General features: G+C 66.2%; 53 protein-coding genes and 1 tRNA gene (2 of these 54 only partly in view). 20 read left to right on the forward strand and 34 right to left on the reverse strand.

The genetic code is table 11. The features are described from left to right. The 4 genes from G370_RS0111460 to G370_RS0111475 all read left to right on the forward strand — a co-directional run. Positions 1-574 carry the end of an ABC transporter permease gene (locus tag G370_RS0111460; RefSeq protein WP_019660723.1) on the forward strand. It extends 644 nt beyond the left edge of the window, so only the last 574 of its 1218 coding nucleotides appear in the window; the start codon falls outside the window, past its left edge; its stop codon occupies positions 572-574. Positions 575-590: 16 nt separating this feature from the next. Next, on the forward strand, positions 591-968 hold the full coding sequence (locus G370_RS0111465) for a PDZ domain-containing protein (protein ID WP_019660724.1): 378 nt from the start codon (positions 591-593) through the stop codon (positions 966-968). A gap of 123 nt (positions 969-1091) precedes the next feature. Beyond that, positions 1092-2438 (forward strand): sigma-54-dependent transcriptional regulator, encoded by a 1347-nt coding sequence (locus tag G370_RS0111470; protein ID WP_026347097.1) that lies wholly within the window; start codon positions 1092-1094, stop codon positions 2436-2438. Beyond that, positions 2435-3787 (forward strand): sensor histidine kinase, encoded by a 1353-nt coding sequence (locus G370_RS0111475; RefSeq protein ID WP_019660726.1) that lies wholly within the window; start codon positions 2435-2437, stop codon positions 3785-3787. The genes G370_RS0111470 and G370_RS0111475 overlap by 4 nt, the downstream gene beginning before the upstream one ends. A gap of 68 nt (positions 3788-3855) precedes the next feature. Here the strand turns inward: G370_RS0111475 and G370_RS0111480 are convergent, their stop codons facing one another. Continuing rightward, on the reverse strand, positions 3856-4389 hold the full coding sequence (locus G370_RS0111480) for a GNAT family N-acetyltransferase (protein ID WP_019660727.1): 534 nt from the start codon (positions 4387-4389) through the stop codon (positions 3856-3858). Then, on the reverse strand, positions 4358-5725 hold the full coding sequence (gene glmU, locus G370_RS0111485) for a bifunctional UDP-N-acetylglucosamine diphosphorylase/glucosamine-1-phosphate N-acetyltransferase GlmU (protein ID WP_019660728.1): 1368 nt from the start codon (positions 5723-5725) through the stop codon (positions 4358-4360). Before glmU ends, G370_RS0111480 begins: the two co-directional genes overlap by 32 nt. 83 nt (positions 5726-5808) lie before the next feature. On the opposite strand from glmU, the gene G370_RS0111490 reads away from it, so the two are divergent. Next, the gene (locus tag G370_RS0111490; RefSeq protein WP_019660729.1) at positions 5809-6192 is read left to right on the forward strand and encodes a GtrA family protein; all 384 of its coding nucleotides are present in this window, start codon (positions 5809-5811) and stop codon (positions 6190-6192) included. Between the two features lie 151 nt (positions 6193-6343). Here the strand turns inward: G370_RS0111490 and G370_RS0111495 are convergent, their stop codons facing one another. The 9 genes from G370_RS0111495 to G370_RS0111535 all read right to left on the reverse strand — a co-directional run bounded on the left by G370_RS0111495 (position 6344) and on the right by G370_RS0111535 (position 13560). Continuing rightward, positions 6344-6766: a F0F1 ATP synthase subunit epsilon gene (locus G370_RS0111495; protein WP_005419509.1), complete on the reverse strand. Its 423-nt coding sequence runs from the start codon at positions 6764-6766 to the stop codon at positions 6344-6346. A 113-nt stretch (positions 6767-6879) separates the two neighbouring features. Continuing rightward, complete coding sequence (gene atpD, locus G370_RS0111500) at positions 6880-8286, reverse strand: F0F1 ATP synthase subunit beta (protein WP_005419510.1); 1407 nt, start codon at positions 8284-8286, stop codon at positions 6880-6882. Between the two features lie 37 nt (positions 8287-8323). Next, positions 8324-9187: a F0F1 ATP synthase subunit gamma gene (gene atpG, locus G370_RS0111505; RefSeq protein ID WP_005411129.1), complete on the reverse strand. Its 864-nt coding sequence runs from the start codon at positions 9185-9187 to the stop codon at positions 8324-8326. A 97-nt stretch (positions 9188-9284) separates the two neighbouring features. Beyond that, the gene (gene atpA, locus G370_RS0111510; protein ID WP_005419511.1) at positions 9285-10832 is read right to left on the reverse strand and encodes a F0F1 ATP synthase subunit alpha; all 1548 of its coding nucleotides are present in this window, start codon (positions 10830-10832) and stop codon (positions 9285-9287) included. Between the two features lie 44 nt (positions 10833-10876). Further along, positions 10877-11404: a F0F1 ATP synthase subunit delta gene (locus tag G370_RS0111515; RefSeq protein WP_019660730.1), complete on the reverse strand. Its 528-nt coding sequence runs from the start codon at positions 11402-11404 to the stop codon at positions 10877-10879. Between the two features lie 2 nt (positions 11405-11406). After that, positions 11407-11877 carry a F0F1 ATP synthase subunit B gene (locus G370_RS0111520; protein ID WP_005419512.1) on the reverse strand — a complete coding sequence of 157 codons (471 nt, stop codon included), beginning with the start codon at positions 11875-11877 and terminating at the stop codon, positions 11407-11409. Between the two features lie 106 nt (positions 11878-11983). After that, entirely contained in the window at positions 11984-12289 is a 306-nt protein-coding gene (gene atpE / locus G370_RS0111525; RefSeq protein ID WP_005411133.1) for a F0F1 ATP synthase subunit C, read from the reverse strand. 73 nt (positions 12290-12362) lie between these two features. Then, on the reverse strand, positions 12363-13163 hold the full coding sequence (gene atpB, locus G370_RS0111530) for a F0F1 ATP synthase subunit A (RefSeq protein WP_005411134.1): 801 nt from the start codon (positions 13161-13163) through the stop codon (positions 12363-12365). 31 nt (positions 13164-13194) lie between these two features. Further along, complete coding sequence (locus G370_RS0111535) at positions 13195-13560, reverse strand: hypothetical protein (RefSeq protein WP_026347098.1); 366 nt, start codon at positions 13558-13560, stop codon at positions 13195-13197. Positions 13561-14018: 458 nt separating this feature from the next. On the opposite strand from G370_RS0111535, the gene G370_RS0111540 reads away from it, so the two are divergent. Beyond that, on the forward strand, positions 14019-14837 hold the full coding sequence (locus G370_RS0111540; protein WP_019660733.1) for a hypothetical protein: 819 nt from the start codon (positions 14019-14021) through the stop codon (positions 14835-14837). Between the two features lie 442 nt (positions 14838-15279). Here G370_RS0111540 and lpdA read toward each other — a convergent pair whose 3' ends face one another. The 3 genes from lpdA to G370_RS0111555 all read right to left on the reverse strand — a co-directional run bounded on the left by lpdA (position 15280) and on the right by G370_RS0111555 (position 19597). Continuing rightward, the gene (lpdA, locus tag G370_RS0111545; RefSeq protein ID WP_019660734.1) at positions 15280-17088 is read right to left on the reverse strand and encodes a dihydrolipoyl dehydrogenase; all 1809 of its coding nucleotides are present in this window, start codon (positions 17086-17088) and stop codon (positions 15280-15282) included. Between the two features lie 107 nt (positions 17089-17195). Further along, positions 17196-18914, reverse strand: a complete 1719-nt coding sequence (gene aceF / locus G370_RS0111550; protein ID WP_019660735.1) for a dihydrolipoyllysine-residue acetyltransferase — start codon at positions 18912-18914, stop codon at positions 17196-17198. Positions 18915-19081: 167 nt separating this feature from the next. Then, positions 19082-19597, reverse strand: coding sequence for a DNA-deoxyinosine glycosylase (locus G370_RS0111555; protein ID WP_019660736.1), 516 nt, complete (start codon positions 19595-19597; stop codon positions 19082-19084). A 186-nt stretch (positions 19598-19783) separates the two neighbouring features. Between G370_RS0111555 and G370_RS0111560 the strand changes: the two genes are divergently transcribed. The 3 genes from G370_RS0111560 (at position 19784) to glpK (ending at position 23736) form a co-directional block, all read left to right on the forward strand. Beyond that, positions 19784-20419 (forward strand): OmpW/AlkL family protein, encoded by a 636-nt coding sequence (locus tag G370_RS0111560; RefSeq protein WP_019660737.1) that lies wholly within the window; start codon positions 19784-19786, stop codon positions 20417-20419. Positions 20420-20645: 226 nt separating this feature from the next. Beyond that, a complete protein-coding gene (glpD, locus tag G370_RS0111565) occupies positions 20646-22133 on the forward strand; it encodes a glycerol-3-phosphate dehydrogenase (protein WP_019660738.1) in 1488 nt (495 codons plus the stop codon). A 103-nt stretch (positions 22134-22236) separates the two neighbouring features. Further along, the gene (glpK, locus tag G370_RS0111570; RefSeq protein WP_019660739.1) at positions 22237-23736 is read left to right on the forward strand and encodes a glycerol kinase GlpK; all 1500 of its coding nucleotides are present in this window, start codon (positions 22237-22239) and stop codon (positions 23734-23736) included. A 141-nt stretch (positions 23737-23877) separates the two neighbouring features. Here glpK and G370_RS0111575 read toward each other — a convergent pair whose 3' ends face one another. Both G370_RS0111575 and G370_RS0111580 read right to left on the reverse strand, forming a co-directional pair. Then, positions 23878-24672: a MetQ/NlpA family ABC transporter substrate-binding protein gene (locus tag G370_RS0111575; protein WP_019660740.1), complete on the reverse strand. Its 795-nt coding sequence runs from the start codon at positions 24670-24672 to the stop codon at positions 23878-23880. Between the two features lie 26 nt (positions 24673-24698). Continuing rightward, positions 24699-25670: a helix-turn-helix transcriptional regulator gene (locus tag G370_RS0111580; protein ID WP_019660741.1), complete on the reverse strand. Its 972-nt coding sequence runs from the start codon at positions 25668-25670 to the stop codon at positions 24699-24701. 80 nt (positions 25671-25750) lie between these two features. Between G370_RS0111580 and G370_RS0111585 the strand changes: the two genes are divergently transcribed. Both G370_RS0111585 and G370_RS0111590 read left to right on the forward strand, forming a co-directional pair. Continuing rightward, positions 25751-26353 carry a LolA-like protein gene (locus G370_RS0111585; RefSeq protein ID WP_019660742.1) on the forward strand — a complete coding sequence of 201 codons (603 nt, stop codon included), beginning with the start codon at positions 25751-25753 and terminating at the stop codon, positions 26351-26353. 107 nt (positions 26354-26460) lie between these two features. Continuing rightward, positions 26461-27237 (forward strand): DUF481 domain-containing protein, encoded by a 777-nt coding sequence (locus G370_RS0111590; protein WP_019660743.1) that lies wholly within the window; start codon positions 26461-26463, stop codon positions 27235-27237. A 128-nt stretch (positions 27238-27365) separates the two neighbouring features. Here the strand turns inward: G370_RS0111590 and hemC are convergent, their stop codons facing one another. From hemC to mdoH, 5 genes are all read right to left on the reverse strand, one after another. After that, positions 27366-28277, reverse strand: coding sequence for a hydroxymethylbilane synthase (gene hemC, locus G370_RS0111595; RefSeq protein WP_019660744.1), 912 nt, complete (start codon positions 28275-28277; stop codon positions 27366-27368). Between the two features lie 655 nt (positions 28278-28932). Further along, positions 28933-29664, reverse strand: coding sequence for a LytR/AlgR family response regulator transcription factor (locus tag G370_RS0111600; RefSeq protein WP_019660745.1), 732 nt, complete (start codon positions 29662-29664; stop codon positions 28933-28935). A 10-nt stretch (positions 29665-29674) separates the two neighbouring features. After that, entirely contained in the window at positions 29675-30718 is a 1044-nt protein-coding gene (locus tag G370_RS0111605; RefSeq protein WP_019660746.1) for a sensor histidine kinase, read from the reverse strand. A gap of 3 nt (positions 30719-30721) precedes the next feature. Next, complete coding sequence (locus tag G370_RS0111610; protein ID WP_019660747.1) at positions 30722-31381, reverse strand: alpha/beta hydrolase; 660 nt, start codon at positions 31379-31381, stop codon at positions 30722-30724. Positions 31382-31431: 50 nt separating this feature from the next. Then, positions 31432-33357: a glucans biosynthesis glucosyltransferase MdoH gene (gene mdoH / locus G370_RS0111615; protein ID WP_019660748.1), complete on the reverse strand. Its 1926-nt coding sequence runs from the start codon at positions 33355-33357 to the stop codon at positions 31432-31434. A 494-nt stretch (positions 33358-33851) separates the two neighbouring features. Here mdoH and G370_RS0111620 point away from each other — a divergent pair, with 494 nt between their 5' ends. After that, complete coding sequence (locus tag G370_RS0111620) at positions 33852-35894, forward strand: TonB-dependent receptor domain-containing protein (protein ID WP_019660749.1); 2043 nt, start codon at positions 33852-33854, stop codon at positions 35892-35894. A 57-nt stretch (positions 35895-35951) separates the two neighbouring features. On the opposite strand, the gene G370_RS1000000121755 is transcribed toward G370_RS0111620, so the two are convergent. After that, on the reverse strand, positions 35952-36122 hold the full coding sequence (locus G370_RS1000000121755; RefSeq protein WP_021204097.1) for a hypothetical protein: 171 nt from the start codon (positions 36120-36122) through the stop codon (positions 35952-35954). Positions 36123-36336: 214 nt separating this feature from the next. Between G370_RS1000000121755 and G370_RS0111630 the strand changes: the two genes are divergently transcribed. Continuing rightward, positions 36337-36723: a DUF2628 domain-containing protein gene (locus G370_RS0111630; RefSeq protein WP_019660750.1), complete on the forward strand. Its 387-nt coding sequence runs from the start codon at positions 36337-36339 to the stop codon at positions 36721-36723. Positions 36724-36801: 78 nt separating this feature from the next. Here the strand turns inward: G370_RS0111630 and G370_RS0111635 are convergent, their stop codons facing one another. The 3 genes from G370_RS0111635 to G370_RS0111645 form a co-directional block, all read right to left on the reverse strand. After that, a complete protein-coding gene (locus G370_RS0111635; RefSeq protein ID WP_019660751.1) occupies positions 36802-39333 on the reverse strand; it encodes a methyl-accepting chemotaxis protein in 2532 nt (843 codons plus the stop codon). 213 nt (positions 39334-39546) lie between these two features. After that, positions 39547-40440: an NAD-dependent epimerase/dehydratase family protein gene (locus G370_RS0111640; RefSeq protein WP_019660752.1), complete on the reverse strand. Its 894-nt coding sequence runs from the start codon at positions 40438-40440 to the stop codon at positions 39547-39549. A 98-nt stretch (positions 40441-40538) separates the two neighbouring features. Then, positions 40539-41450, reverse strand: a complete 912-nt coding sequence (locus G370_RS0111645; RefSeq protein WP_019660753.1) for a S41 family peptidase — start codon at positions 41448-41450, stop codon at positions 40539-40541. A gap of 52 nt (positions 41451-41502) precedes the next feature. Here G370_RS0111645 and G370_RS0111650 point away from each other — a divergent pair, with 52 nt between their 5' ends. Both G370_RS0111650 and G370_RS0111655 read left to right on the forward strand, forming a co-directional pair. Further along, complete coding sequence (locus G370_RS0111650; protein WP_019660754.1) at positions 41503-41967, forward strand: MarR family winged helix-turn-helix transcriptional regulator; 465 nt, start codon at positions 41503-41505, stop codon at positions 41965-41967. Between the two features lie 196 nt (positions 41968-42163). Beyond that, entirely contained in the window at positions 42164-42469 is a 306-nt protein-coding gene (locus G370_RS0111655) for a KGG domain-containing protein (RefSeq protein ID WP_019660755.1), read from the forward strand. A 262-nt stretch (positions 42470-42731) separates the two neighbouring features. On the opposite strand, the gene G370_RS0111660 is transcribed toward G370_RS0111655, so the two are convergent. After that, complete coding sequence (locus G370_RS0111660; RefSeq protein ID WP_019660756.1) at positions 42732-43082, reverse strand: VOC family protein; 351 nt, start codon at positions 43080-43082, stop codon at positions 42732-42734. A 104-nt stretch (positions 43083-43186) separates the two neighbouring features. Next, entirely contained in the window at positions 43187-43387 is a 201-nt protein-coding gene (locus G370_RS0111665) for a hypothetical protein (RefSeq protein WP_026347100.1), read from the reverse strand. A 189-nt stretch (positions 43388-43576) separates the two neighbouring features. Here G370_RS0111665 and G370_RS0111670 point away from each other — a divergent pair, with 189 nt between their 5' ends. Then, positions 43577-46969, forward strand: a complete 3393-nt coding sequence (locus tag G370_RS0111670; protein ID WP_019660758.1) for an autotransporter domain-containing protein — start codon at positions 43577-43579, stop codon at positions 46967-46969. A 64-nt stretch (positions 46970-47033) separates the two neighbouring features. Here G370_RS0111670 and cml read toward each other — a convergent pair whose 3' ends face one another. Both cml and G370_RS0111680 read right to left on the reverse strand, forming a co-directional pair. Continuing rightward, a complete protein-coding gene (gene cml / locus G370_RS0111675) occupies positions 47034-48221 on the reverse strand; it encodes a CmlA/FloR family chloramphenicol efflux MFS transporter (protein WP_019660759.1) in 1188 nt (395 codons plus the stop codon). Between the two features lie 252 nt (positions 48222-48473). Further along, positions 48474-48926, reverse strand: a complete 453-nt coding sequence (locus G370_RS0111680) for a PA2169 family four-helix-bundle protein (protein ID WP_005419568.1) — start codon at positions 48924-48926, stop codon at positions 48474-48476. A gap of 472 nt (positions 48927-49398) precedes the next feature. Here G370_RS0111680 and G370_RS0111685 point away from each other — a divergent pair, with 472 nt between their 5' ends. Further along, positions 49399-50040, forward strand: coding sequence for a glutathione S-transferase family protein (locus G370_RS0111685; protein WP_019660760.1), 642 nt, complete (start codon positions 49399-49401; stop codon positions 50038-50040). 23 nt (positions 50041-50063) lie between these two features. Here G370_RS0111685 and G370_RS0111690 read toward each other — a convergent pair whose 3' ends face one another. After that, positions 50064-50471 (reverse strand): hypothetical protein, encoded by a 408-nt coding sequence (locus tag G370_RS0111690; protein WP_019660761.1) that lies wholly within the window; start codon positions 50469-50471, stop codon positions 50064-50066. Positions 50472-50520: 49 nt separating this feature from the next. Beyond that, positions 50521-50940 (reverse strand): H-NS histone family protein, encoded by a 420-nt coding sequence (locus G370_RS0111695; RefSeq protein WP_019660762.1) that lies wholly within the window; start codon positions 50938-50940, stop codon positions 50521-50523. Between the two features lie 118 nt (positions 50941-51058). On the opposite strand from G370_RS0111695, the gene G370_RS0111700 reads away from it, so the two are divergent. Next, entirely contained in the window at positions 51059-51451 is a 393-nt protein-coding gene (locus tag G370_RS0111700; protein ID WP_019660763.1) for a DoxX family protein, read from the forward strand. A gap of 18 nt (positions 51452-51469) precedes the next feature. Here G370_RS0111700 and G370_RS0111705 read toward each other — a convergent pair whose 3' ends face one another. After that, complete coding sequence (locus tag G370_RS0111705; RefSeq protein ID WP_245541213.1) at positions 51470-53122, reverse strand: serine hydrolase domain-containing protein; 1653 nt, start codon at positions 53120-53122, stop codon at positions 51470-51472. 807 nt (positions 53123-53929) lie between these two features. Between G370_RS0111705 and G370_RS1000000121620 the strand changes: the two genes are divergently transcribed. Continuing rightward, positions 53930-54457 carry a hypothetical protein gene (locus G370_RS1000000121620; protein WP_019660765.1) on the forward strand — a complete coding sequence of 176 codons (528 nt, stop codon included), beginning with the start codon at positions 53930-53932 and terminating at the stop codon, positions 54455-54457. Further along, complete coding sequence (locus G370_RS1000000121625; protein ID WP_154081336.1) at positions 54454-54966, forward strand: hypothetical protein; 513 nt, start codon at positions 54454-54456, stop codon at positions 54964-54966. The genes G370_RS1000000121620 and G370_RS1000000121625 overlap by 4 nt, the downstream gene beginning before the upstream one ends. A gap of 108 nt (positions 54967-55074) precedes the next feature. Here the strand turns inward: G370_RS1000000121625 and G370_RS0111720 are convergent. Further along, positions 55075-55150, reverse strand: a tRNA-Ile gene (locus G370_RS0111720). A gap of 124 nt (positions 55151-55274) precedes the next feature. Then, on the reverse strand, positions 55275-56181 hold the 3' portion of the coding sequence (gene yjjJ, locus G370_RS01000000120810; protein WP_019660767.1) for a type II toxin-antitoxin system HipA family toxin YjjJ. The gene runs 467 nt beyond the window's last position; only the last 907 of its 1374 coding nucleotides appear in the window; its start codon lies beyond the right edge, outside the window; it ends in the stop codon at positions 55275-55277.

Below are 56181 nucleotides of genomic sequence, written 5' to 3' on the forward strand. Positions count from 1 at the left end.
CTCGATGCTGCTGCCCATGCGGCGCACCTTCGACGAGGGTGGCACCTATGTGCTGCGCACTTCGCCGGAACGCCGCCAGGAGGTGCTTGATGCGGGGGCTGCTGTACTGGAGCGCAACGACCCCAACCGGCTGATGCGCGACAAGCTGACCTATGAAGACCAGCGCAAGGACTTCTTCAAGAACGACCGCGCGATGGTTGGCCTGCTGATCACCGTCAGCGTCTCGCTGCTGGTGGTCACCGCACTGGGCATCATCGGCCTGGCCAGCTTCTGGGTGCAGCAGCGCAGCAAGCAGATCGGCATTCGCCGCGCACTCGGTGCCACCCGCGGGCAGATCCTGCGCTACTTCCAGACCGAGAACTTCCTGCTGGCCTCGCTGGGCATCGTGCTGGGCATGCTGGCGGCCTACGCGATCAATCTGGCACTGATGAACCTGTACGAGCTGCCACGCATGCCCCTGTACTACCTGCCGCTGGGCGCGCTGCTGCTGTGGGTGCTGGGCCAGGTCGCGGTGTTCGGGCCGGCCCGGCGCGCGGCAGCGGTCCCGCCCGCAGTTGCCACGCGGGGCGCGTGAGATGCGTGCCTGCCGGATGCTGTTGATGGCACTGCTGCCACTGCCGGCGCTGGCCGGCGGTGGCAGCTCGCAGACGCTGGAATGGCGCCAGGATGCCGCGCGGCTGTCACTGCGCTCGACCGAGGGCCAAGTGCGCGTGGGGGCTGCCAGCCCGGAAGCACGCTTCGGCGTGCGCAGCGGTGATCGCATCCTCCGCGTGGACGACACGGCGGTGCGCCGGGTCGAACATCTGGCCGAGGCACTGCGCCATTCCCACGCCGCCACCGCCTATCTGTTGCTGCGCCGCGACAGACGCGAACTGACGGTGGCGGTCGACGCCGCAGCCTGGCGCCAGGCACTGGAAGTGCCGCCGCCACCTGCGCCGCCAGCGCCCCCGGCGCCTCCCCGGCGCTGAGCAGGGGCCGCTCCTGCACAGCCACGGGTTTGGCTATGCTTGATGGGTGGCGCCGGGCTCTCCCGGTGCGTGGACACGAACGGCTCCAACGGCGCCGCCCATCCCTTTCTGCAGAACCGTTTGATGCCTGCGATCCTGATCATCGACGACAACGCCAGCGTGGGCACCGCGCTGGACGTGCTGTTCTCCCTGCATGACATCGACACCCTGCAGGCGCAGAGCCCGGCCGAAGGGCTGGCCCTGCTCGAGTCGCAGCCGGTTGATCTGGTGATCCAGGACATGAATTTCAGCGAGGACACCACCTCCGGCGAGGAGGGCGAAGCGCTGTTCGCACAGATCCGCGCGCGCCACCCGGACCTGCCGGTGATCCTGCTCACCGCCTGGACCCACCTGAGCAGCGCGGTGGACCTGGTCAAGGCCGGTGCCGCCGACTACCTGGCCAAGCCCTGGGACGACCGCAAGCTGCTGACCACGGTCAACAACCTGCTCGAGCTGTCCGAGGCACGCCGCGAGCTGGACCGGCGGCGCGCGCGTGAGCTGCGGCAGCGCAACGCGCTGGAAGAGAAGTACAAGCTCTGTGGCGCGGTCTTTGCAGATCCGGCCAGCGAGCGCGTCATCGCGCTCGCCTGCCAGGTCGCGCGCTCCGAACTGCCGGTGCTGATCACCGGTCCCAACGGCGCTGGCAAGGAGAAGATCGCGCAGATCATCCAGGCCAACTCGCTGGTGGCCAAGGGCCCGTTCATCACGGTCAACTGCGGCGCATTGCCGTCGGAACTGATCGAAGCCGAACTGTTCGGTGCCGAGGCCGGTGCGTACACCGGCGCCAACAAGGCACGCGAAGGCAAGTTCGAGGCCGCCGATGGTGGCACCCTGTTCCTGGATGAGATCGGCAACCTGTCGCTGGGCGGGCAGATGAAGCTGCTGCGTGTGCTGGAAACCGGCCGCTTCGAGCGTCTTGGCTCCAATCGCGAGCGCCAGGTCAAAGTCCGCGTGGTCAGTGCGACCAATGCCGACCTGCCGGCGATGATCCGCGACGGCACCTTCCGCGAAGACCTGTACTACCGCCTCAATACGGTGGAACTGGTACTGCCACCATTGGCCGAACGCCCGGGCGACATCGTGCCGCTGGCCGAGCGCTTCCTGACCGCCGGCAAGCCGCTGTCCAGCGCCGCCACCGCGGCCCTGCAACGGCACCCCTGGCCCGGCAACGTGCGCGAACTGCGCAACGTTATCCAGCGCGCCGAGCTGCTGGCGACCGGCAACCGCATCGAAGTGGCCGACCTGAACCTGCCGCGTGCCGCACCTGCTTCGCGACCGGCGCCCAGTGCCGGCAATGATCCTGACCGTGCTCGCATCGAGGATGTGCTGGCGCGCAACCACGGCGTCATCGCCCAGGCCGCCGCCGAACTTGGCCTGAGCCGCCAGGCGCTGTACCGGCGCATGGACCGGCACGGCATCCCACGCGAATGAAGCGGCGTTCGTTCACCTTCCGTCTGTTCCTGCGCCTGCTGCCGGTGCTGGCGCTGGCCGCCGCGTTGCCGTGGCTGCTGGCGTACTGGATGGACCACGGCTGGGTTGTGACCACCGTGTCGGCACTGATCCTGCTGTCGCTGATGTGGTGGACGCTGCGCCGTGCCACCGCCCCCGTGCGGTCACTGATGCGGGCCCTGGCGGGCACCACCAGCAGCTATCGCGACGGCGAATACAACTTCGGCGTGCACTGGCCCGGCAATGACGAGCTCGGCGACCTGGTGCAGGCACACCGCGAACTGGGTGATGTACTGCGTGCACAGCGGCAGGGCCTGGTGCAACGCGAGCTGCTGCTGGACACAATGGTGCAGAACACGCCGGTGGCGATGCTGCTGATCGCCTCCGGCGGCGATGGCATCGCCCGCGTGGTGTTCTCCAACTTGGCCGCGCGCAAGTTGCTGCATGGCGGCTGGAAGCTGGAAGGACAGCGCCTGGAGGACGTGCTGGAACAGGTGCCGGTGGAACTGCGCGATGCCATCGCCCGCGGCGGCGACAGCCTGTTCGCGGTGCATGCGGAAGGCGAAGACAGCGACGAGGATGACGAACAGGTCTATCACCTCTCACGTCGTTCTTTCCACCTCAATGGCCGTCCGCACGACCTGTTGCTGGTACGCCTGCTCACCGCCGAGCTGCGCCGCCAGGAAGTGCAGACGTGGAAGAAGGTGATCCGGGTGATCAGCCATGAGCTGAACAACTCGCTGGCACCGATCGCTTCGCTGGCACACTCCGGCGGAGTGCTGGTGCAGCGCGAGCGCTTCGATCGGCTGCCGGAGATCTTCACCACCATCGAAGACCGGGCGCGCCATCTGGAAGGTTTCATTCGCGGCTATGCGCGTTTTGCCAAGCTGCCGCAGCCGCAGTTGCAGACCGTGCACTGGGCCCCCTTCCTGTCCAGCCTGCGCCAGCAGATTCCGTTCACCATGGAGCGCGAGCCGGACGAGGAACTGAGCAGCCGCATCGACATCGCGCAGTTCGGGCAGGCGTTGTTGAACCTGTTGAAGAACGCGCATGAGGCCGGCGCCGAAGCCGATCCGCCCAATGATGACGTGCAGGTGCAGCTGACGCGGTTGCCACAATGGCTGCGCCTGGATGTGCTGGACCGTGGCAAGGGCATGAACGAGCAGGTGCTGCAGAACGCGCTGATGCCGTTCTATTCCACCAAGCGCAACGGCACCGGGCTGGGGCTGGCGTTGACCCGCGAGATCGTGGAGGCGCACGGCGGGCGTGTGTCACTGCAGAATCGTGGCGATGGCGGGTTGTGCGTCTCGATCCTGCTGCCGGTGGGGTGAGTTGCCGACTTGGCTCGGTCTGCCAGTAGATCCACGCCATGCGTGGATGTGCCGACCAGGGTCGGCACCTACCAGACCCGCCGCATCGCCACCCGCAGGTGCATCGGAAACCCGAGCGCAGCCTCTTCGGCCATAACCGACTGCAGCCCGGCATCCCACTCCGCCTCCGGCACTTCAACGAATCCTTCGCTGGCATAGAAAGGCGCATTCCACGGTACGTCGATCAACGTTGTCAGCACCGCTGACGCGTAGCCGTCGGCCCTGGCCTGTGCCAACGCATGGCGCAACAACGCGCGGCCATGGCCTTGCCGCCCGTGTGCAGGATCCACATCCATCTGCAGCACATGGAACTCGCCTGCCAATTCTCCCGCCAGCACGTAGCCGGCAATGCCGCCGCCGGCCGCATCCACCACCCACAACTGCCCGCGCTCAAGGCCGTACTGCAGTGTCGCCAGGTCCAGGCCGTGGCCGGTGAACACCCGATAGGCTTCGTGGTCCCTGAGCAGTTCGCCAGCGCGCTGTTCAATGCCCGGCAGCAGGCCGAGCTCGTCGGCGTGCGGAATGCGTGCCTCAGGCCTTCTTGAGCGGGCGCTTCCAGCCATCGATGGTTTCCTGCCGTGCACGTGCCAGTGTCAACTTGCCATCAGGCGCGTTGCGGGTAATGACCGAGCCGGCGGCGATGGTCGCGCCTTCGCCGATCAGTACCGGCGCGACCAGCGAACTGTTGGAGCCAATGAATGCGTTGTCGCCGATGGTGGTGGTCGACTTGTTTACGCCGTCATAGTTGCAGGTGATGGTTCCTGCACCGATGTTGACCTTGCTGCCGATCACCGCGTCGCCCAGATAGGTGAGGTGGTTGGCCTTGCTGCCCACACCGAGGGTGACCTTCTTGGTCTCGACGAAGTTGCCGACGTGCACGCCATCGGCCAGCACGGTGCCCGGGCGCAGCCGTGCGAACGGGCCAATCTGCGCAGCGCCTTCGGTGACCACGCCGTCCAGATCACAGTGCGCACGCACTTCGGTGCCTGGCCCCAGGTTGACGTCCTTCAGCCTGTTGAACGGGCCTACGGTGACGCCGTCACCGAGCACGATGTTGCCTTCAAGGACAACGTCGACATCGATCAGCACATCGCTGCCCACGGTGACGGTGCCACGGATATCCAGGCGTGCCGGGTCGCGCACGCGCGCGCCCTGTGCGCACAGTGCACGCACCGCACGGCGCTGCCAGGCGCGCTCCAGCTGCGACAGCTGCCAGGGATCATTTGCCCCCTCGGCCTCCTGCACATCGGCGACCAGCGCCATCTCGGCCGGGGTGTACTCGTTCGCGGCGAACGCGAACACGTCAGTGAGGTAATACTCGCCCTGGGCGTTGCTGTTGGACAGCTGCGACAGCCAGCGGCGCAGCGCGGTCGACTCGGCGGCGATGATGCCGGTATTGATCGTGCGCACGCGCAGCTGGTCGTCAGTGGCGTCCTTCTGCTCGACGATGGAGCCGACCTTGCCCTCCGCATCGCGCAGCACGCGGCCGTAACCGGTTGGGTCATCGAGCTCGGCCACCAGCACGGACAAGCGGCCTGGCTGGGCCAGCAGGTGGCGCAACGTGTCCGCGCGGATCAGCGGCACGTCGCCGTACAACACCAGCACCTGCGCCGCATCGGGCACCTGCGGCATCGCCTGCGCCACGGCGTGGCCGGTGCCGAGCTGCTGCGCCTGTTCGGCCCACTGCAGGTCGGGCTGGTCGGCGAAATACTGCCGCACCGCCTCGCCACCATGGCCATGGACCACGTGGATCGCCGTAGGCTGCAACTCGCGGGCCACATCGATCACATGCGCCAGCATCGGCTGGCCGGCGATCGGCTGCAGCACTTTCGGCAGCACCGACTTCATGCGCTTGCCCGCGCCAGCGGCGAGGATGATGACGTGCAGGGGTTGGGTCATGGAAAAGGCGGTCCGTGGTTCGTTGCAGATGATTCTAGAGCGTGGGCCGTTAACATGGGCATCCCGCCTCCTTCACCACGCTGATGGGCCTCGTCCGCCAGGGAAGCACCTATCTCGTCATCGGGCTCGTGCAGCTGCTGGTCGATTGGCTGGTGTTCGTGGCCGCCAGTGCGCTGGGCATGCCGGTCGCGCCGGCCAATATCACCGGCCGCTTGGCCGGCATGCTGCTGGGCTTCTGGCTCAACGGCCGCTACACCTTTGCCGAGGCCGGTGCCCGCAAGCTGGGATGGAAGCGATTCGCACGCTTCTTCGGGCTGTGGCTGCTGCTGACGGCAGCGAGCACGCTGCTGGTCAGCCTGGTCGACCAGGCGTTGGGCCTGCAGTACACGTGGCTGGCCAAGCCGCTGGTGGAAGGTGGGCTGGCCTGCGTGTCGTTCCTGTTGATGCGCTACGTGGTGTATCGCTGAGACGGGGCGGGATCCGGGATGCCGGATCGGGATCGGCATCGGCATCGGCATCGGCATCGGTAGAGTCGACTCTACCCAGTCGGCGCTGCCCCGCCAGCACAAACAAGAACGCCGGCACAGGGCCGGCGTTCTCGTGGGTGCAGCGCGAACCTCAGTGCTTGAGATTCTTGCGCAGGCGTTCCAGTGCCTGCAGCTGGACGACGGCCTCGGCCAGCTTCTGCTGGGCTTCAGCCACTTCCATCGCTTCGCCGCGGTTGGCCAGGATGCGTTCGGCTTCTTCCTTGGCCTTGCGGACCGAGGCTTCGTCGATGTCCTGCGCGCGGATCGCGGTGTCGGCCAGCACGGTCACCACCTGCGGCTGCACTTCCAGGATGCCGCCGGAAATGGCGAAATCCAGCTGCTCGCCATTCGGCGTGGTCACCACCACCTTGCCCGGCTTCAGGCGGGTGATCAGCGGCGCGTGCTTGGGCGCGATGCCCAGTTCGCCCAGCTCACCGGTGGCCACGACCAGGGTCGCTTCGCCACGGAAGATTTCCTGCTCGGCGCTGACGATGTCGCAACGGATCGTGCTCATGCAAATCTCTTCGCTGTTCGCGGCGGCGCAATGCCACCGTGGGGGTCCACCGGCGCGGGCGGTTGCCCGGCGCCGGCGTCAGGTCGGGCAGGATCGCTCCCGCCCGTCCCGGATCAGGCCTTCTCGGCCATCTTCTTGGCCTTCTCGACCGCTTCTTCGATGCCGCCGACCATGTAGAACGCCTGCTCCGGCAGGTGGTCGTACTCGCCATCGACGATGGCCTTGAAGCCACGGATGGTGTCCTTCAGCGGCACGTACTTGCCCGGCGAACCGGTGAACACTTCGGCCACGTGGAACGGCTGGCTGAAGAAGCGCTCGATCTTACGGGCGCGCGACACGGCCTGCTTGTCCTCTTCGGACAGTTCGTCCATGCCCAGGATCGCGATGATGTCCTTCAGTTCCTTGTACTTCTGCAGGGTCTGCTGGACACGCTGGGCGGTGTCGTAGTGCTCGTGGCCGATGACCAGCGGATCCATCTGGCGGCTGGTGGAGTCCAGCGGATCGACGGCCGGGTAGATACCCAGCGAGGCGATCGAACGCGACAGGGTGACGGTCGAGTCCAGGTGGGCGAAGGTGGTCGCCGGCGACGGGTCGGTCAGGTCGTCCGCGGGAACGTAGACGGCCTGGATCGAGGTGATCGAACCGTTCTTGGTCGAGGTGATGCGCTCCTGCAGGACGCCCATTTCCTCGGCCAGGGTCGGCTGGTAACCCACGGCGGACGGCATACGGCCCAGCAGTGCCGACACTTCGGTACCGGCCAGGGTGTAGCGGTAGATGTTGTCGACGAACAGCAGGACGTCCTTGCCCTTGCCGTTTTCGTCCTTCTCGTCGCGGAAGTACTCGGCCATGGTCAGGCCGGTCAGGGCGACGCGCAGACGGTTGCCCGGCGGCTCGTTCATCTGGCCGTACACCATCGCCACCTTGTCCAGGACGTTGGAGTCCTTCATTTCGTGGTAGAAGTCGTTGCCCTCACGGGTACGCTCACCCACGCCGGCGAACACGGACAGACCGCTGTGCGCCTTGGCGATGTTGTTGATCAGCTCCATCATGTTGACGGTCTTGCCGACGCCGGCGCCGCCGAACAGGCCGACCTTGCCGCCCTTGGCGAACGGGCACATCAGGTCGATGACCTTGATGCCGGTTTCCAGCAGCTCGGTGGCCGGGGACTGGTCTTCATACGACGGCGCAGCGCGGTGGATTTCCCAGTTGTCGCTGGCAGCGACCGGGCCGGCTTCGTCGATCGGACGGCCCAGCACGTCCATGATGCGGCCCAAGGTGCCGGCGCCGACCGGCACCGAGATGCCACGGCCGGTGTTGACGGCAACCAGGTTGCGCTTCAGGCCGTCGGTGGAACCGAGGGCGATGGTACGCACCACGCCGTCACCCAGCTGCTGCTGGACTTCGAGGGTGATCTCGGTGTTTTCCACCTTCAGTGCGTCGTACACCTTCGGCACCGATTCACGCGGGAATTCGACGTCGACGACCGCGCCGATGATCTGAACGATCTTGCCCTGACTCATTGCTGCATCCTCTAATGTGTGCTTTGAACGAACGCGGTCAGACTGCTGCCGCGCCGCCGACGATTTCGGAGATTTCCTGGGTGATCGCTGCCTGGCGCGCCTTGTTGTAGACGAGCTGCAGGGTGCCGATCAGCTTGTTGGCGTTGTCGCTCGCCGCCTTCATCGCAACCATGCGTGCGGCATGCTCGGAGGCGACGTTTTCCAGCAGTGCCTGGTACACCAGCGACTCGATGTAACGCGTCATCACGTGCTCCAGCACGGTCGCGGCATCGGGTTCGTACAGGTAATCCCAGTCGTGGTGAGCGACCTGCTTCTCAGCCGGCGGCAGCGGCAGCAGCTGATCGAAGCTGGCCTTCTGCACCATGGTGTTCACGAAGCGGTTGTACACCAGGTACACGCGGTCGATCTTGCCTTCGGTGAAAGCGTCGAGCATGACCTTGATCACACCGATCAGCGATTCCAGCTTCGGCACGTCGCCGATGTGGGTCACGCTGCCGACCATGTTGACCTTCACGCGGCGGAAGAAGGTCGAAGCCTTCTGGCCGATGGTCACCAGGTCCACTTCGGCACCCTTGTCCTGCCATGCTTTGGCTTCGCCCAGCATCTTGCGGAACAGGTTGTTGTTCAGGCCGCCGGCCAGGCCGCGATCGGAGGAGATCACGATGAAACCGACCCGCTTGACCTGCTCGCGCTCGACCAGGAACGGATGCTGGTAGTCGGTGCTGGCCTGGGCCAGATGACCGATCACCTGCTTCATCGCCTGCGCGTACGGACGCGAGGTCTTCATCCGATCCTGCGCCTTGCGGATCTTGGAGGCCGAGACCATTTCCAGGGCGCGCGTCACCTTGCGGGTGTTCTGCACGCTCTTGATCTTGGTTTTGATTTCGCGTCCGCTTGCCATCTCTTGTTTCCCGTGGCGCGGGGCTGATGCCCCGCGTTGTTCAACCGTTTGTCATCTGGTCCAGCGGAGCCGGAGGCTCCGCTCTACAGGACCGCGATTACCAGCTGCCGGTGGTCTTGAACTCGGCGATGCCCTTCTTGAAGGCACCTTCGATGTCGTTGTCCCAACCGCCGGTGGCGTTGACCTTGCTGATCAGCTCGCCCTGGGTGTTGGCGAAGTGGGCGTGCAGGCCTTCTTCGAACGCCAGCAGCTTGTTGACCGGCACGTCGTCCAGGTAACCCTCGTTGACGGCGTAGATCGACAGCGCCTGGTTGGCGATCGACATCGGCGCGTACTGCTTCTGCTTCATCAGCTCGGTGACGCGCTGGCCACGCTCCAGCTGCTTGCGGGTCGCTTCGTCCAGGTCCGAGGCGAACTGCGCGAAGGCAGCCAGCTCACGGTACTGGGCCAGCGAGATACGGATACCGCCCGACAGCTTCTTGATGATCTTGGTCTGGGCCGAGCCACCGACGCGCGATACCGAGATACCGGCGTTCACGGCCGGGCGGATGCCGGCGTTGAACAGGTCGGTTTCCAGGAAGATCTGGCCGTCGGTGATCGAGATCACGTTGGTCGGAACGAACGCGGACACGTCGCCGGCCTGGGTTTCGATGATCGGCAGCGCGGTCAGCGAACCGGTCTTGCCGGTGACCTTGCCTTCGGTGAACTTCTCGACGTACTCCTCGGACACGCGGGCAGCGCGCTCGAGCAGACGGGAGTGCAGGTAGAACACGTCACCCGGGTAGGCTTCACGGCCCGGCGGACGCTTCAGCAGCAGCGAGATCTGGCGGTAGGCGACGGCCTGCTTGGACAGATCGTCGTACACGATCAGCGCGTCTTCACCGCGGTCCATGAAGTACTCACCCATGGTGCAGCCCGAGTAGGCGCTGATGTACTGCATGGCAGCCGATTCGGAAGCGGTCGCGGCCACCACGATGGTGTGGGCCAGCGCGCCGTTCTCTTCCAGCTTGCGCACGATGTTGGCGATGGTCGACGCCTTCTGGCCGATCGCAACGTACACGCACTTGATGCCGGTGCCCTTCTGGTTGATCACCGCATCGATCGCCATGGCGGTCTTGCCGGTCTGGCGGTCACCGATGATCAGCTCGCGCTGGCCACGGCCGATCGGGATCATCGAGTCGACCGACTTGTAACCGGTCTGCACCGGCTGGTCGACCGACTTGCGCCAGATCACGCCCGGAGCAACGCGCTCCACCGGAGCGGTCAGGTCGGTGCCCAGCGGGCCCTTGCCGTCGATCGGCTCGCCCAGCGCGTTCACGACGCGGCCCAGCAGTTCCGGACCGACCGGCACTTCCAGGATGCGACCGGTGGTCTTGGCGACGTCGCCTTCGCGCAGGTGCTCGTAGTCACCCAGGACCACGGCGCCGACCGAGTCGCGCTCCAGGTTCAGGGCCAGTGCGAAGGTGTTGTTCGGCAGTTCGATCATTTCGCCCTGCATCACGTCGGCCAGACCGAAGATGCGCACGATGCCGTCGGACACGCTGGTCACGGTGCCTTCGTTGCGCGATTCCGCGGCCAGCTTGACCTTCTCGATGCGGTTCTTGATCAGTTCGCTGATTTCGGAGGGGTTGAGCGTGGTTGCCATCGTCAAGTCCTAGTGCCGGCAGCGGGGCCGGACGTTAAATGAATTCAGTTAGCGAGCGCGGTCTGCAGACGGGCCAGCTTGCCCTTCAGCGAACCATCGATGACCACGTCGCCGGCGTCGATCACGGCGCCGCCGATCAGCGAGGCATCGACCGCGGTGGTCACGTCGACCTCGCGGTTGAAGCGCTTGCGCAGCGCGACCTTGATCGCATCCAGCTCAGCGGCCGACAGTTCGGCGGCCGAGGTGACGGTGGCCTTGACCACGTGCTCGGCTTCGGCGCGCAGGGCGTCGAACATGCCGGCGATTTCCGGCAGCAGCGGCAGACGGTGCGACTCGGCCAGGACGGCCAGGAAGCGCGAGTAGGTCTCGCCGTGCGACACCGGCGCCAGCAGGGCGACGGCGTCGTCACGACCCAGCTCCGGGTTGGCGAGCAGGGCCGCCACGCGCGGGTCGGCGGCGACGTGGGCGGAGAACGCCAGGGCGTCCGACCACGGCGCGAACGCGCCTTCGTCGCGCGCGGTCGCGAACGCGGCGCGGGCGTACGGGCGGGCAAGCGTGAGGGCCTGGCTCATCCTTAGATCTCCGAGGCCAGCTCGTCGAGCAGCGCCTTGTGGGCGTTGGCGTCGATTTCGCGCTTGAGCAGCTTTTCGGCACCGGTCACGGCCAGCGCGGACACCTGCTTGCGCAGGTCTTCACGGGCACGGTTGGCGGCGGCGTCGATTTCAGCCTGGGCCAGTTCCTTCTGACGGGTGGCTTCGGTGATCGCTTCGTTACGGGCAGCATCAACGATCTGGTTGGCACGCGCGTGGGCCTGATCGATGATCTCGTTGGCCTTGGTGCGGGCTTCCTTCAGCGCTTCGTTGACCTTCTCCTGCGCCTGGGCCAGATCTTTCTGGCTGCGGTCGGCAGCAGCGAGGCCCTCAGCAATCTTCTGCTGGCGCTCCTCGATCGCGTTCATCAGCGGCGGCCAGATCTTGGTCGCGATGATCCAGATCAGACCAGCGAAGGCCAGCGCCTGCGCAAGAAGGGTGAAATTGATATTCATGGTTAGCTCGATCGCTGGTTTCAGGGTGGACGCGCCGCCGAAGCGGCACATCCGGCCTTCATCCGAAACCGGGTGCATCAGCACCCGGTCGTCTCAAACCGCTGTATCAGCCGGCCAGAGCCTTGGTGACGGCGCCAGCGAAGGCAGCCGACAGCGGGTTGGCGAAGGCCAGCAGCAGGCCAACGGCGACCGAGATGATGAACGCGGCGTCGATCAGGCCGGCGGTGATGAACATGCGGACCTGCAGGACCGGGATCAGTTCCGGCTGGCGGGCGGCCGACTCCAGGAACTTACCAGCCATGATGGCCAGACCCAGACCGGCGCCCAGCGCGGCCAGGCCGATCATGATGCCGACGGCAAGGGCGGTGGAGCTCTGAATCTGCGCGAAGTTGGTCAGGACGGCGAAGTACATGGTTATCTCCAGGAACTTAAGTTGCTAAGGGTGATGAAACGGATGAAGGTTGAAACGCGTTGAAGCTTGAAACTCAGTGAGCGTCTTCCGACAGGCTCAGGTACACGATCGACAGCATCATGAAGATGAAGGCCTGCAGCGGGATCACCAGCAGGTGGAACAGCATCCAGCCAAGGCCGAACACACCACCGGCAATGGCACCGAAGAAACCGGCACCACCCAGCACCCAGATCAGCAGGAACACGATTTCGCCGCCGAACATGTTGCCGAACAGTCGCATCGCCAGCGAGATCGGCTTGCTCAGCCACTCGACGATGTTGAGGATCAGGTTGAACGGCATCATCCACTTGCCGAACGGCGCCGTCAGGAATTCCTTGATGAAGCCGCCCAGGCCCTTGGACTTGAGCGCGAAGAACAGCATCAGGAAGAACACGCTGATGGCCATGCCCAGGGTGGCGTTGACGTCAGCGGTCGGGACCGGCTTCCAGTAGTGCACGCCCGCCCATTCCAGCGGCTTGGCGATGAAATCGGCCGGGATCATCTTCAGCAGATTCATCAGCAGAATCCAGAAGAAGATCGTGATGGCGATCGGCGTGACCAGCTTGCTCTTGCCGTGGTAGGTGTCCTTGGCCTGGCGGTCGACGAACTCCAGGCAGATCTCGACGAAGGCCTGCCACTTGCCCGGCACGCCGGCGGTGGCCTTGCGGGTCCCCAGCCAGAACGCGACCACGATCACCAGGCCCATCAGGACGGCGGTGAGGAAGGTATCGACGTGGATATGCCAGAACATACCCTCACCCTTGCCGACCGGCGCGGTCAGGTTGTGCAGGTGATGCTGGATGTAGCTGGTAGGGGTTAGAGCCTCGCCCGCCATGTGTCCGGAACCTTCAGTTAATTGAATTCTGTCAACGCCTGGCCATGGCCAGGACCTGGAACATCAAGCCGACGGCGATACCGGCCAACAGCGCCAACGCAGGCAGCTTGAAGACCAGGAACCCCACCAGCAGGACGCCGAAAACCACGACCCACTTGGCCACGATCGCAATGATCAGGCGAGCCATCGCCGATCCTGCGGCCACCGCACCTCCGCCCAGCGCCATCCGTGCTGCAACCCAGCCACCGGCCGAAATGGCCACACCAGACGCCAGCGCGCCGAAGGCATATTTCGGACCCACCAGCAGGAAGGCCAGGGCCAGGACAGCGACCGCGGCCAGCGGGTAGACCGCGGCGCGCAGCATCAGTCGCCGACCCGCGTCAACGGAGTTCAGCACAGGACGTCCCGCGTGGTTGCATGTGGAGGGTTGAGGCGGCTACAGCAGGGGGGGCCTCATCGAGCCGCCAAATTATAGCAATGGGACAATTTGCGAGACAACCGCTGCCTGTTCATCCCGGGAAGGCGCAAGTTGCGGTAACGGTTACATTTTTGCGTACCACCGGGGGGACAATGACGTCCGCACGATGTTGCACCGCAGTATTGAACTTTGGTCGCAGTCGACGGAACTTTCACCGGATGCGCCGGTCCGATTACTCGACCTGCCTGCAGCATCCTCGTCGGCTCCACCCCGCAGGTCCCACGATGGCCCCGAAGCCCGTCTCCGGGGCCATCTTTTTGCATCGTCGTGACAGCGCTGAACCGTGCACACGCCGTGGACCATACGTTCACGGATGGTGGACGGGCCTGTCCCGCACAGTGGTCTTCATTCTGATGAACCACTGCAAGGACTCTTCGATGCGCCCCGTACCCACCCTGCTCGCCCTCTCCCTGCTCGCTGCCGGCGCCTCGTTCGCCAATGCCGCCCACGCCGCCGAAGGCGACGACCGTTTTGCCCTGCGCCTGGGTGCGATGAACATCGACTCGGACAACACCCTCCGCGGCAACACCAACGTGGCCGGCCAGGACATCGGTTTCTCCGAGGACTTCAAGCTGGGTGGCAAGGAGTGGGAGCCGCGCATTGACGGCATGTTCCGCATCAGCAACCGCCAGCGCCTGCTGTTCAACTACTTCAAGTACGACAAGGACCGCCGCGAGACCCTCGGCCAGGACATCTCCTTCGGTGACGTCAGCGTGCCGTCCGGCAGCTTCGTCAAGGGCGAACTGAAGTACCAGGTGGCCAGCCTGGTCTATGACTACTCGGTGGTGGACACCGACACCTTCGACCTCGGCCTGCAGCTGGGTGCCGAGTACGCCAAGGTCAGCACCAAGGCCTACGCCGATCTGGGCACTGTCTATGAAGGCCAGTTCCTCAACGAGAAAACCGACGGCGTGGCGCCGGTGGTCGGTGCACGCTTGAGCTTTACCCCGTCCGAGAAGTGGATGATCACCCTGCAGGGCCAGTACCTCAACACGCGCTGGGGCAGCTTCGATGACTACAAGGGCGACCTGAGCCGCGCCAACGCCATCGTCGACTACCGCTTCACCAGGAACTTCGGCGTGTTCGCCGGCTACGACTGGTTCAAGCTTGATGCGGACAAGAAGGGCAGCGATGGCACCATCGGCCTGAAGCAGGAATTCAAGGGCCCGGTGGCCGGTATCAGCTTCGTGTTCTGACACCCGCCCCTTCCACGGCATTCTCTCTCCTGGCGCGGCCTCCGGAACATCGGGGCCGCGCTTTTTTGTTTGCACGGTCAAGCAGAAGCGGGTTGGTCGAGCGCGGGGGGAGAGGGGCTTGCGAGCGAATGTCCCCCGGCGCCGGCCTGCGGCCGTCACCTCCTCCTTTACTTCGCACGCAAGCCCTCTCCCCCCGCGTGTCAGGCATCCGGGCGGCTTTGGCACTGGCTCTTACTATCCGCAAGCCGAGCCGCTGCGTGGGTGGCAGGCGTTTGGACAAAGTAAAGGAGGAGGCGACCGCCACAGGCGGGCGACGGGGGACATTTGTCCAAATGCCTGCCACCCGCGCTGCGGCCCGAACGCTCGCAATGAGAGTGATCGAGGCTCAACAAAAAAACCCCGGCAAATGCCGGGGCTTTTCATTTGGAACGGCGCAGGCGCCTTACTTCTTCTTCGGCATGTACAGATCGGTGATCGTGCCGTCGTAGATTTCCGAGGCCATTGCCACCGATTCGCTCAGTGTCGGGTGCGCATGGATGGTGTGGCCGATGTCTTCGGCTTCGGCACCCATCTCGATCGCCAGGCCGATCTCGGCCAGCAGGTCACCGGCATGCACGCCGACGATCGCACCACCGATGATGCGGTGGGTCTCTTCGTCGAAGATCAGCTTGGTGAAGCCCTCGGTACGGCCGATGCCGATCGCGCGGCCACTGGCAGCCCACGGGAACTTGGCCACGCCGACCTTCAGGCCCTTGGCCTTGGCTTCGGTCTCGGTCACGCCGACCCAGGCGATTTCCGGGTTGGTGTAGGCCACCGACGGAATCACACGGGCCACCCACTCCTTCTTGTGGCCGGCAGCCACTTCGGCGGCCAGCTTGCCTTCGTGCGTGGCCTTGTGGGCCAGCATCGGGTTGCCGACGATGTCGCCGATGGCAAAGATGTGCGGCACGTTGGTGCGCATCTGGCGATCCACCGGGATGAAGCCACGCTCGGTGACCTGCACGCCGGCCTTCTCGGCATCGATCTTCTTGCCGTTCGGCGAACGCCCGACGGCCACCAGCACGCGGTCGAAGGTGCCCTGCGCCAGCGCAGGCGCCTGGCCTTCCTCGGCAGCTTCAAAGGTCACGGTGATGCCCTTGGCATCGGCGGTGACGCCCGAGGCCTTGGTCTTCAGGTGGACTTCGATGCCCTGCTTCTTCAGGCGATCGGCCAGCGGCTTGACCAGGTCCTTGTCGGCGCCCGGCATCAGCTGGTCCATGAACTCGACCACAGTGACCTTGCTGCCCAGCGCGCTGTACACGGTGGCCATTTCCAGGCCGATGATGCCGCCGCCGACGACCAGCAGCGAGCCCGGCACTTCGGCCAGCTCCAGCGCATCGGTGGAGTCCATCACGCGCGCGTCGTCCCACGGGAAGTTCGGCAGCTTCACCGCCTGCGAACCGGCAGCGATGATGCACTTCTGGAAGCGCAGCAACTGGGTGCTGCCGTCAGCGGCGGTGATCTCCATCTCGTTGGCCGAGATGAACCTGCCGACGCCCTGCACGTTGCGGACCTTGCGCTGCTTGGCCATGCCGGCCAGGCCCTTGGTCAGCTGGTTGACGACCTTTTCCTTGTACTGGCGCAGCTTGTCCAAGGTGATGGTCGGCTTGCCGAACTCGACGCCGAAATCACCGGCATGGGCCACTTCGTCGATTACCGCAGCGGCGTGCAGCAGCGCCTTGGACGGAATGCAACCGACGTTGAGGCAGACGCCGCCGAGGCTGGCGTAGCGCTCGACCAGCACCGTATCCAGGCCGACGTCGGCGGCGCGGAAGGCGGCGGTGTAGCCGCCCGGGCCGGAGCCCAGCACGACCATTTCGCATTCGATGTCGGCCGGCTTGCCGCTGGACAGCGCCGGCTTCGGCGCAGCCGGTTCAGCCGGGGCGCGGTGCGATGGGGTCACCGGCGGCTTGCTGGCCGGAGCGGCCGCAGCCGGAGTCGGCGCAGCGGCCTTGGCCGGGGCTTCGGCGGCGCCTTCAGCGTCCAGCACCACGACCACGGCGCCTTCGGACAGGGTGTCGCCCAGCTTGACCTTGATTTCCTTGACCACGCCGGCAGCCGAGGACGGCACTTCCAGGGTGGCCTTGTCCGATTCCAGGGTCACCAGACCCTGATCCTTCTTCACCGTGTCGCCGACGGCGACCAACACTTCGATCACCGGCACATCGCTGTAATCGCCGATGTCGGGAACCTTGACTTCAATCGTGGCCATGGTGGGTTTTCCTCGTGCCCGACCGGCATGGCCGGTGGGCTGTCACTGCATCTGTTCACGCGGCCGCGCCAGGGGCTGCGGCCGCACGGTGGGGGCGAAGCGGTGCTTTACAGCAGCACGCGGCGCATGTCGGCCAGTACCTGCGACAGGTACGTGGTGAAGCGTGCGGCCAGGGCGCCGTCGATGACGCGGTGGTCGTAGCTCAGCGACAGCGGCAGCATCAGCTTCGGCGCGAACTCCTTGCCGTTCCAGACCGGCTGGATGGACGACTTGGAGACACCGAGGATGGCCACTTCCGGTGCATTGACGATCGGGGTGAACGCGGTGCCGCCGATGCCGCCCAGCGAGCTGATCGAGAAGCAGCCGCCGCTCATGTCGGCCGGGCCGAGCTTGCCGTCGCGCGCCTTCTTGGCCAGTTCGCCGGTTTCCTGCGCGATCTGCACCACGCCCTTCTTGTCCACGTCGCGGATCACCGGCACGACCAGGCCGTTCGGCGTGTCGGCGGCAAACCCGATGTGGAAGTATTTCTTCAGGGTCAGGTTTTCGCCGCTGGCATCGAGCGAGGCGTTGAATTCCGGGAACTTCTTCAGCGCTGCGGCGCTGGCCTTGATCAGGAAAGCAAGCATGGTCAGCTTGATGCCGGCCTTCTCGTTCTCCTTGTTCAGCGCCACGCGCAGCGCTTCCAGGTCGGTGATGTCGGCCTGGTCGAACTGGGTGACGTGCGGGATCATCGCCCAGTTGCGGGCCAGGTTCGCGCCGGAGATATTCTTGATGCGCGACAGCGGCTGGACTTCGGTCTCGCCGAACTTGCTGAAGTCGACCTTCGGCCACGGCAGCAGGTTCAGGCCACCACCGGCAGCGACGGCAGCACCGCCGGCAGCCGGCACGCCACCGCTGAGCGCGGCCTTGACGAACTTCTGCACGTCAGCCTTGGTGATGCGGCCGCCCTTCTCGGTGCCGTTGATCTGCAGCAGGTCCACGCCCAGTTCGCGGGCGAACACACGCACCGCCGGGGTGGCATACGGCACCTTGGCCGGCAGCACGCCATCAGCGTTGAACTGCACCGGCGGGCTGGACGGGGTACCGGCCGAGGCGATCTCGCGGGCCGCCAGCTTGTCCGGCTGCGCCGGCACGGCGACCGGCTCGACCTTGGTGGCTGTCTCAGCGGCTGCAGGCGCGGCGGCAGCGGCGGCCTTGGTCGGTGCCGGCGCGGCAGCGCCCTCGGCCTCGATGATCGCAACCACATCGCCCTGCGACAGGTTGTCGCCGACCTTGACCTTGATCTCCTTGACCACACCGGCCACCGAGGACGGCACTTCCATGGTGGCCTTGTCGCTTTCCAGCGTGACCAGGCCCTGGTCCTTCTTGACCGTGTCGCCAACGGCGACCAGGACTTCGATGACCGGAATGCCGGCGTAGTCGCCGATGTCCGGCACCAGCGCTTCAACGGCACCACCGCTGGCAGCCGGAGCAGCCGGGGCAGCTGCGGCCGGGGCCGGCGCGCTCTGGGTAGCGGCAGCCGGGGCAGCGGCCTTGGCCGGCGCCGGCGCGGCAGCCGCCGGCTTGGCGGCTTCCGCTTCGCCTTCAGCCACTTCGATCAGGGCCACGACCTTGCCTTCGGACAGGCTGTCGCCCACCTTGACCTTCAGCTCCTTGACCACGCCAGCCACCGAGGACGGCACTTCCATGGTCGCCTTGTCGCTTTCCAGCGTCACCAGCCCCTGGTCCTTCTTGACCGTGTCGCCGACGGCGACAAGCACCTCGATTACCGGGATATCGCTGTAGTCACCGATATCGGGGACAAGTGCTTCCTTGATTTCGGCCATGGGGATAACTCCGGCAATCTGGTGTAGGGAAACGTCTATTGTGCGGCCAGCGGGGGCCAGCGCCAACCGTTACAGGTGTTTTCAGTACTCACGCAGCCGGGACACGCTGTTGCTCATGGGTTGCGGCCGCGACCAGTCGGTAGCGTATTGTCCGGACGATGTCCGCTTCATGTCGCCAGTGCGTCGGCTACCGGCTGCCAGGCCTGGCGCAGCCGCGGCAGCGACCAGGCCGCGTTGGCCGGGCTGGTGGACGGCAGTGCCAGCAGCCTTGGCGGAGTCTCCAGGCAGGGCAGCACCCAACGCTGGAATGCCTGCACTGACGCGGCGCCATTGCAGCCGACCAGCTTCAGCTCGGGCAACGCGGCGATCAGTTCCGGCAGTGCATTGGGCACTTCCGTGCCACGCACGATGTCCGCATCCAGACTGCCCCGGCGCTCACAGCGGCCGATCACATCCCACAGGCCGATGCCTGCGGCGTTCAACGCCTGCAGCCGCGCTGCATAGGGCAGATCCGCACTGAAGCCACAGATATCGGCCATCAACGGCCAGAAGCGGTTGCGCGGATGCGCGTAGTAACGCTGCTCCTGCAGCGACGCCACGCCTGGCATCGAGCCCAGCAGCAGCACGCGGCACTGCACGTTCACCTGCGCTTGCAGGCCAATGCACAGCGTTGCTTCGCTCACATCTTCTCCAACTGCATGAATGTCAGCGAGGGCCGAAAACCCCATGAATACAGGCATTCCGCACCCGTCGCTGAACAAGGAAAACTATTTTTTAACGTGCGTCGGATTCGATTCATGTTGGGGCGACTACGGTGTGCTCGCCCCGCAACCGGGGGCCCAAAACAAGAAACATTAGGAGATACCCCCATGCGCTCCATCCGTATCCTCAGTCTCGCCCTGCTGACCTCCGCCGCCTTTGCACCGGCCGCTTTCGCCCAGGACAGCAGCAGCACCGACACTGCCTCGGGCAAGCATTTTGCCGTGGTTGGCGGCATCTCGCTGCTGGAACCGAAGAACGACCCGATCACCGGCGTGAAGAAGACCGATGGCGGCCCGGCGCCGACCGTCAGCTTCAGCTACTACATCAACGACAACTGGGCCGTTGAACTGTGGGGCGCTGCCGACAAGTTCGAAAACAAGTTCAAGGGCCCGAACAACGCCCGCCTGGGCTCGGTCGAGCAGCAGCCGGTCGCGCTGAGCGGCCAGTACCACTTCGGCCAGGCTGACAACGTGTTCCGCCCGTTCGTGGGCGTGGGCTACTACCAGTCGAGCTTCAGCAACGAGAAGCTGGGCAACGGCGCTGACACCGACATCCGCTTCAAGGATGCCAAGGGCGTGATCGGTACCGTCGGCGTGGACATGAACATCAACTCCACCTGGTTCGCCCGTGCCGACGCCCGCTACATGCGCGCCCGCCCGGACGTGAAGGTTGGCGGCGAAAAGATCGGCGAAGCCAAGATGGATCCGTGGACCGTCGGCTTCGGCATCGGCGCCCGCTTCTGATCCAGGCTGCACCTGCTTCACTGATGTAACGCGACGGGCCCTTCTGGGCCCGTCGTCGTTTCCGTCACCCGCGTTCCACCTGTAGAGCCGAGCCCATGCTCGGCTGCTTTTATGTAGAGTCGAGCCCATGCTCGACTGCCTTTTTGTAGAGTCGAGCCCATGCTCGACTATCGGGAAAGCAGCCGAGCATGGGCTCGGCTCTAGACAAACAGGGTGCGAAGGCGCGATGGAGGAAGTCGACCTGCTGGTGATCGGTGGCGGCATCAACGGCGCCGGCATCGCCCGTGATGCCAGCGGACGCGGACTGCGCGTCCTGCTGTGCGAACAGCATGACCTGGCCGCGCATACCTCCAGTGCCAGCAGCAAACTGGTCCACGGCGGCCTTCGCTACCTCGAACAGGGCGAATTCGGCCTGGTGCGCAAAGCGCTGGGTGAGCGTGAGACGGTACGCCGGCAAGCCCCTCACCTGGTCCATCCTCTGCGTTTCGTCCTGCCCTGGGAACCGCACCTGCGCCCGCGCTGGATGCTGCGCGCGGGACTGTGGCTGTACGACCATCTGGGCCGGCGCAGCCCTGCGTTTCCCGCATCGCACGCACTGGACCTGCAACGCGATCCGCTGGGTCGCTGGCTCTCCCCCTCGCTGCGCATCGGCTTCAGCTACGCCGATGCGCAGGTCGATGACGCGCGGCTGGTGCTGCTCAACGCCCTGGATGCCGCGCAGCGCGGCGCACAGGTGCGGGTCCGCAGCCGCTGCATCGACCTGCGCCCCGTTCACGGCCGATGGCAGGCCGTTCTGGAATCCGCCGATGGCCAGCCGCACCCGGTGACTGCGCGCGCCGTTGCCAATGCGGCTGGTCCGTGGGCCGGCGGCCTGCTGGAACAGATGCAGGGGCGCGGCGATGGCCCCGCGCTGCGCCTGGTGCAGGGCAGCCACATCGTGCTGCGCCGCCCCTGGCCCAGCGACAGCGCCTGCCTGCTGCAGCAGCCCGATGGGCGCGTGGTGTTCCTTCTGCCCTTCGCCCACGACCACCTGCTGGTCGGCACCACCGACACCGACTATCGCGGTGACCCGGCGCGCTGCAGCGTGCTCCCTGCGGAGGTGACGTACCTGTGTGATGCGGCCAATCGCTACCTGCGTGATCCCATCGCAGCGGAGGAGGTGGCCTGGCGGTTCGCTGGCGTACGCCCGTTGCTGGCCGATCCCGATCCGCGTGAGGCACGACTCAGCCGTGATTACCGCCTGCAGTTGCAGTCCCACCCGGCACCGGCGCTGCACGTGCTGGGAGGCAAGCTCACCACCTACAGGGTGCTGGCCGAGGAAGCGCTGGAGCTGCTGCGGCCGGCGCTGCCGCAGATGGGCCCGGCGTGGACGGCAGGCGGAGACCCGCTGCCTGGCAGCGACTGGGGCGACGCCGCGCAGGCGTGCTCGCGCCTGCAGTTGCTGGCACCGTGGTTGCCCGAGGAAATCGCACGCCGCTGGGCCGACGCCTACGGCAGCCGCAGCGCGGAGCTGCTGCATGGCCTGCAGGGTGTGAACGATCTTGGCGAGGACTTTGGCGGCGGCCTGCACGCGCGGGAAGTCGCTTTCCTGCGTGAGCACGAATGGGCCTCGAATGCCGAGGACGTGCTGTGGCGGCGGAGCAAGCTGGGGTTGCGGCTGGACGCGGCGCAGGTGGCACGGCTGCAGGCGTGGATGGAGCAAGCCAGCGTGTAGAGCCGGGCCATGCTCGGTTGCATCCGCACAACGCAGCCGAGCATGGCCCGGCTCTGCAGGAAGCTGAGGTACCTTACCCCGACCGCTCTACCGGAGACGCTGCATGACGCCCCGCTACGTGCTGGCCATCGACCAGGGCACCACCAGTTCGCGCGCGATCCTGTTCGACCGTGCCGGCGACATCGTCGGCAGTGCACAGCGCGAATTCGCACAGATCTTCCCCAAGCCCGGCTGGGTCGAGCATGACCCGCGCGAGATCCTTACCAGCGTCTATGCCACGCTGACCGAACTGCTCAGCCGCGAACAGATCGATCCGCGCCATATCGCTGCGCTGGGCATCACCAACCAGCGCGAAACCACCGTGGTCTGGGACCGCGCCAGCGGCCAGCCCATCCATAACGCGATCGTCTGGCAATCGCGGCAGAGCCACGCCATCTGCGAGCGGCTGAAGTCCGATGGGCATGAAGCGCTGGTCCGCGAGCGGACCGGCCTGCTGATCGACGCCTATTTCTCCGCGACCAAGGTGCGCTGGATCCTTGACCACGTGGAAGGTGCGCAGCAGCGCGCCGAGCGTGGCGAGCTCCTGTTCGGCACCATCGACAGCTGGCTGGTGTGGAACCTCAGCGGTGGCCAGGCGCACGTGACCGATTACAGCAATGCCGCGCGCACCCTGCTGTTCAACATCCACACGCTGGACTGGGATGAAGACCTGCTGGCGCTGCTGGACATCCCGCGCGCGATGCTGCCGCAGGTGCGCGACTCCAGTGCGGTGTACGCACACACCCGGCCGCAGTTCTTCTTCGACCACCCGATCCCGATCGCCGGCATCGCCGGTGACCAGCAGGCGGCGCTGTTCGGCCAGGCCTGCTTCCAGCCGGGCATGGTCAAGAACACCTACGGCACCGGTTGCTTCATGCTGATGCACACCGGCACGCAGGCGGTACGCTCGCGCAACGGGCTGCTGACCACCATCGCCTGGGGCCTGGACGGGCGCGTGGAGTATGCGCTGGAGGGGTCGATCTTCATCGCCGGCTCGGTGGTGCAGTGGCTGCGCGACGGACTGCGCATGATCGAACGCGCCAGCGACAGCCAGGCGCTGGCCGCACAGGTACCCGACAGTGGCGGCGCCTACCTGGTGCCGGCGTTTGTCGGCCTCGGCGCGCCCTATTGGCGCAGCGATGTGCGCGGCGCGATGTTCGGCCTGACCCGCGGTACCCGCAAGGCGCATTTCGTGCGCGCCGCGCTGGAAGCGATGGCCTACCAGACCCGCGACGTGCTCGATGCAATGCAGTCCGATGCCGGTATCGCGCTGACCGAACTGCGCGCCGATGGCGGTGCGATCGGCAACGACTTCCTGGCCAGCTTCCAGGCAGACATCCTCGGTGTGCCGCTGCTGCGGCCGCGGTTGACCGAAACCACCGCGCTCGGTGCGGCCTATCTGGCCGGCCTGGCCGTCGGGTTCTGGTCCAGCCGCGAACAGATCGCGGCGCAGTGGGGCCTGGACCGGCGCTTCGAGCCACAGATGGAGGTGTCCCGGCGCGAGAAGCTGTATGCAGGATGGCAGCAGGCGGTTGCCGCCACCCTCGCCTTCCACGTGGATTGAAACTGCAATGCCCTGCCCTGCTGCGGCACACGTGGAGTGACACTGTAGAGCCGAGCCATGCTCGGCTGCCGTTGGTGGGGCGCCGCAAAAAACGCAGAGCCGAGCATGGGCTCGGCTCTACAGGGACATTGGCGCCGGCAATCAGAACGCCGGCAGCACCGCGCCCTTGTACTTGGTCTCGATGAAGGCCTTCACCTGCGGACTGGTCAGGGCCTTGGCCAGTTTCTGCACACGGGCGTCGTCCTTGTTGTCCGGGCGCGCGACCAGGAAGTTCACGTAAGGCGAATCCTTGCTCTCGATCGCCAGAGCGTCCTTGGTCGGGTTGAGGCCGGCATCCAGCGCGTAGTTGGTGTTGATCAGTGCCAGGTCCACCTGGTCCAGCACGCGCGGCAGCATCGCCGAGTCGAGTTCGCGGAACTTCAGGTTCTTCGGGTTGGCGGTGATGTCACGCAGGGTCGACAGCGCGTTGGCCGGATCCTTCAGCTCGATCACGCCGGCCTTGTGCAGCAGGATCAGCGCGCGGCTGTTGTTGCTCGGGTCGTTCGGGATCACCACGTCGGCACCGTCGCGCAGCTCGGCCAGCGACTTGACCTTGCGCGAATAGGCACCGAACGGCTCGATATGCACGCCGATCACCTTCACCAGATCGGTCTTGCGATCGCGGTTGTAGGCATCCAGGTACGGCTCGGTCTGGAAGTAGTTGGCGTCCACCTGCTTCTGCACCAGCTGGTCGTTGGGCTGCACGTAGTCGTTGAACACGCGCACGTCCAGGTCCACGCCTTCCTGCTTGAGGATCGGCTTGACCACTTCAAGGATCTCGGCATGCGGCACGGCCGTGGCGGCCACCACCAGCTTCTGCGAGGGCTCGCCGGACGTGCCGCAGGCGGTCAGGGCCAGCGCAGCGGCGAGCAGGGGCAGCAACAGGGTCTTCTTCATGGGCGGAAGGGTTCTCGGGGGGAGTGTCAGGATTTTTCGTAGTTGCTCAGGGCCAGCTCGAGCAGCGCCTTGGCCTGCTCGCGCAGCATCACCGGCTCGATGATCTCGGCATCCGAACCATAGTGCAGCACGTCCATCAGCAGCTCGCGCGAGACGCTGTACGGCACCTTCAGTTCGTAGCGGCCATCGGCCAGGAAGCGGCCCTGCTGCTTGGAATGCCAGTGCTCGTCGGCCACCCAGCGCGCGGCCTTGGCGCTGAACAGGATGGTCGCCCAGCCCTTCGGCGCACCAGAAAAAATGCCATAGCTGGCGCCGAGCTGCTCGTCCAGCTCGCTGTCGGCGACATCGCGGGCGGTGCTGTCGATCACCCGTGCCTTGTGGATGCGGTCCACGGCGAAACTGCGCAGCGCCTCGCGGTCATGGTCCCAGGCATCCAGGTACCAGTTGTCGCGATAATGGGTCAGGCGCTGCGGCGAGACGGTACGCTTGGTCGGCTCGTCGGTGGAACGGGCACGGTACTCGAACGCCAGCTGGCGACGCTCCAGCACGGCCGAGGCAACGCTGCGGAAGCTGCCCTCGTCGAACTTGCGGCCACGGTGCGGAATCACCCGCACGCGGTCCACCGGCCAGCTGGACACGCCCGCCTGGGCCGCCAGCAGGCTCTCGATGCGCTGCTGCAGCGGCGCCAGCACCGAAGACAGCACGCCACCGCCGGTGCGCGCCAGCAGGTGTTGCGAAGCCAGCAGGGCATGCAGCTCCTCCGAGCTGAGCCATAGGCCAGGCAGTTCGAAGCGGTCGCTCTCGTCGGCCTGGTAACGGAAGCCTGCTTCGCCGTCGCCCTCGATCGGTGCCATCAGCGCATCGCGCAGGAAGGCCAGGTCGCGGTAGACGGTGGCACGGGAACAACCGAGCTTGTCCTGCAGGGTCGCCACCGTCACCGGATAGCGCGCGGACTTGAGCAGACGATGCAGGGCGGTGATGCGTTCGTATCGGTCCATGCCCCCGATTATGTCCGAGTCGCGGGTCTTGTGTGGGACGTTTGGGCTATCGTGGTCGCCCCCACCCCATGGAATGCCCGATGCGCCGGTTGCCTGCCCTGTCCCTGCTGGCCTGCCTGCTGCTGGCTGCCTGCGATCGCGCACCGGCGCCGGCCAGTACCGAAGCCCCCGTGCCCGCGGCCGATCCGGCCCAGGTCGTACTGGGCGCCAGCCAACGCTTTGCGGCCCTGCGCAGCTTCCACGCCGAACTGGAGGTGCTGGGCGCGCCGCAGCGGGTACGCAGCGCCATGGACTTCGTCGCCCCCGACCGCTTTCGGGTGGAGACGCCGGCCGGTCCGCAGACCATCATCGGCGACACCCTGTTCCTGCAGGCCGACGGTGCGATCCGCCAGGTGCCGGCCCCGCCCGGCCTGCTCGAGCAGTGGCGCAACCCGCTGCCGGCCGACGCCCTGCCCGCCGACCTGCAGGCCGAGGACCTCGGCAGCCAGGCGCTGGACGGGGTCGAGACCCGTCACTACCGGCTGCGCGGCAGCCAGCCCGGCGAACGCCTGGAGTACTGGGTGGATACCCAGGGCCTGCCACGCCAGATCGTGCGCAGCGGCCGCAGCAATGGCCGCAGTTTCCAGCTGCGGCTGCGCTATTCGCGCTTCAACGACCCGGCGGTGCGCGTCGATCTGCCCTGAATGGGCGGTCGCGGCAACGTCTGCTGAAGCGGGCGTTTGGATCGATTCGGACCGCCATCACGCTTCCAGTATCATCACCGGCTGTCAACCGCTTCGGAGTAGTCCCGATGTTCCTGCGCGTGTCCCTGCTGATCCCCCTGCTGCTGTGCGCGCCGCTCGCGTACGCACAGGATGCCTCCGAACTGGCGGCGATGTCTTCGCCGTGGAGCGGCAGTGGCGGCGAGCTCGGCTTCGCTTCGGCACGCGGCAACAGCAGCACCGAGAGCTTCAACGGCCGCCTGCGCCTTCGCTACACCGACGGCGACTGGGTTCACAGCATGGACCTGGCCGGCCTGCGCTCCAGCTCCAAGGTGACCGAGACCCGCGATGACGGCACCACCACCCGCCGCAACAACACCACGGCCAATCGCTACACCGGCAGTGCCGGCAGCGCGCTGCAGCTGGGCGAGCACCGCCAGCTGACGGCCACGGTGCGTACCGAGCGCGACGACTTCGCCACCTACGACCGCCAGAGCTCGTTCGGCCTGGGTTACGGCACCCGCCTGTGGAACACCGAGCGCTTCTCGTTCGACGCGCAGATCGGTCCCGGTGTGCGCCGCACCCACAGCACCGAGGACGACCGCACCCGCACCGGCATGATCGGCCGCGGCCTGTTCGACATGAAGTACTCGCTGACCGACAACACCGACCTGGTCAACACGCTGCTGGTCGAATCCGGTTCGTACAACACCTTCGGCCAGAACGACTTCGGCGTGTCGGTGAGCATGAACGAGCACTTGGCGCTGAAGGCCGGCTGGCAGGCGCGTTACAACAGCGACGTCGCTGTCGACAAGCGCAAGACCGATACGCTGACCACGATGAACGTGGTCTACAAGTTCAAATAAGCAGAACGGGCGCCGAGGGCGCCCGTTTCGTTTTTGTAGAGTCGAGCCATGCTCGACTTGAGCGCGAAGCCCGGGATTTTCCCGGCGAAGAGCAGCCGAGCATGGCTCGGCTCTACAGACATCGGGGCTCAGACGTTCAGCAGTTCGCCGGCGCCATCGTCCAGCAGCATGTTCGCCACGCGCTGGCCCAGCGCTTCCGGGGCATTGGCCGGGCCCACCGCCTCGGCACGCACCGCACGGCCATCGCTGGCGCTGCCAACCAGCCCCTGCAGGTGCAGGTCGTCGCCCTGCCACTGCGCGATGGCCGCCACCGGCACATGGCAGCTGCCATGCAGCGCACGGTTCATTGCCCGCTCGGCTTCCACGCAGGCACGGGTAGCCGCGTCATCAAGCTGGCCGAACAGCGCCCTCAGGTGCGCATTGCCGCCATCGCACTCCACCGCCACCGCGCCCTGCGCCGGGGCCGGCAACCACTGCGGCGGTTGCAGGCGCGCGACGATGCGCTCACCCAGGCCCAGGCGCTCCAGGCCGGCCACGGCCAGCACGATGGCGTCGTAGCCGCCGTTGTCGAGCTTGGCCAGCCGGGTGTTGACGTTACCGCGCAGGTCGAGCAGTTCCAGGTCCGGGCGCAGCGCGCGCAGCTGCGCCTGGCGGCGCAGCGACGAGGTCCCGACCCGCGCACCGATCGGCAGCGCGTCCAGCGAGGCGTACAGGTTGGAGACGAAGCCATCGGCCGGATCGTGTCGGGGCAGGATTGCCGGCAGCGCGAACGGCTCGTCCAGTTCCATCGGCACGTCCTTCAAAGAATGCACGGCGCAGTCGGCCTCACCGCGCAGCATGGCCAGCTCCAGTTCCTTCAGGAACAAGCCCTTGCCACCGATCGCGGCCAGCGAGCGGTCGAGCACCTCGTCACCGCGGGTGCTCATCGGCACCAGTTCCACATGCAGGCCGGGATGGGCCTGGCGCAGGCGGTCAGCGACGTGTTCGCTCTGCCAGAGGGCGAGCGGGCTCTTGCGGGTGGCGATGCGGACGGTTTCCATCCGGTCATTATCGCGCCTCCGGCGCGGATACGGCCAACGGCGGAGCCCCTCGTGGCTGGCGGAGGGGTCGTGAAAGCAACAGCCGCGCTTGGCCGGGCGGGGTGGGGTCGCGGGGGACGCCGTGAATCCGTCCGTGGAGGCTTGGCCGCGGCATCCATGCCGCGGACACCCCCGCGCCCCCACCCCGCCCGGCCTCTGACAGCTTCCGTGCGCGTCAGCCACGGAAGATCAAAAGAAAAAAGCAGAAGCAAAAGCAACAGCCGACGGCTTCCGGGGTCAGATCCCTTTTCCGCAGGAAAAGGGATCTGACCCCTCTTTCCCCACCCGATAACAACAATGCCTTTGCCGTCCGACGCGGGAAAAACGAGAGGGTTGGGCCGGGGTGGGGTGGCGGGACCGTTGGCGCCATGGGCGCGAGGCATGCCTCGGGCGGGTTGGGCAGGACGCCCAACCCCGGTCTTGCCGTGTGCGCAGGACAGCGCACACGAGCAAGGCGCCATCGAGCTTACAGGGATGTACTTGCAGCGTGTCCCGCCACCCCACCTCGGCCCGACCCAGTACGTAGCACCAACGAGCCGACCAACCCGCCGTTGCTGTTGCTGTTGCTGTTGCTGTTGATCTGAAAGCAGTCGCGGCCGCAGGCCGCGCGGAAACCTCACAGATGCCGCAGTTCCTGCTTCAGCGTCGCCACGCAGCGGCGGCTGACTTCCAGCGGTTGCTTGCCATGGCGCAGCATCGCCTGCACCTGGCCGCCCGTGCCACGACGCAGCTCCACCAGCTCATGGCGTGCCACCAGGCAGTTGCGATGGATGCGGATGAAGCGGCTGGCGAACTCCTCTTCCAGCGACTTCAGTGACTCTTCGATCAAGTCTTCTCCACGTGCGTGGTGCACCACCACGTACTTCTCTTCGGCCTGCAGGTAGTGGATGTCGTCCAGCGGGATCAGCCGCAGGCTGCCGCGCAGGCGTGCGCACAGCATGCTCCGTGCCTGTTGCCCACGATGGTCCTGCGGCTGGCCATCACGGCCGGCCAGGAACGTGCGTGCGCGTGCAATCGCCGCCGCCAGGCGTTCGGCGCGCACTGGTTTCATCAGATAGTCGATCGCCGCAGCCTCGAACGCCGACAGCGCATGCGCATCGTAGGCGGTGCAGAACACCACCGCCGGCCGGGGTTCGAAGCTGGCCAGATGACGGGCCGCTTCCAGGCCATCCAGCCCGGGCATGGCGATATCCAGCAGGACCAGGTCCGGCTGCAGCTCCGCGCACGCGTGCAGGGCCTGCTCGCCGTTACCGGCCTCGGCCACCACGACCACGCCGTCCTGCGCGGACAACAGGCTGCGCAGGCGCTCGCGCGCCAGCGGTTCGTCATCGGCGATGACTACCCTCACGATCGCTCCCTCACTGGATCGGCACTGTCACCTGGCAGGCATAGTAGCCCTCGCTCCAGCCAGCCGTCATCCGCGCGGCGCTGCCGAAACGCCAGGCCAGCCGATGGCCGATGCTGTGCTGGGCATGGCCGGCACCGCGCGCCAGGGCCAGTCCGGGCGCCTGCGGGTCGGGCGCCGGGTTGCGCACGCGGATCTGCAGCTCGTTGCCCTCGCGCACCAGCTGCAGCTCGATGGTGCCGCCCTCGGGCAGCCGCGAGATGCCATGCAGCACGGCGTTCTCCACCAGCGGCTGCAGTACCAGGCGAGGCAGGGGAAGATTCCAGGGCAGCGGCTCATCGCGCTGCCAGCGCACCTGCAGACGCTCGCCCAGGCGCAGTGATTCAATCGACAGGTAGCGCTCGGCCAGCTCGCATTCGTCACGCAGGGTGGAATCGCCCTCGCCCGCCCCCAGCGCCGCACGGAACAGATCGGACAGGTCCAGCACCGCACGCTCGGCCACCGCCGGATCGCGATGCAGCAGGCTGGCGATCAGGTTCATGCTGTTGAACAGGAAATGGGGGCGGATCCGCGCCTGCAGCGCATCGGCCTGTGCGCGTGCGTTGGCCTGCACCTGCGCGGCCCAGCGGTCACTCACGTAGAAATAGCGCAGGGCCAGCGCGGTGATCAGCGCGGTGGTGGCCGCGCTGCCCAGCGTGAAGCGCCAGAAGCTGATGCCGCGGGCGAAGTTGTCGCCCAGCACCGCGTACAGCGCATGCACGATGCCGGCGCAGATCACCGCGATCAGTGTCGCCAGTGCGATGGCCGCCACAGCCCCCAGCACCTGCGGCAGCCTCGACAGCGCCTGCCGCAGCAGGCACAGGCTGGCGGTCACCGCCAGCGCAAGCCACAACGCGAAGCCGCTGGCCGACAGCAGTTCGCCGAAGGTCCAGTGACGGCTACCGTCGGGCGCCAGCGCCAGTACCACCACCACCAGCTCGGCCAGGCCGAGCATCGCCGCCAGCCGCGGCAGGCGGCACAGTTCCGGCATCCACGGCGGGGCGCTGGCCGGTGACATGGCTCAGGCAGCGCCCAGGCGTTCCTGCAACCAGTCACCCAGCGCCTGGATTTCTTCGGCGCAGACCTGGTGGGCCATCGGATAGCTGTGCCACTCCACCTCCAGGCCCATCGCCTGCAGGGCCTGCGCGCTGTGTACGGCCACCGCCTGCGGAATCACCGGGTCGCTGCTGCCATGGGCCATGAACACCGGCACCTGCACCGCACCGTCAGCGCGCTTGGCGCTCTCGGCCTCGGGCAGGTAGGTGGACAGTGCAATCAGGCCGGCCAGTGGCGCCGTGCGTGACAGTGCGGCGGTCAGGATGATCGCGCCACCCTGCGAGAAACCGGCCAGGAAGATCTTCTCCGGAGCGATGCCGCGCTCGATCTCACGCGCGATCAGCGCATCCAGCTGCAGTACCGAGTCCTGCACGCCGGCCATGTCGGCGCGCGAGCGGAAATCCATGCCGACGATGTCGTACCAGCCGCGCATCGGCACGCCGTTGTTGATCGTGATCGGCCGCACCGGCGCATGCGGGAACACGAAGCGCAGCGCTGGCCAGTGCGGACGCACCAGCTCCGGCACGATCGGCGCGAAGTCGTGACCGTCGGCGCCAAGGCCGTGCAGCCAGATCACCGACCACTGCGGCGAGGCGCCGGTTTCCTGTTCCACCGTTTGCAGCATGATGTGGCTCCTTCAAGTTCGAGCCGCATTATGCCGCTGCCGCAGGGCGATCAGTACAGCGGCGGTTGTTCGGCCGCTTCCCGGCGCAGCTGTGCAGCGCGTACCAGCACCGGCGGCGGGATGTTCTCTTCGGGGATATCGAGCAGGCCAAGCCGATGCAGGAAGGTACCCGGCCCGCGCGATGACGTCAGCGCCACCACCGGGACCGCCAGCACCATGCCGATCACCACCGGCGCCATCCACGCGGCCAGCGACGGCGATACGGCCCAGGCCAGCACGCCCATGAAGGCACCGAATACGCCGAGGCCGCCATAGCCGCGGATCAGCGCCAGCCACGAGATACCACCGTCGTCACGCTGCTGCGCGTCCCAGCCGGAATCGCGTCCGGACAGCACTTCGGCGACGCCGCGCGACTGCACGTACATCACCACCGGCGCCATCAGCGCGGCCAGCACGGTTTCCACCAGCATCGAAACGAACGCGCGGATCGCGCCACCACAGCCACGACGGTCGACCGGCTCCAGAAGCATTGCCAGGTACCCCAGCACCTTGGGCAGCAGCAGCACGGCCATGGTGGCAGCGAACAGGCGAACCACCTGTTCTTCGTCCTGTGCGCGCCAGTAAACGCTGGGCGACAGGTGCAGCAGGGCGTTGAAATCAATGCCTTCCTGGAACAATGGAATGGCGATGCCGATCAGCATCAGCATCGCCCACATCGGCGCGGTGAAGTAATGGCCGATGCCGATCAGCATGTGCGTGCGGCTGATCCAGTGCAGCCCACGGCTGCCGACCACCTTGCCGTGTTGCAGGTTGCCCTGGCACCAGCGGCGGTCGCGCACCAGCAGGTCAGTCAGTGTCGGAGGGCCTTCTTCGTAGCTGCCACCCAGGTAGGGCACCATGTGCGCGGCCCAGCCACCACGCCGCATCAGCGCCGCTTCGACGAAGTCATGGCTGAGCACATGGCCGCCGAACGGCTTGCGTCCTGGTAGCGCTGGCAGGCCGGCGTGGTCTGCGAAGGCGCGGGTGCGGATGATGGCATTGTGGCCCCAATAGTTGCTCTCGGCGCCATGCCACCAGGCCACGCCACGCGCAATCACCGGCCCGTACACGCGGCCACCGAACTGCTGCATGCGCGCGAACAGGGTACGGCCACCGATCACCGACGGCAGGGTCTGGATCAGGCCGACGTCGGCGTTGTGTTCCATGCCGGCCACCAGGCGCACGATGCTGTCGCCGGTCATCAGGCTGTCGGCGTCCAGGATCAGCATCTGCGGGTAGGCGCCGCCGAAGCGGCGCACCCAGTCGGCGATGTTGCCGGCCTTGCGCCCGCTGTTGTCGCCACGGCGGCGGTAGAACAGCCGCACCCGGCCATCAGGTACACGCTCGCGCAGTTCGGCAAACACCTGTTCCTCGGCACCGGCGATGTCCTCGCGGCGGGTGTCGCTGAGCACGAAGAAGTCGAAGCGGTCGAGCTGGCCGGTGGCCGCCACCGACTCGTAGATCGCCTGCAGGCCCGCCAGCAGGCGGCGCGGGTCTTCGTTGTAGGTTGGCATCAGCAGCGCGGTGCGGCTGTGTACCGTAGGCAGCGGCTTGTCCGGATCGATGCCCAGCCGGTAACCCCGGTCGAACACCGCCGTCAGGAAGCCGGCCACGGCACTGGCGAACGACAGCGCAATCCAGGCGAACAGGCCGACGAACAGCACCAGCAGGCAGGCTTCAAGCACGCTGATGCCGTTGGCCGACAGCACCCGCCACATCATCCGGGTAGCGATGGCGGTCATCGCCAGCGTGCCGCCGAAGATGTAGAACCGGCGCAGGCCGATCAGCCGCGGCGAGGTGCGGTGGCGTCGAACCTTCAGATGGCCCTCGCGCAGGGTCTGCTCGGGCATCTGCAACGGCGATTCCACCGGCAGCAGCGCCCAGCCGGCATCAAGCCGGGGCGTATCCGCTTCCGCATGGATGGTCTGCACCCCCATTGCCGCCTACTCCGCGCGGTCGGCACGGCCGGCCATCCCGGCCGGGCTGCATGCACCAAGGTTCCCGGCGCGCTTTCCCGGCGCCCGCACTTGTCCTGGCTGCGTCGGCCTCACGCCGCGCAGTCGCTGTCTGTCACTACCGGAACCCACACGATCTCCAACAGGGCGGAATCGAAAATGCGGCCCAGTCTAGGGCGCCGGATGTAAGCCGGGTGCGAAGGCCTACGCCGGGATTTATCCCCATTCAGCAAACAGCAGGCGAGTCTGGCAGCCAGGTATCGGATGTCACCTCGTCGCCTCCCGTGCTGGATCGTAACAAATGCGAACGGTTATCATTTCATGAACCAGGCAGGTTGCCGTCGTCCGCACGGTCAAAACCCACCCAGCTGCGCCGGTTCCAGCCCCGGCGCCGTATGACCCATGGAAGGGAGCTGCCCGCTGTCTGCGTGCGCCTGCTGCCTCCATCGGGTCTCCCTCCTCCGATGGAAGCCATCATGCCCCTGTCCCGTTCCCGTCCCGCGCGCCCGCCGCGCACCCGCTTGGCCAGCGCCCTGGCCGCCGCCTGCCTGCTTGGCCTGCCCGGCATGGCTGCCGCAGAGGCCAGCGCCGATGCCTCCACCACGAATCTGGATACCGTGGTGGTTACCGCCTCGGGCAACCAGCAATGGATCAAGGATGCCCCGGCCAGCATCAGCGTAATCAGCCGCGAGGACATCGAACGTCAGCCGGTGCACGACCTGGCCACCCTGCTCAGCCGTGTGCCGGGCGTGACCGGTGGCCTCAGCGCGGTCGGCGAGCAGTCCAAGATCAAGCTGCGCGGCATGCCGTCGAACTACACGCTGGTGCTGGTGGACGGCAAGCGCATGGGCAGCTCGGCGTCGACCAACTACCGCCCCGACCTCGGCCGTCAGGATCTGAACTGGATCTCGCCGGAGCAGATCGAACGCATCGAAGTGGTGCGCGGGCCGATGTCGTCGCTGTATGGCTCCGATGCCATGGGCGGGGTGATCAACATCATCACCAAGCGCATCGGTGATGACTGGAGCGGCAGCGCCACCCACAGCTACACCCGCCCCGCTGACGGCAAGCGCGGCGATACCCGGCAGATCGGCGCAACGTTCTCCGGCCCGCTCGGCGAGCGCTTTGGCCTGCGCATCGGCGCCAACAGCATGCGCCGCGATTCGGACCGCTCCAACGGCGGTGTCTACGGCAATGCCTATGCGGGCGAGAAGGACCGCAATGTCGACGCGCTGCTGCAGTGGAACCTGAGCGACGCACAGGCGCTGTCGCTGGAAGCCGGCCATGGCGTGCAGCAGGCCTTCATCGATGCGTCGCTGGAAAAGCAGGATGAAAGCGCGTGGGGTGCCAGTGAGCTCAAGCGCAGCTCGCTGGCGCTCAACCACGATGGCAAGTGGAGCTTCGGCAATTCGAAGATCAGTGCGTACTGGACCGAGTACAGGAACAACATCGGTGCTACCGGCCGTTCCGAAGCAACAGATACGATCATCGAGGGCAACCTGACCACGCCGTTCACCCTCGGCGTTGAACACCAGTTTGCCGTGGGCGGCCAGTGGAAGCGCCAGGAACTGACCAACACCGATACCATCGGCCGCGCGCCGATCGACTATGCCGGCAATGCCGTCAGCGGTTCCGATCTGGAAGTGGATGCCTGGGCCCTGTTCGTAGAAGACGAACTGAAGCTGCACCGCACCCTGGCACTGACCCTGGGCGCGCGCCTGGACCACCATGAGAAGTTCGGTGGCCACGTCAGCCCGCGCGCCTACCTGGTCTGGCATCCGGCCGAGCAATGGACCATCCGCGGTGGCGTTTCCAAGGGCTTCCGCGCGCCCAGCCTGACCGAGAACTCGCCCAGCGCCGCCACCCAGTCCGGGGGCCGTGGCTGCACCTCGCTGATCCCGCTGGGCTATACCCGCGGCGGCTGCTACATGGCCGGAAACCCGGACCTGGACCCGGAAACCAGCACCAACCGCGAGATCGGCATCAGCTTCGACAACGACCTGGTCGATGCCGGCCTGACCTACTTCCACACCGACTTCAGGAACAAGATCGAGTACGCACCGCTGGGCAGGTTCAACGGCATCTGGTGGACACGGATGAGCAACGTGCAGCGCGCACGCACCAGCGGCATGGAAGGCAACCTCAATTTCCGCTTCGGCGAGCACTGGCGCTGGCGCACCTCGGCGACCTGGATGAAGGAAGCCAAGAACCTGACCACCGGCCGCAACCTGATCGATACTCCGGAATTCTCTGGCTATTCGTCGCTGGACTGGACGCCCAGTACGGTGTTTTCCAGCAGCCTGTCGGCGCAGTACACCGGCAAGCAGACCGGCACGGCGACGACCTTCCTCAAGGCCTACACGCTGTATGACCTGACCGCAGCGCTTAACGTCAACGAGGTGCTGACCCTGCGCGGTGGCATCAGCAACCTGGCCGACAAGACGCTGTATGCCGAAGGCTCCACCGACTACTTCGTCGCTGGGCGCAGCTACTTCCTCAGCATGACCGCACGGTTCTGAGCCCCGCGCGCGCCGTGATCGCGCTGGCGTGATGCCAGCGCGATCAACGGTGGCGGATTACTCGCTTTCCAGCGCGGCCGGCGCCGCGTCCCGCGTGGCGGCCGTGCGCGCACGGTCCATCGCCACCGCCAGTTGCTGGCGCGCGAGCAGTTGTTGTGCCTGCACCACTTCAGGTGTCGGCAGGAGCACCGGCCCCGGTGCGTTTTCCGGTGTAGCAGCTGTAGTCATGCAACCTCCATGGACATCCCGCCGCCGCCGGGGTCAACCGCGGCGGCAGCGGAACTGCGCACCCTAACCTAAAAACAAGGCGGGCGGGTGACGGTGCGGCGCCGGGCCGCAGCCGTCGGAACAAGGCAGGCGTCACATTTTTGACGGCAGCGCTTGGATCCTGAATAGGACTTGTCCTATCATGAAAACGTTTTCTCACAGGGATGTTTCCCCAATGAATACCACTGACCTGTCCCAGTTCAGCCCGAAGTGGCAGTTCCGCTTCAACTTCTTCCGCCAGCACGGCGCCCCCAAGAACCCCGGCTTCAAGCAGGCCTGGAAGGCGCTGTCCTTTGGTGATCGCCTGAAGATCAACCTGAACTTCTTCGCGCTGTTCTTCGGCGCCATCTACCTGCTGATCCTTGGCATGTGGCGCAAGGCACTGGTGGTGATCGGCATCAACATCGTACTGGCCATCATCACCATGTTCCTTCCCGACGTTGTCGGGCGCATGCTGTTCATCGCCATGAACCTGCTGGTCGCCTCCAGCACCAACTACAGCTACTACCTGGAGAAGGTGGAAGGGCGCACCAGCTGGAACCCGTTTGAAGGCATGTTCTGAGCCATCAGACCTGCGCAGGGATGCGCGGCAAGGATGCAAGCGACGCCCGGCCTCCGCCGGGCGTCTTCGTTTTCTGGCTCAGGCCGCGCGGCGTGCCGTGGCCATCGGCCCGGCCTGCAGGCGGAAGCGCGACACCGCCACCGCCAGCTGCTCGGCCTGCTCCTCCATCGAGCGGGCTGCTGCACTGGCTTCCTCCACCAGTGCAGCATTCTGCTGGGTGGTTTCGTCCATCTGCACCACGGTCTGGTTGACCTGCTCGATGCCGGCCGACTGTTCGCGCGAGGCGGCCGAGATCTCGGCCATGATCTCATTCACGCGGCCGACCTGACCGACGATGTCCTGCATGGTGCGTCCGGCACCGTGCACCAGCTGCGCACCGGCTCCGACCTGTGCCACCGAAGCGTCGATCAGCTCCTTGATCTCCTTGGCGGCACCCGCTGAGCGCTGCGCCAGCGCACGGACTTCGCTGGCGACCACGGCGAAGCCACGGCCCTGCTCGCCGGCGCGCGCGGCTTCCACCGCCGCGTTCAATGCCAGGATGTTGGTCTGGAACGCAATGCCATCGATCACCGAGATGATCTCGGCGATGCGCTGCGACGAGGCTTCGATCTGCTGCATCGTCTGCACCACCTGGCTGACCACCTCGCCCCCTTCGCTGGCCACGCCCGCTGCGGAACCGGCCAGCATGTTGGCCTGCAGCGCGTGGTCGGCATTCTGGCGCACGGTGGAGGTCAGTTCCTCCATCGACGCGGCGGTTTCTTCCAGATTGGCGGCCTGCTGTTCGGTGCGGCGCGACAGGTCGCTGTTGCCGGCCGCGATCTCGCCAGCGGCCAGGCGGATGCTGGCCGCCGACTGCTGGATCTGTCCGACGATCTGAGTCAGCTGCTGCACGGTGCTGTTGGCATCGTCGCGCATCACCGCGAACACCCCGTGGAACTCACCCTGCATGCGCGCAGTGAGGTCGCCGGCGGCGATCGCCCGCAGCAGCGTAGACAGTGCAGCCAGGTTGTGGTCGCTGACCTGCATCATTGTGTTCAAGGTCTCCACCATGCGGCGGAAATCATGCTCGAAGCGCAGCGCATCACCGCGCACGGCGAAATCACCGGCAGCGGCGGCGGCGGCCAGCTGCTGGATCTGCTCGTTGATCGCAGCCAGGTTGCCCTTGGTGGTTGCCATCGCGGCGGTGAATGCCGCCTTCTCGCCCGGCAGCGCTTCCATGTCCACGCTGAGGTCGCCCACGGCGTAGCGCTGCATCACCTCGACCAGGCGCTGGGTGACCGCATTGCTGGAGGCCACCAGCTGGTTGCTGTCGGCCACCATGCGGCCGTACTCGCCCGGGAACGCCGCAGCATCCATGCGGTAGCTGAGTTCCCCGGCATCGTGGCGGCGCGCCATTTCGGCCTGCGCAGCCATCACTGACTGCAACTGCCCACGCATGCCCTGCATCGCGTCCAGCAGGCGCCCCACTTCGTCGTTGCTGCGCGCCGGCAGCGTGCTGTCCAGCTTGCCGGCGGCGACATCACCGGCCACGCGCACCGCTTCGGCCAACGGGCGGATCGCCAGGCGGCGCAGCAGTACATGGACACCGGCGCTGAGGCTCAGCGCGGCGATCACGCCGACCAGCAGGGTCAGCCACAGCAGCTGGCGTGCCTCAGCCACGATCACCGCGTGCGGCATCACCACGCCCAGGGCAAAACGCTGCGGCGCATCGCCGACCCGCAGCGGTACATACACCCGCACATTGCCGGCCGCATCCGGAGTGAAGGCCTCGAACGGACGGTCGGCGGCAATGTCGGCCAGCATGCTGCGGGTCTGCGCGTCGCTGCGCGGCTTGCCGATCTCGGCGGCATTGGCCGAGGCCAGCACCACACCCTTCGGCGACAGCAGTTCGACACGACCGGCCCCCATCGGCTTCAGCGTGGCCAGGTGCTTCTGCAACGCCGCCAGCGAGAAGTCCACGGTGAACACGCCCAGGAATCTGCCGTTCTCGATGATCGGCGTGCTCAGGGTGCTCATGAGCACTTTCTGGCCGGCGATGTCATAGGCGTAGGGTTCGCTGACCTTGGGCAGCTTGTCGCGGCTGGGCCCCATGTACCAGTCGCCCGATCCGCTGGCGGTCTCGGTGTAATCGGTCATCACCGACTGCTGCGGCTTGCCGTCCTGCCAGGCCCAGTAGCTCATGTAACGGCCGGTGGCATCGTGTGCTTCGGTATTGACGAACTCCGCATCCTTGCCGTCGAAGGCATCGGCCTCCCACATGGTGCTCTTGCCGAGCCATTGCGGATGAGCACGCAGCTGTTCGCCGAGCACCGCCGCCAGGCTGGCGCGGTCGGGCACGTCGCCACGGGCACGCTGGGCCAGCACGCTTTCAACCATGGCATCGTTGCTGGCAAAGGCGGTGCCCAGGTCAGCCGCCACCTGGCGCGCCTCGGCGTTGGCCTCGCTGGTCATTGTCTGGCGCGAGGCGCTGATCAGACTGGCGCTGGCCTGCCGGTAGATCAGGAACGCGGTCAGGCCGAAGCACAGCAGCGCGATCACAGCGGTGCCCAGCATCAGCTTGTGGGCGATGCTGCCCGGGCGTTGGGCAGTGGCGGAGCGGGAAGAAGGCATGGGAGGGTCCGCAAGGCAATTCAGGACGACCGGCGTCACGAGGACACCGCGCAGGCGCGCGATCCGTCGCGCAGGCCACCGGCCGCCGGGCCGCGCCCGGTGCACGAGGCACACCGGGTTTAGCGGCCGGCCGCCATCGAGATTGAGGCCAGCGGCTTGCACATTCCTGAACCTGCTCAGGGTGGGCTCGGTGCCCCGCCCCCTGCGACCATCTCATTCGGCGACCCGATCCTTGATCCACTCCGCCCTTGGCAGCACCTCAATGCTGCCGGCGGCGTACTGCTGCAGCACGTCGTCCGGGCCGAAGCGCGGCTGCCAGCCCAGCACGCTGCGCAGGCGGGCACTGTCGTAGACGCGATCGATGCTCAACGGCAGCGGCCAGCCCCGTCGTTCGAACTCGGCCAGCAGCTGTGGCGCGCGGCGTGCCAGCACGCTGCGCGGGTGGGTGGCCAGCTCCAGGCAATCCTCACGCCGGAACGGCGTCGGAGCGCACGCGATGTAACGCGCGAAAGCGGCGCCTTCGTCCAGCAGCAGCGCAGCATGCGCGCTGGCTACATCACGTGCGTCGATACCGCGGTGCAGGCGGAACATCGCCATGCGTTCGGGCGGCTCGGGGAAGCAGCGGGCCATGCGCAGCACGCGCACGCTGAAGGCCGGCGCCGCAGCGGCTTCGGCCAGTGCTTCGGCCTGCAGCTTGGTGCGGTGGTAGATCGTGCGCGGCAACGGCTCGGTGTCTTCATCGATCCAACGGCAGCCACCGGCGACCACGGCGTGGCCGTACAGCGCGGTTGTACTGGTCAGCACGAATCGCCGCGCCCCGGCTTCGCGTGCGGCCTGCAGCAGGTGCGCGGTCGCCTCCACGTTGATCTGGTGGAACACCCCGTCCGGCACCAGGCCGACATGGGGTGCGTGCAGGGCGGCGGTATGGATCACGGCGTCAACGCCCTGCACCGCCCGTGCGACAGCCTGGTGATCGGTGACATCGGCAATGATGCGGGTGGTGGCGAATGGGCTGCGATCCAGCCCCACCACTTCGTGGGAGGCCGCCAATGCGCCGAAGATCGCGCGCCCGATCCGCCCGGAACTGCCGGTCAGCAGAATCTTCATTGAGTCCATTCACTCGAAGCGCCCGGGAACTACCGGGATGCTTCGATTCTAGGCACGCTGCATGTCGTCTGCGATAGGGCGCAATTGCAATTGTGCGTTCATTCCCGCGAGGCCGATCGGGCCAGCAGCTGCCGCGCGACGAACAGCGGATCGTCACCGCCTGCCGCGTCAGGCGTGACACCGGTGCGTTCCCAGTTGGTTCCGGTATGTAGATTGATCGGCTGCCGATCGGGAATGCTGATCTGATAGCCATCCGGCAGCAGCACAGGATCATCGATCATGTGTGCAGCGCCGCCGCTGCGCGTGCCGACAATGCGTGCACGGCCCAGCGCCTGCAGCGAGTAGGCGACGAACTCGGCAGCCGACGCGGTGCGGCGATCGATCAGCACGACCAGCGGCTTCAGGTAAGTGGGCAGGCTTGCCGGCGGCAGTGGTACCAGCGTGCGCCGCCCGCGCTGGTCCAACTGCTGCACCGCGTCGATCTTCGCGTCCAACAGCGTGCGCACCAGCAGGTCGGCACTGCCGTCATCCCCGCCGCCGTTCTGGCGCAGATCCAGCACCAGGCCATCGGTGTCGGCCAGCAGCTCGAGGGCGGCGGCGAGTTTCGGCCGGGCCAGATCCAGCGGATAGAATGTACTCAGCCGCAGGTAACCGATGTTGCCCTCCAGCACCCGTACCTCGCGCATGCCAGCGCCATTGCTGCGCGCATCCGCGCGCCATGCCATCAGCCAGTCGTCCTGGCCGGCCGTTGCGTCCACGCGCTCTACATGGAAGTGGCCATCGAACGTGTCCAGGTCCTGGTTCAGGCGTGCGCTGAAAGCCTTCGGATCCGAGCAGCTGTCCACATAGCGCTGCTGGGTGGACCAGCCGCGCACGGCTTCGGCAATGCGTGCGCCTTCGGCCGCATCCAGGTACTGCGCCTCTATCGCCGTGGCCGCTGCCAGCAGCACGGCGTCCTGCGCCGGGCAGGCGGCCGCCAGCAACGCGCCAAGCATCCACGAAACCGTCATGATCGCCTCCGTCGCCTTGATAATATATAAGTGCTTATATATCATTGTCATCATGGATCTCCAACGTGCAACTCTGGGAACGCTGCTGCGTGCCCTGCTCGACCAGCTCGACCCGGCGGTCGAGCAGGCCTACCGGGATCTGCAACTGGACTACCGGCCGCGCTACACCCCGGTGCTGCGCACGCTGATGGTGCAGGGCCCCTGCCGCATCAAGGATCTGGCACTGGCCTGCGGGCTCAGCCACTCCGCGCTCAGCCAGACGGTTTCAGCGATGGTGCGCGACGGCTGGCTGCACGCTGCGGTGGGCGAGGACAGCCGCGAACGCATCCTGCAGTTGAGCCCGCACGCCCTGCAGGCATTGCCGGCGCTGCAGGCGCAGTGGCAGGCTACGGCGCTAGCGGCCCGCAGTCTCGACGCCGATCTTGGACAGTCGTTGGAACAGGTGCTGCGTGAGGCATTGAAGGTGCTGGAGCAACGACCGTTCGCGCAACGCCTGCGCGACGCCCGCCTGCGCTGATGCAGTGCGTCGGCGACACCCCGCGTGTTCGCCGGTGGTGGTGGTCCTGGCATTCGCCTGAATGGCGGACTCATCAACCACGTGCGCATGCCGGGTGAAGACCACGGCGGGGATGGCGACCTCGGCTTAGCACGCACTGGCCAAGCATTGGCGCTGTCGCCGACCACGGCGCCGCCCATGCAGAAGGATACTTCCCATGACTGAGCAGAATCACCGCTCCAACCGGGGCTTCGCCTCGATGGACCAGGCCAAGCAGCGCGCGATCGCTGCCAAAGGCGGACGTGCGGCGCATGCCTCCGGCAATGCGCATGAGTTCAGCCGCGATGAGGCACGTGCGGCAGGCCGCAAGGGCGGCGAGGCGATCAGCCGTGATCGGCAGCACATGGCCGCGATCGGGCGCGAGGGTGGGCACGCGCGCCACGCCAACGCGCGCCAGCAGCAGCAGCAGCAGCAGCAGCAGATCGAGCATGGTGGAGAGGCTCCGCACCGCCAGCAGAAGTGATCATCACGCGGCCAGGCCGTTTCCCGTCGGCGGTGCCGTCCTGCAGCCACAAGCTGGGCCAGGAGGGTACCGGCCGATGCCATCGCCCAGCCGACGCCGACGGCCGTGCCACTGCGGTACCACGTAAGCATCCGCGGCGCGGCGTGCATTGCGCCCGGTTGCGCGATGAGCGCACGCGCGTGTCCTGCCAGCCCCTGTGATGTCGATTGCCACGCAGGGTCGGCCTGTCACGGGGTAGCAGGCGGCGTTGGAACCGTCCTGCTCAGGTGTGCACGAGGATGTTCAACAGCCGCCCGAATGGATCGCGGACAAAGAAGCGGCGCACGCCCCAGGGTTCATCGACCGGCCCATACTCCAGCGCGATGCCGGCCTTACGCATGCGCTCCAGCACCTGCTGCAGGTCGTCCACCTCGATCGACAGGTCCGGCACCGCAGTGCCGGAACCGCCTTCACTGGCAAAGCTGACCTGCGCCAGCGCACTGCCCTGCCCGCCATGGGTGACGATCCAGCCATGGTCCATCACCACGGGCATGCCAAGCAGCTCGCCATAGAAGGCAGCGGCCCGTTCCGGCTCAGCCGTGGCGATGTTGGCGACGACGCGTTTGACGGCCATGGCATGCTTCCGTTGGACAGGGCCCATCCAGACTGCCCGACCTTCCACGGAAACAGAAGAGCCCCGTCAGTGACGGGGCTCCCACACGGCTCAATCGGCGCGACTCACACGCCCATGCACAGATCGACCACGCAGGTATTGTACGCCTGCTGGCATTCCCCAGCGTCGGCCCCACTGGCCAGGCACATCTGGTAGGCCCGCCAGCAGGGCGCGTCGCAAGGCTCGACAGGGCCCGCCACCGCCACCGAACCGGTACACACCAGCGCGAACAGCGCCGCCACGATCACTTTCCTGACAGTACGCATCACCATCACTCCCTGATAAGCCTGGTGAGCCCAGGCCGGCTCACGGTAGCGGGGGAGCCGCGAGGCAACGTGAACACCGGCGTCACGCCACCTTAACGCGTTCATAAAAATTCCTTCACACTACTGGGGGTGATTGGCGCGCTGCGGGGTTAACGGCGTTGTTGTCCGTCAACCAAGGAATGTTGTCCGATGAATCACCCGCAGCACGGCTGTTCGTCCCACTCCCGCTTCCCGCTGCACAGCCGCCTGGCGTTGGCCGTGGCCAGTTCGCTGTTGCTGGCTGCAGCGCTTCCCGCCATGGCCAGCGAGTCACTCGACGCTTGGCAGCAGCAGCGCCACCTGCAGGCCGCATGGGCGCAGCCCACGTCGATGGCGAGCGCGTCGGCCGGCGCCAATGCAGCGGCCGCAACACCCACGGCAGCAGCCAGCAGCACGTCGCTCCTCGGTAACGCAGGTGATCCGGCCAGTTGGCACACGGAGGAATTCAACGCCGACTGGGGCCTGGCGGCGACCCACGCCGACGACGCCTATGCGCGTGGCCTGACGGGCACCGGCATCCGCCTTGGCGTGTTCGACAGTGGCACCGGCCTGGACCATCCGGAATTCGCTGGCAAGAACCATCGCAGCATCCACATCGCCGACGTGCTCGCCGATGGCACGCGCTGCACCAACACTGCACAGCTCACTGGCCCCGGCGCCTGCTTCTCAAGTGACGGCGACGACGTGCAGGTCAGCTACGTCGGGTTCAACGCAAACGTCCCGCAGAACATCCGCGATCTGATCCTGGCGGGGCCCTATGTACAGCCCGGTATCGGCTACGAAGTGCACGGCACCCATGTTGCCGGCACCATCGCTGCCAACCGTGATGGCAACGGCATGCATGGCGTGGCCTTCGGCGCCGATCTCAGTGTGGCCCGCCTGTTCTTCAACAGCGCCAGCGAATGGCAGCGTACGGCGACCGGGTATTCGGTAGTCTCGCTGGGCAGCGTCGGGCCGGATTCGTCCGCCGTGGTCGACATGTATGCGCAGATGAATGCCCAGGGCGTGCGCGCGGTCAACCACAGCTGGGGCCTGAGCAAGGAACCCGATGCGGTGCTGATGGACCGGATCTACAACGATCCCGATTATCGCGACTACCTTGCCACTTATGCAGACGGATCACGCGCCAGGGGAATGATCCAGGTCTGGGCGGCAGGCAATTCGCCGGCGCGCGGTGCTGCGGCTCCTGTATCGGCCAGCCCGATCGCCGGCATGTACGCCACCCTGCCGCGTGCCTTCGCCGACATCGAAAAATACTGGCTCAGCGTCGTCAACGTTGGACAGGATTTCACCCTCAGCCTGACCTCCAACAAGTGCGGGCTCAGCGCCAACTGGTGCCTGGCGGCCCCGGGTTCCAACATCAACTCCACGGTCTACGGCGATGACTCCGCCGTTGCGGCGTCGTTGGGCGTTGATGCCAACGGCAACCTGTCGCTCGACGTCACCCAGCGCGTGCCAACCTACAGCTACGGGCTGCTCAGCGGCACGTCGATGGCCGCACCGCACGTCACCGGTGCGCTGGGCCTGTTGTTCGAACGCTTCCCCTATCTGGACAGCGCGCAGGTCCGCGACGTGCTGCTGACCACCGCGCGTGATCTTGGCGCACCCGGCATCGACGAGATCTACGGCTGGGGACTGATGGACCTGCGCAAGGCCATCGAAGGCTACGGCTCGCTGCGCGTGGATACCAACGTGGTGATGAACCAGAAGGCCGGTGGCCTGAAGGTGTGGGAAGGCGACGCCTGGGATGACTGGACCAATGACATCGGCGGCCCCGGCAAGCTGAACAAGTCCGGCATCGGCTGGTTGCGCCTGAGCGGTGACAACAGCTTCAACGGCGCGGTACTGCAGGACGGTACGCTGGAACTGAACGGCGCCAACGCGCTTACCGCGGCGGTCGAAGTGCAGGGCGGCCAGTTCCTGCTTAACGGCAGCCTGTTCTCCACCGCACTGACCACTACCGGTGGCGTGAGTACGGTCAGCGCCAGCGCCGTGCTGAAGGACAGCAACCTGAGCGTCAACGGCGGCGTGGTGTCCTTCAACGGCACGCAGACCGGCGGCACCACCACGGTCGGTGCCAACGGCCTGCTGAAGGGTGTCGGTACGCTCGGCACCACCCAAGTCGACGGCATCATCGCGCCCGGCAATTCAATCGGCACGCTCACCATCAACGGTAACTACGTGCAGGGCGCAACCGGCGTCTATGCCGCCGAACTTGCTCCAGGCGGGCGCAGTGACCAGTTGCACGTGACCGGCACCGCCACCCTGGGCGGTACCCTGCTCGCGCTGCCGGAGCCGGGCACCTATTACCTCGGCGAGCAGTTCAATTTCATCCGCGCCGACGGCGGTCTCAACGGGCAGTTCGCGAAGACCGACTTCAGCGCGTTCTCGCCGTTCCTGCAGTTCAGCCTGGCGTACGGTGCCAACGGAGCACGCATCGACGTGGCCCGTGGTGCATCGCTGGCCAGTGCGGCCACTACGCCCAACCAGCATGCGGTTGCGGCGGCGGCCGATGGCCTGGCGATCAACCAGGGCCTGCCCAAGCCGCTGACACAGCTGTTCCCGCAGCAGGTCGGTGCCGTACTCGATGGCCTCAGCGGCGAGCTGCACGCAGCCACCTCGCTGGCGCTGGTGGAAGGCAGCCGTCATGTCCGTGACGCTGCGTTGTCACGCCGTGCCGGCGCAACCGCACCGGGATCCGATACGGGTGACGCCACCGGTGCCTGGGTGCAGGCACTGGGCGGCAACAGCAGGCTGGATGGCAACAGCAACACCGCGCGCACCGATGCCAACAGCAATGGCCTGCTGGTGGGCATCGACCGCGAGTTCGATGGCTGGCAGGTCGGCGTGCTGGCCGGTACCGGCCGCACCGACGTGAAGCAGCTGGAGCGCCGTGCCAAGTCGAAGATCGACAACACGCACGTCGGCGCCTATGCCAGCCACGCCTGGGGCGGCTTCGGCCTGCGCGGTGGCGTGGCATGGAGCAAGCACAAGGTGAAGAGCACGCGCGATGTCGGCTTCGCCGGCTTCAGTGACAGCCTGAGCGCGCGCTACAACGCGCATGCGCGCCAAGCGTTCATCGAAGCGGGCTATCGCTTCGGCAACGCGGAAGGCGGGTTGGAGCCCTACCTGCAGGTGGCTCGCGTGGAAGTGGACCTCAAGCAGATCAACGAGCGCGGTGGCGCGGCGGCGCTGCACGGCAAGGTGGACGACACCGGCACCACCACCGCTACCGCAGGGCTGCGCTTCGACAAGGGCCTGAAGGCATCATTCCAGCAGGACAGCTGGCTGCATCTGCGCGGTGGTCTGGGCTATCGCCGCGCCTTCGGAGACCGCAGCCAGGTGGCCAACCTGGCCTTTGCCAACAGCAGCACGCCCTTTGCAGTCGAAGGCGCACCGATTGCCGAGAACGCTGTCGTGGCCGAGCTGGGCCTGTCGGCGTGGCTGACGCCGCGGCAGCAGCTGGAGCTGGGCTACAGCGGCCAGTTCGGCAGTGAAAGCCGCGACCATGGGGCCAGTGCTCGCTGGTCCATCCGCTTCTAAACACGTGTTCTCTTGACGGGTTGGGGCGGCCTTGCGGCCGCCCCTTTTTTGCCCCCCCCCAGCGCTATGCGCGACGGCGCAGGGCGGCGGCACCTGCCAGGCTGGCAAGTGGCAGCAGCAACCCATAGGCCACCAGCGGCCACACGGTATCGCCGGGTAGCACAAGGATCACCAGCGTGCCGATGCCTGCCACGATAATGCTCTGCACTGCGTAGTACAGGGCCACCGCCGCACCCGACGCATCGGCGAAATCACGCAGCGCACCGTTGGCAGCCACTGAAACCACCATCACCAGCCCCACCGCGATGCCCCACATGGGCAGCACCACGCCGATCAACGAGGGACGCCACGCGGCGGCCGACGCCATCAGCAGCGCCCCGGCCAACATCACCCACAGGCCGCGCAGGAAGGTACCGCGCACGTTCCAGCGCCCAATGCACGCGTTCGCCATCCGTGCCGTGACGATCATCACCAGTGCCACCGTCGCGAAGGCCAGGCTGAACGACAGCGGCGAGTACTGCATGCGCCCGACCAGCAACCGGGGCGCGACTGAGAAGAACACGAAGAATGTGCCCATGCCCGCGCTGAAGCCCAGCGTGTAGACCCAGAACGCGCCGCTGCCGAGGATGCGTCGTGCCGCCGGTCGCGCCCCGTCATGGCACTGCGGGCGGGTTTCGTGCCAATGCCGCACCGCGCGCAGGCCGGCGATCGTGCCCAGTACACCGAGCAGAACGAAGATCGCGCGCCAGCCGACGGCACCAGCCAGCAGTGCGCCCAGAACAGGCCCCAGCGCCGGCACGAAGGCCAGCATCGAAGCGAACAACCCATACAGCGAGGCGCCTTCGGGTGTATCGGCATAGACGTCACGGACCGTGGCGAAGGTCGCCACCAATGCCGCCGACGCTCCCACCGCCTGTACGGTTCGCCAGGCCAGAAAAGCGGCGCCGCTGCCGGACAAGGCCAGCGCAAACGACGAAAGCGCGAACAGCAACGCCCCCAGCAACAGGACCGGGCGTCGCCCGATGCGGTCGGACAATGGGCCAAACAGCAACTGGCCCAGCCCGAGCGCCAGCAGGTAACTGCTCAACGTGAGCTGCACCAGCGTCGGGGATGTCTGCAGTGCCTGCGGCATCACCGGCACCACAGGAAGATAGATGTCCATGGCCAGCGAGGCCAGGAGGTCGAACGGCGCCATCAGCACAATGGCCGACGGCAACGGGTGGGCCCAACGCGGGGCCTTTCGATTGAACATGGGGAGTCTCCGCCCGGAGTGATCCGGCGGCGATCCATCCACTTCGCGTGCATCGCAGGGATGATCACCGCAACAACGTCTGCATCGTTGTTGCGGCTCAGCGAACTGTCTGCGGACCGTTCCCGTTGCTCATGGTGTTGATCGTTGGCGGTGCGGAACCGGTGCAAGTGTAGCAGCGACCGGTTCAGGGTGGCCGGGGCAGCGGTGCCGCCCCGGCCGCGGCGACCCTGGGGAGTGGGCCGCCGTTGATCGTCAGGCCGCCTTCATCGCATGCTTGCGCGCGCGCATCACGTTGTGGCACTCCTGCACTTCGGGCAACAGCTGAGTGACTTCCTGGCGCACCGCCGGCGGCAGTTCATTGTCCTTCAGCACATCCTTGAACGCGCCCAGCAGGCGATCCTCGGACTCTTCCAGCTCGGCCACGTAGCCATAGTTGGTATCTCCGAACGCGGCGCGGACCTTGCCGTAGAACTGCTGCATCGAACCCACCACGGTGCCATGCTCGGCCGGCTTGCCGCCGCTGGCAGCCACCGAACCGCTCAGCGCCGCGACGATGCGGCCCTTGACGCCGGCGATACGGGTGAACAAGGCCGACAGCTCGGCATCCTTCACCTTGGTTGCGGCCTCTTCGTAGAACGACTTGCCGTCGCGGGCGATCTCGATCAGGTCGTTGAGGCGGTGTTCGATGGTGGACTGGGTGCTCATGGCCTTGCTCCTGTATCTTCGTTTCAGGGGGAGAAAAGCAGCCTCGACTGCGCTGCCTGCGGATCCACTGTGGACATGCTCGTGTGGTTCGCGGGTGAGCAGCGATTGATATGCACATCACTTCACCCAACCCGCACTGACTGCTTCACGCCACAGTGGCGCGTGGCTCACATCGAGCGGTGCTGGCCAGCCTCACCAGGGAACGAACAGGATGATCAGCACGATCACCACGACCGCGGCGAGCGCTCCCATCAGTACGTTTCTCTGGCGCCAACTGGGCTTCGGTTTTCCGGGGGTATTCATGCCTGCTACCTGTCTCTGCGGATGCCCCCGGCAGACTGATGGATCGGCGGCGGTACGTGCGTGCAGGACGCGTGCAGGTGACGTGCAGGGCGCCGCCATCGATGTCGATTTCCGGGACGCCCGCTCGTCAGATCATCAAAGCCCTTCCCTCACCACGCGGACTGCTGCCATGACCGCCATCCTCACCGCCTTCGCCACCTCTCCCGACCGCGGCCAGGGCCTGGCCCGTGACATGCGCGTTCGCTGGGCGCTGGAAGAGCTGGACGTGCCCTATGACGTGCAGCTGCTCAGCTTTGCCGAGCTGAAGCAGCCCGCGCACCTGGCACGCAATCCGTTCGGGCAGATTCCCACCTGGCAGGAGGGCCACCAGGTCCTGTTTGAATCCGGCGCGATCGTCCTGCACCTGGCCGAACAACATTCCGGCCTGCTCCCGGTTGATCCGGATGCCCGCATGCGCGCGGTCATGTGGCTGTTTGCCGCACTGAACACGGTAGAGCCGCCGATTGTCGAGCGCTCCATGGCCTGGGTGCTGGAGCGCGAGCAGCCGTGGTACGCACAGCGGCTGCCGATGCTGGATGAGCGGGTTCGGGCGCGATTGGCGCAACTGTCAACATGGCTGGCCAACGCGCCGTGGCTGGACGGCGATTTCAGCGCGGGCGACCTGATGATGGTTTCGGTGCTGCTGCGTCTGAAGAGCAGCGGGCTGCTTGACGAGTATCCGCTGCTGGTGGCCTATGTGGCACGGGCAACGCAGCGTCCCGCCTATCAGCGCGCGTTTGCTGCGCAGCTGGCGGTATTCCAGAACGGGTAGTTCCGCGCCATGCGTGGAAATACTCAGCGCAAGCTGCGCCGGCAGGCGGCCTGCACCAGCATCAGCTGCGCCACCAGGATCAGCATCGCGCAGCCGGACAGCAGCCACGGATCGATGTACCACTGCGCGTTGAAACTGAAATCACCGGCGGAAATGCGCTTCCAGCCGTTGAAGTGCTGCATCGCTGCGACCACGAACGCGAAGCCACCGGCTGTGTACGACAACCAGGGCACGATGAGGCTCCCCGGGCGCGCGAACAGCGTGAGCAGGCCGAGCACGCCGATGACCGTGCGCTGCACGCGGCAGTACGGGCAGACATAGGCCATCCCGCTCCATTCCACCGCCCAGGCCAGCAGGCTGACCAGCACGGCCGCGCCTGCCGCGGCGTGCAGGACTTTCGGCGTGATCATCATGCCACTCTCGTGTGCCATCCCGTGCCCCTTGGTTGAAAGACCTAGGCAGGGTAGCAGTGCTGCAGCCTCATCCCTTCTTGATGACGGTCCGCTTGCCGATGGTGCTGGTCTTGCCAGCGGTCGGCCTGGCCAAGCCAGGAATCAGGAAATCGGTGACCTTGTGGCCCATCGACACCTTGGACGCCAACCAGCGCGGCATGCGCCCGCGACCGGTCCAGGTCAGGCGCTTGTATTCCGGGTCGCGATACTTGGGCGCGACTTTGCCGGATTTACGGCGGGCGGGTTTGCGGGCGGGCGCAGGTGTTTCCGAGGCTTGGCCGCCAAAGAGTTCTTCGATGGTGTATCCGGCTTCGGCGGCGGCGGCCTTCAGCATCCGGCGCACCGCACTGGCCGGACGGCGGCTGGAAATCAGCTGTTTCCGCCGTTCAGCGGCAACCACCAGGGCACCCAGCTCGCGAAGGCTGAGCGATTCAATATCGATCGTCATGCGGGAAAGGTCTACTGCAGCGCGGCAGCTGTCAAGGCGCCCTGCCCGGCGCGTAGACACGGGCTTCACCGCCGGTGGGCTCCGATCGGCTGCGTCGGCCATCTCCGAGGACCTCGACGTGAGCACTTCATCGCATTCGCTCGCCTACCTGCTTGCACGCATCCTGCTGATGGCCCTGTTCCTGGTCTCCGGGCTGGGCAAGCTCGGTGATCTCAGTGGTACCCAGGGCTACATGGAGGCAATGGGAGTTCCCGGCATCCTGCTCTGGCCGACCATCGCTTTCGAAATCGGCAGCGGCCTGTGCATCCTGCTCGGCTTCCAGACCCGGCTGGTGGCGGTCGTACTGGCAGGTTTCAGCCTGGTCACCGCTTTCATCTTCCACCACAACTTCGCCGATCAGACCCAGCAGATCATGTTCCTGAAGAACCTGGGCCTGGCCGGTGGCTTCCTGCTGCTGGCCTGCACCGGAGCCGGGCGCTACAGCATTGATGGGCGTGGGCGGCGCGGATAAGCAGGCGGCATGCCGCCATCACCCCTGGCCCACGGGCGGGACGCGCTGCAGACGCAGGTTTCGCCATGTCGGCTGGGAGCTGCGGAAATCCACCGCTTCGCCATCGCTGGTGAACAACAAGCCTGGCTCCACTTCAGTGACCAGGCGGATGCCATCGATGTACAGCCAGCCCTGTCGCTGCTCCAGCACAACGGACATCGACGGTTTTCCCCACTGGTCGATGCGATAGCGCCCCAGCCAGGGTTGCCAATGGGGCGCCTGCGGCCCGGTGGGCCCATCGATGGGATCGTTCTGGTCCAGGCCGTCCTCGCCGTTGCTGCATTCCAGGTGCGCCGGCAGCATGTCCGTCGCCGCATGGTAGCGGTACGTCGCAACTTCTCCATCGGTGTCCACGGTGAACAGTTGGTCGCCGTCGATGGCCGCAAAACGGCCGCCCACAGCTTGCGCCCCACGATGCAGTTGCAGTTCACCGCTTCCGGCAACCACGATCTTCGCCTTGCCGCTGCGCCCGATCCAGCTCCCCGCCATCCGCTGCACCTGGTCCTGGTTCAACCTGATCGGCGCCAGGGAAGACAGGGGCACACGCGGCTGACGAGGCCCGAAACGCGCCGACAACAGCTGATCGAGCAGACGCTGGCCAATGCCGTACCCCGCAGACGTCGCGCGATTGAACATCGCGGCAAATCCAGCGTTTGCCTGCCTGCAGTAGGTGAACACGCACCCGAATCCGAAGCCCCCGCCGCGGTGGTGCAGCAGCCTCACCGATGTACTGCCGTAGAGGCGTTCGCTGCGCATGACACCGAGCCCGTAGTCACCGCCCAGGCCGAAACCATGCATCTCGTCCCAAAGGTGAGGCTCGAGCAGTTGCTGCGCACCGGATCGACCGCCACCGAGCAGGAAGCCAAGATACTTCGCCATGTCGGCGGCACTGGTCCAGACGCCTCCCGACACCACCAGCGGCGTCACCGGCGGTACCTGCGCATGGCCTTCCTGGGTTCCCAGTGCCCGCCCCTTGCTTGCCAGGTAGATCGAGGCATCGGCCGTACTGTCGTGCATTCCCAGCGGCTCGAAGATCCGGCGCTGCAGCCAGGCCGGATAGCTGATGCCCGCAACCTGCTCAATGACATGACCGGCAAGGTCGAAGCCCAGGTTGGAGTAGCGATAGCGCGTACCCACTGGAAAGCGCAGCCATGTCTGAGAGATGCTGCGGACGTGCGCATCAAAGCCCGGCGACGCCGGTTCGTAGTTGTTGCCCAGTGGCGCCTCGTGCGTGAATCCCGCGCGATTGGCAAGCAGCAGGCGCAGGCTGATGCGCTCCTGTGGAGCATGCTCGAAGCGGCTGCGCACCGTGAACGACGGCAGATAGCGGGTAATGGGCGCGTCCAGATCAAGGATGCCGTCCTGCACGGCCAACAGCACCGCCACCGCCGCGAAATTCTTCGAGGTGGACTGGATGCTGAACATCGTGCTGGCGTCTACGGCCGCGCTGCCCTGGCCTGATACGTGACCGAAGCCTTCAGTCCAGCGCACCTGTCCGCCTTCGACCAGGCAGACGGCAGCGGCACCGATGCCGCTGCCGTCCATGGCCGAGCGGACCACGCCGCGTTCCGCGTCGATCAGGCTCCCGGTGGTGACGGTTGGCTGCGCCACCGCAGCAACGCCGGTGGCCATGAGCGTGGCCGCCGGAACGGCAGCAGCGTTGGCCAGGAAGGCGCGACGACTGAGCGTACCAGGCATCAGATCACTCCACTTCGGGATGCCGCCATCTTCCCGCCAGCAGAAATGGCGGGGCATGTGTCATTCGGCACAGAGTGCGGTGATCGACAGTGCTGCACCTTCGCCGGCTGCGCAGGCCTCAGCCCGGAGAGAGCGGCAAGCGGATTCCCTGCGCCGCAACAAAGGCGCGGCACTCGCTCCAATAGGCCTGTGGCGGTGCCCGGAGCTCTGGTCGTGACCAGTCGTCGGTGATGTGCAACGGGTCGCCCGGCACCGGGTCCGAAGCGCGTGAAGGACCAGAACGTAAACAAGGACTGAATACGAACCAAGGCGGACCGGGGGAGGCTGCACCACTTTTCCGTTCTCTGCGGGCGATGCAGATGTGCACAAGACGATCGAGTCCATCTCTGGGGACTTGCATGCACTCCGTTTCAGTTGCGCGAGCAGCTCCAACGTTGTTGCGTCGCCTACCCGACCCAGTGTTAATCGCAAGGAAACTGCACCACCCTCATGGAATACAGAAGTTCATCGCAGAAATTCGCTGCAGCACTCGTCGTTGCCGTACTCGCCACGGGAGCGGTGGCGGCCCTTCTCCTCCTTCGCCCCACGCCACAGTCCTCGCAAACGGCACCGAACGTTGAACAGGCGGGCGGGCAGCGCAAGGATCCTTCTGCGCCGACACCCTCGGCTGCGTCACCCGCGTTACGGCCTGCCAACAGCACGAGCATGCTGTTTCCTGGTGTTCCGCAGAATCGCGATGGAATGGAACCCAAGGACGATGATCCATTTGATGGGCGTAGCCGCGAGGAGCAACGCTGGCTGGATGAACATGGCTATCCGAATACCGCGCAGTGGGCTTCCTATTCCAGCGCGCCCGATGCGTTGCTGGAACAAGCCGCCCACGGCGGCGACAAGCTTGCGCGCACCATGCTGGACTCGCGAAAGCTGCCCGATCGAACCGCCTTGGACCGGATGATGTCGTCCGCAGTGGACGGCAACTACTTTGCACTGCAACTGCTTGCGACTCATTTCGCATCCACCGGTCGAGCCGGAAACATCAACGCATACGCGGTTTCGCGCGTCCTGGAGATGCGCGCAGACCCTTCCGCCGCGCTTGGCAGGGAAATCATGTTCTCTGCACCGCTCACTATCGAAGAGCGGATGCAGGGGGAGGCCGAAGCGCTTCGTCTGAATGCCACATTCAACCAGCTCTACCAGGAACGAACCGGCGTCCCGTTCGTTCCCGATTACCGCCCGTTCCCCGTTGACAACTCGCAAGGATGGCAATGAAACCTGCAAGTAAATTCGTCCTGGCCACCGCTGCTTTCACCGTTACCGGTGTTGCTCTGGCCTGCACCGTTCTTCCAATGCTCCCGTTCTCGATATCGGTCGACCTGAAGGATATCGCGGCGGCCAAGCAAGCCGGTGCCTCATCCGCAGATGCGCCCAACCGGGCATTCCTGAAGAAGCTGGATGAGACCGCTGAAAGGACGTTCGGTGCGGATGCATGGCGCAACACGTCCTTCGTCGGCAACGTCATGTACAAAACAAAAATCATGATGATGACCGGCTCAAGCATGATCACCGTCAGCAAGCCGTGCGGGAAGTCGGCAGAAGAGTCAGGCGGCACCGAGGACAGCTTCGCCTCGACACCCCCGTCTGGCGGTGGTGGTGGTGGCAGCACTGGCGGTGGTGGCGGGATCGGCGGCTGGGTCCCCGGTGGTGGCGGGTGCTTCGGCAACTGTCAGCCGCCGCCGCCCGGTCGCGTTGGTCCTATCGAGAATCTGCCACGATCCTGAGGGCACCACAATGAAAGGGCATCGCCGCAAGGTGCTGCCCTTGGCGCCCCTGACGCACCAGCCAGACGCCATCGGGGCGTCGTCACTGGACTTTGCTGGACGTTCAATTGGTGGGCCCACCAGGATTCGAACCTGGAACCAAGGGATTATGAGTCCCCTGCTCTAACCGTTGAGCTATAGGCCCGGCGCAGCGCCACAGTGTAGTGGAGCCTGCGCTCAACCGGCTACCCGCCGGCGCCAAGACACACTGAAAAACCCTCAGCCATCGCTGCGCAACGCCGCGCGCCCAGGCTTGCGCAACAGCTGGCTCACCCAAACCGCGCGCCCATCTCCCGCACCCGCTCGGCGTTCGCCCCCGCCAATGACCGCATTGCTGGCGACTGGATCCGCCCGTCAACAGCCACGCACTGCCAGAATGCTTCAGCCACCGGTGCCGCCCAGCGCAGATGTTGCAGATCACCACTGCCCAGCGGTGCGACCGGCGACAGCGGCTCGTCCGCGCGCAACACGCCCAGCTTTGACGGCGCCAGCGACATCGGCAGCATGTCGTAGACCGGCGCCAACGGCAGCGGGCCGCGATCAACGAAGTGGAAGGCGATGTTGCCGTGGTGCATGTCGCTGTTGCCGATCAGCCGCCCGAACGCGTGGCGTCGGCCCATCGCCTGCACGGTGTCGGCCGTCAGCCAGCCTTGATCACGCAGTTCGGCGCCTGCAACCGGCCACGCTGGGGTGACCTCGCCGGTGAACGCAGACGATAGCGACAGCAGCGAGACCAGGCCTCGCCGCCCCAGCAGATCGGGCGTGCGGTCGAAGCGCTCGATTTCCAGGAAGGTGTGCGTGGGCGACTGCAGCAGTTCACTGGACGCCGCGGCTTGTCCGGACTGGCGCAGGGCCTCAAGCGCCAGATGTTCGCAGACCAGCAGATCGCTCCAGCGCTGGGCGGCGGCGCCTTCATCGGGCTGCGCGAACTTGACCAGCACCGAGCGGCGCCTGCCGTGGACCTCCACGGTGGCGGTGAACTTGGGTTGCTCGCCACCCGGCGAGGAGCCCACGTCCTCTCCGTCCAGCGCAGCACGCGCACGCTCGCGATACTGTGCAAGACGATCGTCGGCCGCAACCCGATCGATCGGCGCCTGCAACGTCTCCATCGCCGCCTCCACAGCAGCGATACCGAGCAGCAGATCGCCCGCTTCAGTCCCGCCAGCGGTTACCAGG

The sequence above is a fragment of the Stenotrophomonas hibiscicola ATCC 19867 genome (assembly GCF_000382065.1).
GTDB lineage: Bacteria > Pseudomonadota > Gammaproteobacteria > Xanthomonadales > Xanthomonadaceae > Stenotrophomonas > Stenotrophomonas hibiscicola.

What these genes read in the sequence shown, in the direction of transcription:
- glpK (WP_019660739.1), top strand. Translation starts at nt 22,237, where the DNA reads ATGACGCCCCGCTACGTGCTGGCCATCGACCAGGGCACCACCAGTTCG.
- G370_RS0111665 (WP_026347100.1), bottom strand. Translation starts at nt 43,387, where the DNA reads ATGCGTACTGTCAGGAAAGTGATCGTGGCGGCGCTGTTCGCGCTGGTG.
- G370_RS0111560 (WP_019660737.1), top strand. Translation starts at nt 19,784, where the DNA reads ATGCGCTCCATCCGTATCCTCAGTCTCGCCCTGCTGACCTCCGCCGCC.
- G370_RS1000000121755 (WP_021204097.1), bottom strand. Translation starts at nt 36,122, where the DNA reads ATGACTACAGCTGCTACACCGGAAAACGCACCGGGGCCGGTGCTCCTG.
- G370_RS0111480 (WP_019660727.1), bottom strand. Translation starts at nt 4,389, where the DNA reads ATGGCTGGAAGCGCCCGCTCAAGAAGGCCTGAGGCACGCATTCCGCAC.
- G370_RS0111540 (WP_019660733.1), top strand. Translation starts at nt 14,019, where the DNA reads ATGCGCCCCGTACCCACCCTGCTCGCCCTCTCCCTGCTCGCTGCCGGC.
- hemC (WP_019660744.1), bottom strand. Translation starts at nt 28,277, where the DNA reads ATGGAAACCGTCCGCATCGCCACCCGCAAGAGCCCGCTCGCCCTCTGG.
- G370_RS0111465 (WP_019660724.1), top strand. Translation starts at nt 591, where the DNA reads ATGCTGTTGATGGCACTGCTGCCACTGCCGGCGCTGGCCGGCGGTGGC.
- cml (WP_019660759.1), bottom strand. Translation starts at nt 48,221, where the DNA reads ATGTTCAATCGAAAGGCCCCGCGTTGGGCCCACCCGTTGCCGTCGGCC.
- atpB (WP_005411134.1), bottom strand. Translation starts at nt 13,163, where the DNA reads ATGGCGGGCGAGGCTCTAACCCCTACCAGCTACATCCAGCATCACCTG.
- G370_RS0111610 (WP_019660747.1), bottom strand. Translation starts at nt 31,381, where the DNA reads ATGCTGCAAACGGTGGAACAGGAAACCGGCGCCTCGCCGCAGTGGTCG.
- G370_RS0111685 (WP_019660760.1), top strand. Translation starts at nt 49,399, where the DNA reads ATGACCGCCATCCTCACCGCCTTCGCCACCTCTCCCGACCGCGGCCAG.
- atpE (WP_005411133.1), bottom strand. Translation starts at nt 12,289, where the DNA reads ATGTACTTCGCCGTCCTGACCAACTTCGCGCAGATTCAGAGCTCCACC.
- G370_RS0111580 (WP_019660741.1), bottom strand. Translation starts at nt 25,670, where the DNA reads ATGGACCGATACGAACGCATCACCGCCCTGCATCGTCTGCTCAAGTCC.
- lpdA (WP_019660734.1), bottom strand. Translation starts at nt 17,088, where the DNA reads ATGGCCACGATTGAAGTCAAGGTTCCCGACATCGGCGATTACAGCGAT.
- mdoH (WP_019660748.1), bottom strand. Translation starts at nt 33,357, where the DNA reads ATGGGGGTGCAGACCATCCATGCGGAAGCGGATACGCCCCGGCTTGAT.
- G370_RS0111660 (WP_019660756.1), bottom strand. Translation starts at nt 43,082, where the DNA reads ATGGCCGTCAAACGCGTCGTCGCCAACATCGCCACGGCTGAGCCGGAA.
- atpG (WP_005411129.1), bottom strand. Translation starts at nt 9,187, where the DNA reads ATGGCAAGCGGACGCGAAATCAAAACCAAGATCAAGAGCGTGCAGAAC.
- G370_RS0111520 (WP_005419512.1), bottom strand. Translation starts at nt 11,877, where the DNA reads ATGAATATCAATTTCACCCTTCTTGCGCAGGCGCTGGCCTTCGCTGGT.
- G370_RS1000000121620 (WP_019660765.1), top strand. Translation starts at nt 53,930, where the DNA reads ATGGAACCCAAGGACGATGATCCATTTGATGGGCGTAGCCGCGAGGAG.
- G370_RS0111650 (WP_019660754.1), top strand. Translation starts at nt 41,503, where the DNA reads ATGGATCTCCAACGTGCAACTCTGGGAACGCTGCTGCGTGCCCTGCTC.
- G370_RS0111640 (WP_019660752.1), bottom strand. Translation starts at nt 40,440, where the DNA reads ATGAAGATTCTGCTGACCGGCAGTTCCGGGCGGATCGGGCGCGCGATC.
- G370_RS0111655 (WP_019660755.1), top strand. Translation starts at nt 42,164, where the DNA reads ATGACTGAGCAGAATCACCGCTCCAACCGGGGCTTCGCCTCGATGGAC.
- G370_RS0111670 (WP_019660758.1), top strand. Translation starts at nt 43,577, where the DNA reads ATGAATCACCCGCAGCACGGCTGTTCGTCCCACTCCCGCTTCCCGCTG.
- aceF (WP_019660735.1), bottom strand. Translation starts at nt 18,914, where the DNA reads ATGGCCGAAATCAAGGAAGCACTTGTCCCCGATATCGGTGACTACAGC.
- atpD (WP_005419510.1), bottom strand. Translation starts at nt 8,286, where the DNA reads ATGAGTCAGGGCAAGATCGTTCAGATCATCGGCGCGGTCGTCGACGTC.
- G370_RS0111575 (WP_019660740.1), bottom strand. Translation starts at nt 24,672, where the DNA reads ATGAAGAAGACCCTGTTGCTGCCCCTGCTCGCCGCTGCGCTGGCCCTG.
- G370_RS0111515 (WP_019660730.1), bottom strand. Translation starts at nt 11,404, where the DNA reads ATGAGCCAGGCCCTCACGCTTGCCCGCCCGTACGCCCGCGCCGCGTTC.
- G370_RS0111620 (WP_019660749.1), top strand. Translation starts at nt 33,852, where the DNA reads ATGCCCCTGTCCCGTTCCCGTCCCGCGCGCCCGCCGCGCACCCGCTTG.
- G370_RS0111630 (WP_019660750.1), top strand. Translation starts at nt 36,337, where the DNA reads ATGAATACCACTGACCTGTCCCAGTTCAGCCCGAAGTGGCAGTTCCGC.
- G370_RS1000000121625 (WP_154081336.1), top strand. Translation starts at nt 54,454, where the DNA reads ATGAAACCTGCAAGTAAATTCGTCCTGGCCACCGCTGCTTTCACCGTT.
- G370_RS0111645 (WP_019660753.1), bottom strand. Translation starts at nt 41,450, where the DNA reads ATGACGGTTTCGTGGATGCTTGGCGCGTTGCTGGCGGCCGCCTGCCCG.
- G370_RS0111585 (WP_019660742.1), top strand. Translation starts at nt 25,751, where the DNA reads ATGCGCCGGTTGCCTGCCCTGTCCCTGCTGGCCTGCCTGCTGCTGGCT.
- glmU (WP_019660728.1), bottom strand. Translation starts at nt 5,725, where the DNA reads ATGACCCAACCCCTGCACGTCATCATCCTCGCCGCTGGCGCGGGCAAG.
- G370_RS0111470 (WP_026347097.1), top strand. Translation starts at nt 1,092, where the DNA reads ATGCCTGCGATCCTGATCATCGACGACAACGCCAGCGTGGGCACCGCG.
- G370_RS0111605 (WP_019660746.1), bottom strand. Translation starts at nt 30,718, where the DNA reads ATGTCACCGGCCAGCGCCCCGCCGTGGATGCCGGAACTGTGCCGCCTG.
- G370_RS0111690 (WP_019660761.1), bottom strand. Translation starts at nt 50,471, where the DNA reads ATGGCACACGAGAGTGGCATGATGATCACGCCGAAAGTCCTGCACGCC.
- G370_RS0111490 (WP_019660729.1), top strand. Translation starts at nt 5,809, where the DNA reads ATGGGCCTCGTCCGCCAGGGAAGCACCTATCTCGTCATCGGGCTCGTG.
- G370_RS0111635 (WP_019660751.1), bottom strand. Translation starts at nt 39,333, where the DNA reads ATGCCTTCTTCCCGCTCCGCCACTGCCCAACGCCCGGGCAGCATCGCC.
- atpA (WP_005419511.1), bottom strand. Translation starts at nt 10,832, where the DNA reads ATGGCAACCACGCTCAACCCCTCCGAAATCAGCGAACTGATCAAGAAC.
- G370_RS0111680 (WP_005419568.1), bottom strand. Translation starts at nt 48,926, where the DNA reads ATGAGCACCCAGTCCACCATCGAACACCGCCTCAACGACCTGATCGAG.
- G370_RS0111695 (WP_019660762.1), bottom strand. Translation starts at nt 50,940, where the DNA reads ATGACGATCGATATTGAATCGCTCAGCCTTCGCGAGCTGGGTGCCCTG.
- G370_RS0111705 (WP_245541213.1), bottom strand. Translation starts at nt 53,122, where the DNA reads ATGGCCACCGGCGTTGCTGCGGTGGCGCAGCCAACCGTCACCACCGGG.
- G370_RS0111495 (WP_005419509.1), bottom strand. Translation starts at nt 6,766, where the DNA reads ATGAGCACGATCCGTTGCGACATCGTCAGCGCCGAGCAGGAAATCTTC.
- G370_RS0111475 (WP_019660726.1), top strand. Translation starts at nt 2,435, where the DNA reads ATGAAGCGGCGTTCGTTCACCTTCCGTCTGTTCCTGCGCCTGCTGCCG.
- G370_RS0111590 (WP_019660743.1), top strand. Translation starts at nt 26,461, where the DNA reads ATGTTCCTGCGCGTGTCCCTGCTGATCCCCCTGCTGCTGTGCGCGCCG.
- glpD (WP_019660738.1), top strand. Translation starts at nt 20,646, where the DNA reads ATGGAGGAAGTCGACCTGCTGGTGATCGGTGGCGGCATCAACGGCGCC.